Here is a 56,684-nt window from a genome sequence, read left to right as displayed (position 1 = left end):
GTCAGGCTCAGACGAACCGCGATGACAAGGCCCTTCATGAGTAAGGCTGTTGCGGCAGTGTCAGCCTTCGGCGTCGGTCTGGCATTCGCCATTGCCTCCGCGACCGGTGCGCAGGCATATCAGCCGAGCCCGGCGAATTTGTATGTCGCGGACAATCCCGCCGCCTGCAACAAGAATCCCTGTGTTCTCTATCCGAAGTCGGCCCAACTCCCGGGCGGCCGGCTCGTGGCGGCGTTCGAGAACAGCCAGACCGCTCCGGTGGGGCAGACGATGCCCATCCACAAGAGCGACGACGCCGGTACGACGTGGCAGAAGCTGGCCGATGTCAAAGCCCCCGCCTACCTGTCCAGTGACGCCAAGTACGCGAAGTACACGAGCAACTGGACCAACCCGTATCTCTACGTGCTCCCGCAGAACGTCGGAAACCTGAGCGCCGGCACGCTGCTGCTCGCGAGCATCGTCTCGGGGGACGACTACTACTACCAGGAGCAGAAGGCCGCGAACTCCAGCTGGACGCCGTCGGGTGACGGCGACCGCAAGGACGTGGCGCTGGCGCTGTACTCCAGCACCGACCAGGGCGCGACCTGGAGCATCCAGAACATCATCGCCACCGGCGGCTGGCAGGGCGGAAGCGCGGGCGCCATCGGCCGCGTCTCGAACGCCAACACCTCCGCCCAGGTCGACCCGCTCTGGGAGCCGCACCTGGTCGCCCGAGGCGGCCAGCTCGTCGCCTACTACTCCGACGAGAACGACTACCTCGGTTACAACGCCACCACCGGAGTCCCCACCCTCGACCCGGCCAACGACACGGCGGCGGACTCGGGCGGCCAGATCCTCGTGCACAAGACCTGGGACGGCGGCAGCGGCACATCCTGGAGCCAGCCGGTCGTCGACATCCCGGGCAGCACCGTGAACAACGGTGGCAAGTCGGAGATCGGTGGCGGCCGCCCGGGCATGACGACGATCGCCCCGACCACCGACGGCAAGTGGCTTCTCACGTACGAGTATTGGGGCGGCGGTACGAACGTCCGCTACCGGATCGCCGACGACCCGCTGAAGTTCTACGCCGCCGGTGACGCCGCGATCACCGCACTGCCCGTGCCTTCGGGCGGCCGCACGCTGTCCACGGGCGGCAGCCCGGTGCTCCTCCCGATGCCGGACGGGCGGATCGTCTACAACGCGTCCGGCAGCGGCAACGTCTGGGTGAACGAGTCCGGTCTGAGCACCGGCACTTGGAAGGAGTACCAGACGACGATGCCCAGCGGTTACAGCCGCAATCTCCAGTACGTCGAAGGCACGGGACGCGTCCTCATCCTCCAGGCCGCGTGGAGCGGCGGGAGTGTCGGGCCGGTGAAGTACGGCGAGGTCGACCTCGGCCGGTCCGACGGCGCCTACACCACCCTCGTCAACCGCCTGACCGGCCAGGTCCTCAGCCCCGACACCGGGAAGACGCAGGACGCGAACCTCACCGGCAACGTCCCCGACCTGGTCCTCAAGTCCCGGGCCGCCACGGACGATTCGCAGCGCTGGCATCTGACGGCCAAGGGCTCCGACGTCACCCTGCTCAACAAGACCGGCGGCCGCTCGGCCGCCATCTGGACCGGCACCGCGACGGCCGGGCAGAAGCTCGCCCAGTGGGTCGACGACGGAGCCACCGACAAGCAGTGGACCCTCGTCGCCTCGACCGACGGCTACTACAAGCTCCGCTCAGTCCTTAACACGAGCCTGTTCATGACGGGCTCGACGGCGGGCGGCTCCGTCACCGTGGCCGCGTCGACCACCGACGGTTCACAGGACTGGCAGCTTGTCCAGGACCCGCTGCCGACCGCCGCGTCCTTCACGCTGAAGGGCGCCAACTCCGGTCGCTGCCTTGACGTTCCGAACGCCGCGACGGGTGTGCAGGTGCAGATCTGGGACTGCTCCGGAAACACGAACCAGCTGATCACGCAGACCGCCGCGGGTGAACTCCGCATCGCGGGCAACTGCCTTGCCGCCAACGGCGACGGCACCACCGCGGGCACCAAGCTGATCCTCTGGGCCTGCAACGGCAAGTCAAGCCAGAAGTGGTGGTTCCGTCTGGACGGATCCGTCGTCAACCGCTCCAACGGTCTCGCCCTCGACGTCAACAACTGGGCCACGGCCAACGGATCGCCGGTCCAACTGTGGACGGCTCTCGGCAACGCCACCCAGAGGTGGAGCCGCGCGTAACGGACCAAAAGAGGGCGGCGCCACCAACCGACCGGTGGCGCCGCCCGCCCATGTGAGTCACTCCCGCTCGACCGTCACAGCCACCGCGTGATGCCGTACGACCGTCGCGTCCCGCTCCTGACCGAAGGGAGTTCCTCGGTCAGCGCGGTACGCAGGGATGCCGCCTCGACGCCGTTGCCGAGGTCGTCGCGGTCGGCGAGGACGTGGTTGGGGAAGCTGTAGCAGCCGAACATGGTCCGTGCGCCTTTGTCAGCGGCGGTGCAGGGTCTCCAAGGCCTCGACGAGGATCTTCGGGTCGTACTGGCCCTTGTAGACGGGCGGGGGCTGCCTGTCGAGCTTGAGGAGTTGGGCGACCGCGGTCCAGGCGGTGCGTACGGAGTACTCGACGGTGAAGACCACGTCGTCGGGGACCTCGGCGTACTGGCCGATGAACGCCAGGTTGGTGGAGCCCTCGGGGACGACCTGGGGGCGGTCGCCGGCCTTGCGGACCAGGAACTGGCTGGTGATGTACGGCATTTTCGCAGGGATCACGATGGAGCCGTCCAGGATCCGCTCGCGCTCGGCGAAGGGCAGGTGCTGAAGCACCTCGTCGAGGATCTCGCGGCCGGTGCACTCGGACATCGGTTTGTCGACGAAGTCGCCCTGCCTGTCGGGGAACAGGGCGTAGCCCCACCACACGAACGTGTCCTCGGGCTGCTCACGGAAGTGCGGCTGGTGGTTCAGCACGATGGTCAGCAGCCAGCTGGACTCCTTGAAGGTGATCAGGCCGCCCTTGCCCGCCTCGCTGCCGCTGAACTCCTCCATCAGCTTGAAGAAGAGCGGGTCCTTGGTGGTGACGGTGAACGACTCCCAGGTGGAGTCCTTCGTCGAGGAGTCGAACACCTTCGGGTCGCCCAGTCCGGCGCCGGGGCGTTTGGCGGCCAGGGTCTCCCACAGCTGCCAGGCGCCGCTGGAGGAGGTGGTGTCCAGGGCGGGGACCGTGTCGGTCGAGCCGAGGGTGGAGTTCGCGGTCATCGAGCCGTTGGTGACCAGGACCAGGTCGTCCGGGCCGACCGCCGTCTCGCCGGACTTCCCGCCACGGTCCCAGGTGAGGGCCTTCACCGTCAGCGCGTCGCCGTCGGCCAGGCGCAGGTCCGTGATGCGGGTGCCGAGCTGGATGGTCACGCCCTGGGCCGTCAGCCAGGCAAGGAGCGGGCGCACGATCGAGTCGAACTGGTTGAACCGGGTGCGGTAGATCCCCGACATGGTGTCGAAGGTCTTGAACAGGTGGACGAAGCGGTTGAGGTAGCGGCGGAACTCGATCGCGCTGTGCCAGGGCTCGAACGCGAAGGTCGTGCACCACATCGCCCAGAAGTTGGTGGTGAAGAAATCCTCGTGGAACAGGTCCGCGATGCGCTTGCCGTCCAGCAGCTTCTCCGGAGTGGCCACGCACTTCACGAGCTCGAGACGGTCGCGCTCGGAGAACGTCATCGAGTGCGCGTCGATGATGTTCCCGTGTCCGTCGACCAGGCGGGCGTGGTCGTCCCAGGCGAAGTCCTCGTGGAACGCGAACGTGTCCTCGGTGACCGACTTCGCCGGGTCGTCCAGCGAGGGGATCGACGACAGCAGGTCGTAGGTGCAGTCGAAGTGGACCTCGAACATCCGCCCGCCGCGCATGGTGTACCCGGTCTCGGGCGAACCCGCCGCGTCCAGGCTCCCGCCCTCGCGGTCCTGCTCCTCCAGGATCACGATGTCGTCCCCCGCGAACCCTCCCTCGCGGATCAGGAACGCCGCCGCCGACAGCGACGCGATCCCACTGCCGACCAGATAAGCCTTTGCCACAGTCGTCCCTCGTTCCGTGTCCCTCGAAGACAGCCACGGTCGGATACCGACACCGGCACACGGTTTCTCCGAGGCTGAATGAGCCCTCCATGGATCCCCTGCCGAGCCGGGCCCGACACAGGGAGGAGCCTCGGGTCCCCGGTTCGGCCCAGCCGCGTGGTCGGTCGCGTGCCGACCCGCGCGCTGTCACCTGGGGCGCGGCATTTAGGGTGCGGACATGACCTCGCAGACCTACCTTTCTGAACTGTTTTCGCTGGACGGCCGGGTTGCCGTGGTGACGGGGGGTAGTTCCGGCATCGGGCGGGCTATTGCCGGGGCGCTCGGGCGGGCGGGTGCGAGTGTTGTGGTTGTGGCTCGTAAGGAGTCGGAACTGGTTGCCACCGTTGAGGAGTTGGTGGCGGACGGTTGCCGGGCGGCCTGGGTGAGTGGCGATCTGAGTACCCGCGACGGGGTGCGTGCGGCGGCGGAGCAGGCGGCCGGGGTGTTCGGGGAGCCCGACATTCTCGTCAACTGTGCCGGGGTCAATCTGCGCCCGCCGATGGGCGAGCTGGACGAGGATGTGTGGGACACCACGATGGCGGTGAACCTGGAGGCGCCCTACTTGCTGGGCCGCAGGTTCGGGCCCGGTATGGCCGAGCGGGGCTTCGGGCGGATCATCCACATCACCTCCCAGCAGGCGCACCGGGCGTTCGTCCAGAGTGGTGCGTACGGGGTCTCCAAGGGTGCGTTGGAGTCGCTGGCCCGCTCCCAGGCCGAGGCGTGGTCGCCGCACGGCGTCACCTGCAACACGCTGGTGCCGGGCTTTGTGATGACTCCGCTCAACGCACGGTTGTCGTCCGACCCGGAGAAGGTGGCGGCGCTGGCCGCGCGCACGATGGTCGGGCGCAACGGTCTGGCCGAGGACTTCGCGGGTGCGGTGGTGTTCCTCGCGAGCCGCGCCTCCGCGTACGTCACCGGGCAGTCGGTCTTCGTCGACGGCGGGTTCTCCGTTCACTGAACCGGGAACCGAGAACCGAGAGTCGAGCACCGTTGTCACATGTCCGCCGGCTTGTACTCGGGCTGACACGACAGACGGAGGCCCCGGTCGCTCACCTCGACGACTGGGGCCTCTCGCGTCCCCGGATCCGGCCACGGCGGTGACACTCCCCCGAGTTACGCGTTGAACGCGCGCGCCGTCGGGCCAGATCCGATGTAGTGATCACATCAGGCCACGCCAACGGATCGCTAACATAATGGCCAACGGTTCCACGGGGAACTGAGCGCCGGGCGGCCGGAAGTCGCCGTTGGCGCGGTCGGGTTGGTGTGCGGGAAGGCAGTGGGGCGGCGTTATGCGGGACGGGCTGCGGCGTGGACTGCGGTTCGGGCTGCTGGGGCCACCGGTTCTGTACGACGCAGACGGCGAGGTTCGGTCGGTCGGTGGCGGGAAGATGCGTGCCCTGCTGGTCGCGCTGCTGCTGGAGCCGGGCCGGGTCGTCTCGGTCGATGTGCTCAAGGACGCGTTGTGGGGCGGGGCGCCACCGGCCTCCGCGCAGGCCTCGCTGCAGAACCATGTGACGCGGCTACGGCGCCTCCTCGACGATCCGGAACGGCTGCGGGCCGTGCCGCCGGGGTACGTCCTGCGCGTCGGCGAGGGCGAGTTGGACGTCCGTGTCTTCGAGAACCACGTCACGGCCGCGCGTGCAGCGCATGCCGGGCGCGATTGGGAGCGTGCGTTGCGGGAGTCCGCGACCGCGCTGGCGCTGTGGCGCGGCACGCCCCTGAGCGGGCTCCCGCCCGAGGGCGGCGGGTACGCGCTCGTCCAGCGGCTCACGGAGGCGCGGCTGCTTGTTCTGGAGTGGGGGTACGAGGCTGAGTTGTGCCTTGCGGGGGCGGGTGCGGGGGGTGCCGGGGGCCTTGGGGCGGATGGGGGTTTCGGGGAGCAGCTTGGGGCGGGCGGGGGTTCCGGGGGGTTTGGGGCGGGCGGCTGTTCCGGGGTGGCTCGACTGGACCGTCTTGCACCGGAGTTGGCCGCCCTTGTCGCCGAGCATCCTCTCCGTGAGGCCTTCCACCGGCTGCTGATGCTCGTGCTGCATCGCACCGGACGCCGGGCCGAAGCCCTCGCCGTCCACCGCGACCTGCGGGCCCGCCTGGTCGAGGAACTCGGCGTCGAACCGGGAGCCGCGGTGCGGGAGGCGCACCTGGAGATCCTTCGGGAGGGGGACGGGGGGAACGGGGCGGAGGTTCTTGGGAACTTCGGCTGGGGGGAGCGGGATGCGGGCGAGGGCGAAGGGGTGGGGGGCTCGGGGGCGCGGTCTTTGGTGTCTGGCTCTGCGGGTTCTCGTTCTGAGGGGTCCGGTTCCGAGGGGTCCCGTTCCGCAGGGTCCGGTTCCGTGGGTTCTCGTGCCGCAGGGTCCGGCTCCGCGGGATCCCGTTCCGCAGGGTCCGCTTCCGTGGGTTCTCGTTCCGCAAGGTCCGGCTCCGCAGGCTCCCGCTCCGCCGAGTCCGTCTCCTCAGAGCCGCGCGACTCAGAGTCAGGCCGTCCGGAGTCCCGCCTCCCGGAGCCAAGCCCCCCGGAGTCCGGTGCTGCGGAGTCCGGTCCTGCCGGTTCCCTACCTGCCGGTTCCGCACCCGCGGGTTCCGCCCCGTCAGCCCGCACCCCCTCTCACCCCACCCCGCCCCGCCCCGCCCAACTCCCGCCTCCCCCCGCGCACTTCACCGGCCGGAGCGACGTACAAGAGGCGTTGCGCCCGGTCCTCGACGCGGATCACGGTCACCACACCACCGGCCCCCGCGTCGCCGTCATCAGCGGTATGGCGGGCGTCGGTAAGAGCGCGCTCGCGCTGCACGTGGCGCATGGGCTGAGGGAGCGTTTCCCTGACGGGCAGCTGTACTTCAACCTGCACGGGGCCACGCCCGGAATGACCCCGCTCACGCCCGGTCAGGCGCTCGCCGCTCTGCTGCGCGACCTCGGTACGGAGCCGCGCCGCATCCCCGAACACCCGGACGCGGCAGCCGCGTTGCTCCGGTCGCTGCTCGCGCCGACCCGCACACTGATGGTGCTCGACGACGCCGCGCACGCCGGGCAGGTACGGCCGTTGCTGCCCGCCGGCGCGGGGTGTGCGGTGATCGTGACGAGCCGTTCGCCGCTCACGGCACTGGACGGCGCGCATCGTTTCCCACTTGCGCCGCTGTCGGACGAGGACAGCGCGGTGCTGCTCCGCGCGGTCTCCGGACGGGTGGAGGGGCTCGACGGCGGACACCCCCTCGTCGAACTCACCGGCCGGCTGCCGCTCGCCCTCCGTATCGTCGCGGCCCGCCTCGCCGCGCGCCGCGCGCTCACGCCGGACGCGCTGGCCGGCCAACTGGCCGCCACGGAGGGACGGTTGCACCATCTCGAGTACGACGACCTGAGCGTACGAAGGTCGCTGGCCGTCGCCCATGACGCGCTGCACGCCTCGGAGCGGCAGGCCGACCGGGACGCGGCGCTCGCCCTGCGCCGTATCGGCGCGCTCGACCTCCCCGCGTACGGGGCACCCCTCCTCGCCCGGCTCACCGGCACGGACGAACGCCGCGCCGAGGCCGCCCTCGACCGCCTCGTCGACGTCGCCCTCCTGGAGGAGACGGCCTACGGCCGCTACGCACCCCACGACCTGGTTCGCGACTTCGCCCGCGAGATCGCGGCGACACCGGCCCCCGCGCCACCCGGCGATGCACTCACTCCGACAGACACCCCCATCCCGGCCGAACGCGCCCTCCGTTGGTACGCCGCCGTAGCCGCACGCACCCTCGCCGCGATCGTCGAGCCGGGCCTCGACCGCGACGACCGCAGCAGGCCGACCACCTCGCAGCCGCCCTCGCACGCGGCGGACGTCGCGGCCACGCAGCCGTTCGGTTCCGCGAAGGAGGCCTTCGCCTGGGGTGATCTGGAGCTGGAGAACGTGGTCGCGCTGGTGGAGCGGTATGCGCAGGTGTGCTCGTACGTTCCCGTTCTGGTGCGCCTGCTCCACCCGTACGCCCAACGCAGTGGCCGCGTCGCCGAGTCGGAGGTGCTCCAGCGGTCGGCGCTCCGTGCCGCGCGACGGCTCGGGGACGAGGCCGCCGAGGCGTACGCGCTCGGAGATCTCGCGGGGCTGCACTTCATGACCGGGCGCGCGGGCGAGGCGCTCGCGCTGAACGACGAGGCGCTGGCGATCTGGCGTCGGCTCGGGGTCCTGTCGTGGGTACGGCGGGGCCTGAACAACCGCGGCATGCTCCTCGAAGGGCTCGGCCGGCACGACGAGTCCAGCGAAGCGCTGCTGCAAAGCCTCGAACTCTCACGGCGGTTGGGGGACCAGCACACCGAGGCCATCACCTACAGCAACCTCGGCAACCTGTACGAGCACACGGACCCCCGGGCCGCCATCGACCACCACAAGCGGAGCCTCGGGCTCGGCGACGCGCTGGACGACGTGATCATCCGGCACTCCGCGCACTGCAACATCGGCTACGCCCATCTCACCCTCGGTGAACCGGCCGCCGCGCTACCGCACTTCGAGGAGAGCCTGCGCATTCTCGGCAGCCACGGCGACTGGCACGGCGAGGCCCAGACCCGCCTCGGGCTGGTGCGCGCCCTGCGCGGAGTGGGACTCGGCGAGCGGGCCGCCCGCGAGTGCGACCTGCTCCTCGGCCGTGCCGACAGCCGCGCCGACGGGTACAGCGGAGGGCTCGCCCGTCACCAGCGCGGGCTGCTGCTGAGCATGGAGGGTGACACCGAGGGGGCGTACGGGCAGTGGCGGTCGGCCCTCGAAGCGCTGGACGGGACGGACACCCCGGTGGTGGGGGAGCTGCGGGAACTCCTCAAGTCCCGGCCGTAGCAAGAAGTCCCGGCCGTAGCAGGAAGTCCCGGCCCGAGGTGAGCTGTCCCAGCCGTAGCGAGCTCGAGCTCACTTCGCGTCCGCATAGCACTCCACCACCGCCGTCGTGAACGGAAAACGCACCGGTGTCTCGCCGAACGTGAGGCGGCCCGCGAGATCGGACGCCTCACGGATCGCGGTCACCACGGTGTCCGCCTCCTCGGCGGGGCAGTGCACGATCACCTCGTCGTGCTGGAAGAAGACCAGCTCGGCCGCCATGTCCGTGCAGGTGCGCCGGAGGGCGGCGAGCACCAGCAGGGTCCACTCGGCGGCGCTGCCCTGGACGACGAAGTTACGGGCGAAGCGGCCGCGTGCGCGGGAGTTGGAGGAGGCATAGCCGGGAACCCAGGCGGACGTCTGGTCGCCGGTGGTCTCGGCGGGGTCGTCCTGCGGCAGCCCCGCCTCCTCGGACGCGGATGCGGCGGCGTCGGACGCGCCGACCGCCGGAGGGCACGTACGCCCCAGCCAGGTCCGGACGAGCCGCCCCTCTTCGCCCGCCCGCGCCGCGTCGTCCACATAGGCGACGGCCTTGGGGAAGCGGCGGCGCAGCAGGGCTAGGTTCTTCAGCCCGTCTCCGGACGTCTGCCCGTACACGGCCCCCAGCACGGCGAGCTTCGCCTGGGCCCGGTCGCCGGAGAACGCCCGGTCCGACACCGACTGGTACAGGTCGCTCTCGCGGCCCGCGACCTCCATCAGCCCCGGATCGCGGGAGATCGCCGCGAGCACCCGGGGCTCCATCTGGTCGGCGTCGGCCACGACGAGCCGCCAGCCGGGGTCGGCGACCACCGCGCGGCGGATCACCTTGGGGATCTGCAGCGCCCCGCCGCCGTTGGTCACCCACCGCCCGGTGACCGTCCCGCCCGGCAGGTACTCGGGCCTGAACCGTCCGTCCCGCACCCAGTCCTGGAGCCAGGACCAGCCGTGCGCCACCCAGATCCGGTACAGCTTCTTGTACTCGATCAGCGGCTTCACCGCCGGATGGTCGATGGACTCGATCTCCCAGCGCCGGGTGGACTTGACCTTGATACCGGCCCCCGCGAAGGCCTTTATGACGTCCGCTGGCAGGTCGGGCCTGACCCGCCTCCCGAAGGCCGCCGAGACCTCTTCGGCGAGCTCGGCCAGCCGCCGGGGTTCGCCCCCGCCCGCATACCGCTCGCCGAGCAGTTCGTGCAGCACCTCCCGGTGGACGTCCGCGCTCCAGGGCAGCCCCGACTCGTTCATCTCGGCGGCCACCAGCATCCCCGCCGACTCGGCCGTCGTCAGCAGGTGCATCCGCTCGGGGAACGCGGTCGCTTCATGGCGGCGGCGCTGGTCCGCGTACACCTCCAGGAGGTCTTTCAGGGGTACGTGGACCGGGCGCGGTTCGAAGAGGGACGACTGCGAGCCGGGCTCGGCGGCGCGCTGGGGAGGGTCCGGCGGTACGGGGCCGCCGCGCAGTCTCGCGAGCGCGGCGGCCGCCGACCTGGGTTCGCCGAGCCGTCCCTCGTGGCCGAGGAGCAGCGTCTCGGCGGCCTCGATGTCGTAACACCGCTCCACTCGCACCCCCGTGGCGAGCAGTCGCGGATATACGTCGGCCGTGGACCGCCAGACCCACCGGGTCACGTCCGGCCGTGTCCGCACGGCGTCGACGAGATCCGGTTCCCTGCGCACCGGGCCTGCGGGCAGCCCGTCCGGGCCGAGGGGGGCGACCTCCGCGCCGCCGTCCTCGGCCGGTGCGAGTGCCCACCGGTCGGTCATGATTGCGAGTCTCGCAGGAGGGTCTGACAACAGCCCCGAAGCAGGCCTGCCGTTCTGTCCCGGGGGCGGTCGGTCGGCCTGCCCGATGCCTGTTCAGCCGGTCTGCTGGTTCGCCTTCACGATCTCCTCGATGACGTGGGCGATGTGGGCCTCGGCCGCCGTCTTCTCGAGGCCGAGGCCGCTGAGAAGGCCCTCGCCGTTCTCGTGCTCGAGGAGGGCCAGGAGGATGTGCTCGGTGCCGACGTAGTTGTGGCCGAGGCGGAGGGCCTCGCGGAAGGTGAGTTCCAGGACCTTCTTGGCGGCGGGGCCGTACGGGACGAGTTCGGGGACGTCCTCGACGGCCGGCGGGAGCGCCGCGGTCGCCGCCTCGCGGACGGCGTCCAGGGTTACGCCCTGCGCGGTGATCGCCTTGGCGCCGAGCCCCTCGGGTTCGGCGAGGAGGCCCAGCACGAGGTGCTCGGGGACGGTCTCGGCGTTGCCCGCGGTCTTCGCCGCGTTGTGGGCGGCCATGACCGTGTTCCGGGCGCGGGGTGTGTAGCGGCCGAAGCCCTGGCTGGGGTCGAGATCCGACTCCGCCTTCGGGACGAAGCGCTTCTGGGCGGCCTGGCGGGTGACTCCCATGCTCTTGCCGATGTCCGTCCAGGACGCGCCCGAACGCCGGGCCTGGTCCACGAAGTGGCCGATCAGGTGGTCGGCGACGTCGCCCAGGTGGTCCGCGGCGATCACCGCGTCCTGGAGCTGGTCGAGTGCGTTGGTGTGGACCTTCTTGATGGCGTCGATGAGGTCGTCGAGACGTACGGATGCGGTGCCGGGTGGGTTCGTGGTCATGTGTCAACCGTAGGTTGGCAGTAGGGGAGTGTCAACCCGAAGTTGACACCGCTGTGGGGGGTGAGGGGATGGGTTTTTCGCCCCCTCCGCCCCTACCCGTCCCGTACCTGGGGGCTGCGCCCCCAGACCCCCGCTGTCGGCCTGGACGGCCTCGTCCTCAAACGCCGGACGGGCTGGAACCGCGGCCCCCATGGGCGGGTGGGGGATCCGGACGGCACCGCCCGTCCTCAAACGCCGCACAGGCAGGACGGCGATCACCCCCGCCCCCAAGCCCCCACCCCCGAAACCCCCACCCCGATCACCAGGCACACTCCCACGCACCCGGCCACCACCCCCCACGGCACCCCCACCCCCACCGGCGCCGACAACCTCCCCAACGCCGCCGCCAACCCCGCGAGGTTCACCGCGGCGACGGTGCCCCCGAGCAGCGCCCCCACGCCGACCCCCACCACCGTCTCGCCCGCGACCACGCGCAGCACCTGCCCGTGAGTGGCCCCGGTGAGCCGCAGTGACCGCAGTTCCGCGCCCCGCGCGGAGGTGGCCATCAGGAGTGTCCCGGCGAGTGAGATCCCGGTGTAGACAAGGGCGATGCCGAGGACGACCAGCAGCCCCAGCCGGGTCTGTGGGCCGGTGCGCGGATGGGTGGCGGCCAGCCATGCCGAGGTGGTTCGGACCGTCCCGCCGGTCGACCGCAGCGCCGCGGCGACCGCCGCCCGGTCCGCAGCGCGCGCCACCCGCACATCGAGCCGGTCGACCGTGGCGCCCGGCGCGTTCGCCGAGGTCACGTACGCCCCGTTGTCCCCCGTCCCCTGCGCAAGGACCGCGACGATACGCAGCCGGGCGGGCCGTCCGTCCCCGAGCCGGACCCCGACCCACGAGCCCACCTCGTGCCGCTCCCACTCCTCGTTCACGACGATCGAGCGGTCGTCGAGATCGCGCACGTCGCCCGCCACCACCGGAAGCCGGGCCACCGACGCGAACGCCGCCACGTCGCTCACCGCCCGCGCGTCGGACCGTATGAGAGCCGTCCCTTCCTCCAGTACGAAGACCGCGGTGGAGGCGGTGGCCGAGACCGTGGCCCCCGCCACCCGCACCACCCCTGAGCCATCTCTCAATCCCGCTCCCTCTCCTGATCTATCTCCCAACCTCTCCCCAGTGACCACGAAATCCCCCCGAGTCTGCTCCCGCGCCTCCGTCGCCCGCGCCCCCGTCACCGTCGCGGCCGACCCCAGCAGCGAACCCGCCAGCGCCACCGTCACCAGAACGGGAGCCGCCACGGCGGCGGTTCGCCGCACGGACGTGGACGCGTTCTCGCGGATGAGGAGCCCGCCGGCTCCGGGCAGCAGGTCCAGCCGGAGCAGCCGTACGACCGGACGCACCAGGATCGGCGCCAGCGCAGCCACCCCCGTGATCAGCACCATCGGCTGCGTCACGTACGTCTTCCGCTTGAGCAGTGCGGCCGGATCCGTCCCCAACGTCCAGGCCAGCAGCCCGAGTCCGGCCGCGAGCAGTGTGAAACCGACCGCCCGCCGCGACCACGGCATCAGGCCCGTGTCCACCGACGCCTCGCGCAACGCCTCGACGGGACCGATACGGGCCGCCCGCCGCGAGGCCGCCCACGCACCGACGACGGCCACCAACAACCCGGCACAGTAGGCGACTTGGTAGGGCCGGCTGACCGACCCGCGCAGCGCGAACCACGGAGGTGCCACGCCGCCGTCCACCAGCGCCCGCACCAGCCATGGCGCTGCCCAGGATCCCCACACACATCCAACCGCCGAGGCCACGAGCCCCACCGCGACCGCCTCCCCGAGCACCATGCGCCGCACCTGACCGGGCGTCGCCCCGGCCATCCGGAGCAGCCCGAACTCCCGCCGCCGCAGCGCGACTACGAACGCGAACGTCGACGCCGTCACGAAGACCGACACGAAGGCCGTGACCCCGGCGGCGGTGCCCAGCAGGGAGTTGACCCCGACCAGCGCCTCGGCGTCGCGAGCGACGGAGGGGTCGGCCTGGTGGCGGTCGTCGCCGGTCAGGACACGGCCGCGGTCGCCGACAAGCTCTCGTACGGCCGCGACGGGGGCATCGACACCAACCGCGTCCCGTACATCCCCGTCCACCCGTACTTGTCCCAATTCCCGCAGCTCGGCGATCAGTTCACTGTCCACAGGGTGTGGATGCGCCAGCTTCTTCGACACCTGGGCGGTACCCGGCCCCCGCCGGACCTCCACCGTGAGCGTGTCCCGGCCCATCACCACGACCGGCGACGAGGCGAACCTCTCCGGCGCCCGTGGGGGTGCGTCGAGGGAGGCGGTGAGGCCGAGCCCCATCGCCGTCATCACGGCGACTCCGAGCGCGACGGCGACGAAGGAGCCGAGGAGGGACGCCCAGCGCGCACGCAAGGACGACAAGGTCAAGGCTGCCAAGGTCAGCACGCCACACGCCCCAGACCGGTCGGCCCGGTCGGCCTGGTGGGTCCGGTCGGTCCGGTCAGTCCGGCCATGTGCCCGGCGATCTCCTCCGCCGAAGGGGCCGCCAGCTCCCCGCTCACTCGCCCGTCGACCAGGAACACCACCCGGTCTGCGTACGAGGCGGCCACCGGGTCGTGCGTGACCATGACCGTCGTCTGGCCTTCGCGGTCCACCAACTCCCGTAGCAGGGACAGCACTTCGCGGCTCGTCCCGGTGTCGAGGGCGCCCGTCGGCTCGTCGCCGAAGAGCACGGACGGGCGGGTGATCAGCGCCCGGGCGAGCGCCACCCGTTGCTGCTGCCCGCCGGACAGCTGCGACGGCCGGTGTCCGGCGCGGTCAGCGAGGCCCACCCGGGCCAGCGCCTCCCGCACAGCCCCGCGCGCGGGCCGCCGCCCGGCCAGCCGCAACGGCAGTGCCACGTTCTGCGCGGCCGTCAGTGACGGCAGCAGGTTGAACGACTGGAACACGAACCCGATCCGCTCCCGCCGCAGCAGCGTCCGCCGCCGCTCGCTCAGCCCGGCCAGCTCGACCCCGTCGACGGCCACGGTCCCGGAACTCGGCCGCTCCAGCCCGGCCGCGCACTGCAGCAAGGTCGACTTCCCCGACCCCGACGGACCCATCACGGCGCTGAAGGTCCCGGCGCCGAAGTCCAGGTCGACCCCGTCCAGGGCGGCCACGGCGCCATAGTCACGGCGCAGGGATCGGATACGTACGGCTGTGGTGTCCATGCCCTCCAGCGAACCGTCCGGAGACCGCCAGGACACGACCACCAGGGGGTCTCCTGCGGGTAGGGCCAGCCGTACCCGCAGGCCGGGCCGTACCCGCACGCCGGGCCATACCCGCAGGCCGGGCCGTACCACCAGTGGGCCCGTGACACGATCGAGGGATGAGCAGCAGTACGCCCAGCACCGTGGAGCGCGCCTTCGAGGCCGCCCTCTACGCCGACTCCGACGCGGCCCTCGACACCGGCGCCTCGATGCTCGCGGCCGACCCCGCTTCGGACTCCGAACTAGCCCACCGCGGCGAGGAGTTCGTCGCCGGGGCGTGGCGGCGCGGCTGGCAGCCCGCCGATCTCGTACGGTTCGTGCGGCGCGAGCTGGAGGACGTACACGTACACCTGGTGTCGGCGCTGATCGTGAGCGAGAGCCGGGAGCCCCGGGGCCCGCGCTGGGCGGCACAGCTCGAAGAACTGGACGCACAGCCACCCCGCACCGACCGCTTCTCCTACGCCACGGCCGCCCTGGAGCTGTACCGGCTGCTCCTCCGTCTCCCCTCCATCGAGCCACTGGACGTACCCGCGGGGACAACGGCCGCCGCCCCGCAGGACTCCCGCATGCTCACCCGCATCCGTGCCCTGCTGGCGAAGGCCGAGGCGACCGGGTTCCCGGAGGAGGCGGAGGCGTTGAGCGCCAAGGCGCAGGAGCTGATGGCGCGGCACAGCATCGACGAGGCGCTGCTTGCGGCCCGTACGCATGCCAAGGACGCGCCCGGAGCCTGCCGGATCGGGGTCGAGGCGCCGTACGAGACGGCCAAGGCGGTGCTCCTGGACGCGGTGGCCGGGGCGAACCGCTGCCGCGCCGTGTGGAACGACGCCCTCGGCTTCTCGACCGTCGTCGGCTTCGAACCCGATCTGGAGGCGGTCGAACTCCTCTACACCTCACTGCTGGTGCAGGCCACCGCCGCGATGACGAAGGCGGAGGCGGCGCAGCGGGCGGGCGGACGGAAACGTACGAAGACCTTCCGGCAGTCGTTCCTGGCCGCGTACGCGCACCGGATCGGCGACCGGCTCGCGTCCGCCGCGGAGAGCCAGGAGAGCCAAGTGACGGCTGCCGAGGGGGAGTTGCTGCCGGTCCTGGTGGCCCGCGACGTGGCGGTCGCGGACCACATGGAGCGCATGTTCCCTCAGACGGTGACCACCAGGCTGCGCGGGGTGACCGACGCGGCCGGCTGGGAGGAGGGGGCCGCGGCGGCGGACCGGGCGCAGGTCAGGGGGCGACGCCCGATCCCGTGACCGTTGCGTACTAGGGGGCTCAGTCGCCCGCGTGCTGGAACGGGCTCACGGAGGCGTCCGGGTCGCTCGCCTCGGTCTTCCCCGCGACGGGGCCGTACGACCACGGGAAGTCCTTGGTGGCGGTGGCGCCCGGCAGGCTGATCTTCACCGTCTTCGCGTCGAGGCTCTTGGCGTCGGCCGCGTCGCCCCGTACGTAGGTGATGGTGAAGGTCGCGGTGTCGTCCTTCGCCAGGGTCAGCTTCTCCGGCTGTGCGGCCTCGTCCCCGGCCACGGTCGCGGAGGACTCGCCGGCGTTGAGGTCGATGACGGGAAAGCCCTCCAGCGTGCACTGGTCGCCGCTGTTGGTGATCGTGAAGGGCACGATGCCGGTGTCGCCGGCGGCCGGGGCCTCGCTGGCGGGGCCGACCTCCAGGCCGACCTGGCCGATCTCGCAGGCAGTGGCGGCGGCAGCGGCATCCGTGGCGGAGGCCGTGGCCTTCGTGTCGCTGCCACCGCCATCGCTGCAGGCGGTCAGGGTGAGGGCCGCCACGAGGGCGGTGACGGCGATCGGTATGGCGCGCATGTTCTGGTTCCCCTGAGATCGTGACGGTGCTCCCAGGATCATCACGCATATCGCTGTGCTCCCGTTCCACCACCCCCGGCCGTCTCATCTCCCGGCCCCGTCCCCCGGCTCCCTCCGGACCGCAAACCCCCCGAAACCTCCGTACGCTGGCAAAATGAGCTGGCTCCGGGCGCTGAGGGAGACCACACGCTCGGGTCTGCGGGTCGAGCGGAAGCGTCTCGAACCGCTGATCGCCCTGCGCGGCGCGGTGGGGCTCGCGCTGGTGATCGCGGTGAGCCTGTGGGCGTTCGGGCCCGGGGCGGCGGCGAGCTCGGCGTTCGGGGCGTTCCAGGCGGCGATCGCCACGTTCCAGCGCAGCTGGCGCCCGCGCCCCGAACTCGCCCTGGCCTCCGGCACGAGCCTCGCCGTCTCCACGTTCCTCGGCTACCTCACCATCTCCCACCTGGTGCTGTTCCTGGCACTGCTGGTGGTGTGGACGTTCCTGGCGGGGATGAGCTGGGCGGCGGGCCCGACCATCGGCCTGATCGCCTCCTCGAACGTCGCGATCATGCTGGTCACGGTCACGCTGCCGACATCGGTCGCGCAGGCGGCGGGCCACGCGGCGATGATGATCGTGGGCGGCCTTGTGCAGGCGGTGCTCATCGTGCTTTTTCCGGTACGGCGATGGGGCGCCCACCGTGACGCGCTGGCCGACGCCCTGGCCTCCGAGGCGGACTACGCGCGCCGCCTCCGCCAGGACCCGCTGGCTGCCTTCGACCCGCTCCCGCTCATGGAGGCCCGCAACGCGGCGGCCGTCACTCCGCGCCAGGCCCGCACCCGCCCCGCCGAACTCCACGGCACCCGCGGCCTCGCCGAACGCATCCGCCCCGTCCTCGCCTCCCTCGCCGACCCGGCGATGGGCGTCCCACCCGCTGGCCGCGCCCGCGACCGGGTCCACGAACTCCTCGACTCCGCGGCCGCCATCCTCGACGCCACCGCCCAAGCCATCCGCCACGGAACCCCGGTCTCCCTCCCCCCGAACGCAGTCGCCACCTTCAAAACCCCCGACACGGGCTCCATCCTGACGGGCCCCCCGTACCGCGCGGCGAGACGCCTGAAAACCCTCTTGGAGGACGTGGCGGAAACGGCAGCGGGCACAGAGGAGGACCCACCGAGCCGCCTCCGATCCGCCCTCGCTGCGGGCACGCGTGCCGCTACAACCGTCCTAGCTGCGGTCGCGCGTGCCGCTACAACCATCCTCGCTGTGGGCATGCGTGCCGCTAGGGGCGGCGCCCGTCCCAAATTGAGCGGCACCCCGCAAGCGCCGGGCTCCGCGACCCACCCGACCCCAGCCCCCACCCCGGGCACCCGGAAAGGCAAAGGCCCCCACCCGAAGGGCCCCAAGACCCCCACCCCCACTCCTCCCAAGCTCCGCCCCACCCTCCCCCAACTGATCCCCGCAGCCCTCCACGCCATGCGAAGAGAACTCCACCGAGGCTCCCCCATCACCCGCCACGCGACCCGCGTGACCGCGGTGGCCGCCACCGGCTACCTCCTCGGCACCTGGCTCCCCCTGGGCCACGGCTACTGGGCCCCGCTGACCTCGGTCATGGTCATGCGCCCCGACTTCTCACAGACGTACAGCCGCGCAGTCGCCCGCTTCGCCGGCACCCTCGTAGGCGTAGCCCTGGCCACAGGAGTCGTACAGGCGGCGCACCCGGACACGAACCTCTCGGCCACCCTCGCCGTGATCAGCGCCGCGTCCATGTACCTGCTGATGCGCACCGGCCAGATCGCCGCCCAGGCCTGCACCGCCGCGTACGTCGTCTTCCTGCTAGGCATGGGCGGCGAGGAGTGGACGCAGACGGTCCCCGAACGCGTACTGCTCACCCTGCTGGGCGGGCTCCTCGCGGTGATCGCGTACGCGGTCTACCCGGCCTGGGAGACCCCGAGGCTGCGCACGCGCCTCGCCGACTGGCTGGCCGCGCTGGGCAGTTACGCGGCAGCGGTGGTCAGCAGGTACGCCGACCCCACCGCCGACCCCGACGTCCGCGAGGCACTCCTCGCCTCCCGCGCCGCCCGCGCGTCCTGGCACGCGGCCGTGGCCCGCGCCCAGGACGAGCCGGTACGCCACCGGGGCCTGTCCAGGACCGCGGCCGAGGACGCCGAGGACGCTGTCGCCCAGCTGGGCCGCGTCGCCATGCTGATGGAGGCCCACCTCCCGGACCGGGAAGCGCCCCCCGTCCCGGCCGCCGCCCGCTTCGCCGAGGCCCTGCGCACGGCCACCGAACAGGGCGCGAAGGCGATACGAGAGCGTCGCGTCCCGCGCTGGGACGCCGTACGCGAGGCCCTGGAGGCCTGGGACAGCGAGGGCATCCCCGAGGACGGACCCGAAGCGGTGGTCCGCCAGGGCGCGGGCCTGCTCCTGAACTCCCTCACCGAACTCTCCGAGGCCCTCGACACCGCCGTACCCCCGATGACGGCTGGCGGGTCCACGAAGCCGAACGGGTCCACAAAGCCGAACGGGCCGCGGAACCCGAAGGATTCCGCGGCCCGGCAGTGAGAGAACGTCAGCCCAGACTCGCCGTAGGCAACCCACTGGGCAGCTGCCCGCCCTCGGACCTCGTGTACGACTCCGCGCCGAGATCGCCCTCCCACGTGACCTTCATGGCCGTACCGCTCACGGAGTCGACCATCCCGACCGCGCGGTCCTTGTTGCCGTTCGTGCAGGTCAGGCGGATCATCCGCATGCCCGACTCCTCGCCCGCCGTACCGCTGCACACCGTGCCGCCGGTCTCGAAGAGCCCCGCCTGCGTGCCGGTGATCACCAGCGCCACGGCCTTGCCGTCGGTGGTGGCCAGCCAACTGCCCTCCAGCTGGCCGCCGGAGGAGGCGGAAGGGGATCCCGAACCGCCGCCCGTGTCGGCCGATCCGCTCGCGGACGCGCTGGGGCTCGCGGACTCGTCCGCGGAGCCGTCGTCGCCGCTGCAACCGGTCAGCACGAGCGCGGCGGCCAGGGCCGCGACCGCGGACGCTGCCGTGATACGTGCCTGACGCAGCGGGAAGGTCGCCGAAGCCACTGAAGCCCCCAAGTGTGGTGAAGATGCCGGGTCACCGGAATGACCGCAGCAAGTTACCAGGAGGACTTGCGAACCCCCGGAAGGAATCCGGCGTGCGCTTGCTCACGCAGATTCACCCGGGAGAGGCCGAAGGTACGGAGATAGCCGCGGGGGCGGCCGTCCACGCTGTCCCGGTTGCGTACGCGGGTGGCGCTGGCGTCACGCGGCTGCCTGCGCAACTCCTCCTGGGCGGCGAGCCGTTCGGCCCCGCTCGACGAGGGCCGGCGGATGATCTCCTTCAGCTCGGCCCGCCGGGCGGCGTACCGCGCGACGATCTCCTGGCGCCTGTCGTTCTTCGCGATCTTGCTCTTCTTCGCCATCAGACCTTCCCTCCTCGGGCGCGAATCCTCGCCACGGCCGCCTCGACGCCGATCGTGTCGACCGTCTTGATCCCCCGCGCGCTCAGCCGCAGCCGTACGTGCCGGCCCTCGCTCGGCAGCCAGTAGCGCTTGCGCTGGATGTTGGGGTCGAAGCGGCGTGAGGTGCGCCGGTGGGAGTGGGAGATCCGATTGCCGAAACCCGGCTGGGCGCCGGTCAGCATGCAGTGGGCGGACAAGGGTGACGCACCTCTCCAGTTCGCTGGTTGGTAATGGGAGTCGTTTTCAGTAAGGTACCAGCATGGCACGCAACGAACTCCGTCCGGTCGTCAAACTCCGGTCGACGGCCGGGACCGGCTACACGTACGTCACCCGCAAGAACCGCCGGAACGACCCGGACCGGATGGTCCTGCGCAAGTTCGACCCGGTCGTCCGCAGGCACGTCGACTTCCGAGAGGAGCGCTGACCGTCATGCGCGAAGGAATCCACCCGTCGTACGGCCCGGTCGTCTTCCGGGACCGCGCCGCGAACCACGCCTTCCTCACCCGCTCGACGCTCTCCGCCACGGCGGGCGAGAAGACGATCGAGTGGGAGGACGGCAACACCTACCCCGTCTTCGACGTCGAGATCTCGAACGTGAGCCACCCCTTCTACACGGGCAACGCGCGCGTGCTGGACACCGCGGGCCGCGTGGAGCGCTTCGAGCGACGGTTCGGCAAGCGCGGGGGCCGCTGATGGACGGCGGGGGGCTGTCCGTCGCGATCGTCGGCGGACTGCACGCCGATGCCCGCAGGGCGGCCGTCGAGCGTCTCCTTGTGGACGTCCCGAACAGCGTCGCGCTCCACCACGACCTTTCAACGGCCGCTGCGGGGACGGTCCTCCGTACGGTCCGGGACGCCGTTGGCGTGCTGTCCGCCGGCGAGGCTCCCCTCGTCAACGACTGCGCGTGCTGCGCCCTGCGCGAGGACCTGGTGCCGGAGCTGGAGCGGCTGGCGGACGAGGGGCGTACGAGGCTCGCGGTCGTGGAGCTGTGGGACTCGGTCGAGCCGAAGGCCATGGCCGAGGTCGTGGCGTCCAGTGGTCTCACGCTGACCGGCGTGATCACCGCAGTCGACCCCGCCCTGCTGCTGCCCTACCTCGGCAACGGCGACGACCTCGCCGACGGCGGCCTGGCCGCTGCCACCACCGACCAGCGCACGGTCGCCGACACCTTTGCCCGCCAGCTGGAGTACGCGCCCGTCCTCGCCATCGTTCCCTCCGAGGAGGCGGACGACGAGGACCGCGCACTGCTGGCCCAGTTGCATCCGACGGCCCGGCAAGTGCCGATCGGGGAGGGCGACTTCGGCTGGCCGCTGCCGACTCCCCGCTCTCTGCTCGCCGAAGCCGCCCTCGCCGGGTTCGACGTCGAAGCGGCCGCCGCCGCCCAGCACCCAGCCTGTGCGCTGCTGCCGGCCGATGCCGACGAGTGCGGGGTCGCCACCCTCGTATGGCACCGGTGTCGTCCGTTCCACCCGGAGCGGCTGTACGAGGCGCTGGAGGATCTGACCTGCGCGGCCGCGCGCAGCCGGGGGCGGTTCTGGCTCGCCGACCGGCCCGACACGCTGCTGCACTGGGACGCGGCCGGGGGTGCGCTGTGCGTGGAGAGCGCGGGCCCGTGGCTGGCCTCGCTACCGGACGCGGCGTGGGACATGGTTCCGCCGGTGCGCCGGGCCGCCGCCGCCCTCGACTGGCACCCGGAGCACGGCGACTGCTGCCAGCACCTGGTCTTCACCTCTCCGGGTCTGGACCGCGACGGACTTGAACTGCTCCTGGAGTCCTGCCTGTTGACCGACGCCGAGTACGCCGCCGGACGCACCGCCTGGAAGCGGCTGCCGCCCGCCTTCGACAACCTCCTGGAGGTCTGACCCCATGGCTCGCAAGCCCGAGCGCAAGCCCGCGAAGTCCCGCCCCAATCCGCTGGACCGCGAGAAGATCACGTACATCGACTACAAGGACACGGACCTGCTGCGCCGCTTCATCTCCGACCGCGGCAAGATCCGCAGTCGCCGCGTCACCCGGGTGACGGCGCAGCAGCAGCGGATGCTGGCCCGCGCGATCAAGAACGCACGGGAGATGGCGCTGCTGCCGTACGCCGGCCGCTGAGCGATCCGCCTGTTTTCGCCCCCAATTTGTCGAGATTTCACGGACGTTGGAACACCCGGGCCACCGCGCGCGTCTCCTCTTATGAGCACGGGGGGCTGGAGGTCGTGTGTAACGCGATCTTCTGGGAATGCGCTGGACCGGCTGTAGTCGTCTGTACAACCGCCTGTAGTCGAAGTGGCGGCAAAAGCTGTAACCACAGGACCACCCCGCGTGCACGTGCATCTGCCCATGCATCTGCACATGAACAGAGCTATGATCCGGGTCAGTTGACCACTGCATCAATGGCCACATCAGCCACTGCACGACCGGGGAGCGACCTGTGGACCACGACGTGTACGACGTGGATTTCGTGGATGACGTGTACAACGGCATGGCTGCGACAGAGCTGAACGGAGTGGCCTGGCAGAAGAGCCGGCACAGCAACTCGCAGGGTTCCTGCGTGGAGTTCGCGCGGCTGCCGGGCGGCGACGTCGCCGTGCGGAACTCGCGGTTCCCCACGGGGCCCGCGCTCGTCTACACGCGCGCCGAGATCGAAGCCATGCTCCTGGGCATCAAGGACGGCGAGTTCGACCACCTGGTAGCAGGCGCCTGAGTACCGAACCGAGTGTGACCGCCGCCTGGCGGTGAGTAACGCGCGTAGAACCGCGGCGCCAGAAGGCGCCGCGGTTCTCTATTCGCCCGGAACGGTGGCCGGTGTCGCGCCCGGACCCGGCGGCAGCCGGAACAGCGCCCACACGACCTTGCCGCTGAGGGTGCCCGCGAGCGGGTGCCAGCCCCAGCTGTCGGCGAACGAGTCGACCAGGAAGAGGCCGCGGCCCGACTCCGCCGAGAAGTCCTCGGAGTCTCCCGCGACCGGGCTGTCGTGACTGGGGTCGCGCACCGCGCACACCAGACGCTCGGTCCACCGCATCAAGTGCAGCCGCACGGGCGGGCCTTGGTCGTCCACGCGGGGCTTGTCCGAGGGCAGCGCGTGCCGCAGCGCGTTGGTGACGAGCTCGGAGACCACCAGGCAGACATCGTCGAAACGGTCGCCGACGTCCCACTGGTCGAGCGTTCTGCGGGTGAACTGCCGCGCCTCACGCACCGCTTCGTAGCGGGCGGGCAGGGCGCAGGAAGCGGCGTTGGACACGGCCGCGGGATCGAGCGGCGGAAGTCCCTGCCGTAAGGGCTCGAGCATGGTCGATCCATTCGTCCCCATGCGAGGCACTCCCGGGTGTTCGCGGTCGTTGCGATGCAGCGGTGGCGCGAGGACCATGGTTCCGAATGCGTAGAGCAGATGCAAGGGCAGATGCACGTGCACGCGCCCGAATTGGACCTTCCTCTACCAGTTCTTGCTCATTTCTTCTGTCACCTTCTTCACTCTTGTTGTCTCTCCAGTGGTCTCTTCCTGTGGCAGTCCTTTGGATCCTTTCCATTTCTGTAACCGAACGAGTACAGCTCGAAGTGTTTTAGTGGCAGACTGCGGGCCCTGAAGACGGTTGGGGAGGCGGACGAACGTGAGCGCTGGTGAGTCGAGCGGCTCGGTGGTGCGGCGCATGCTGCTCGGATCGCATCTCAGGCGCCTGCGAGAGGCGCGTGGAATCACCCGTGAAGCGGCCGGTTACTCGATCCGCGCCTCCGAATCGAAGATCAGCCGCATGGAGTTGGGACGGGTGAGCTTCAAGACGCGCGACGTCGAGGACCTGCTGACGCTCTACGGCATCATGGACGAGGTCGAGCGCACCTCCCTGGTGTCCCTCGCGAAGGAAGCCAACGTCGCGGGCTGGTGGCACAGTTACTCGGATGTCCTGCCCAGCTGGTTCCCGACCTATGTCGGCCTGGAGGGCGCCGCCCATCTGATCCGGGCGTACGAAGTGCAGTTCGTACACGGTCTGTTGCAGACCGAGGCGTATGCGCACGCGGTCGTCACGCGCGGCATGAAGGGCGCGAGCGTCGCCGACATCGACCGGCGCGTGGCGCTGCGTCTGGAGCGCCAGAAGTACCTGGTCGCCGAGAGCTCCCCCGAGTTCCACTTCGTTCTCGACGAGGCCGCCCTGCGCCGGCCGTACGGCGACCGCGAGGTGATGCGCGGACAACTCCAGCATCTGATCGAGGTGTCGGAGCGTCCCAACGTACGACTTCAGGTCATGCCGTTCAGCTTCGGCGGCCACTCGGGAGAGAGCGGCTCCTTCACGATCCTCAGCTTCCCCGAGTCCGACCTCTCCGACGTCGTCTACCTGGAGCAGCTCACCAGCGCGCTCTACCTGGACAAACGCGAGGATGTCACGCAGTACGAGAGCGCGCTGAAGCAGTTGCAGCAGGACAGCCCGGGCCCCTCGGAGAGCCGTGACCTGCTGAGGGGGCTGCTCCAGCTCTCCTGAACCCTGGCACCCTGCCGAGCCCTCCTGTGGATCCGCTTCGAGTCTTCACAGACTCTCCAGAGTTGTTCTCCAACTCCCTTTAAACACAAGTACGATGACGTCTGATCAGACGTTGATCGTTGTTGATGTCTGCTGACTCAGACCTGAGTGTCTGTGCCTCGGCAGCACAGGGATTTGAGGGAGCACATGTCGTCCTACTTCACCGACCTGGCCCAGCAGTACATCGACGGTGAGTGGCGCCCAGGGACCGGGTCCTGGGACATCATCGACTTCAACCCGTACAACGGCGAGAAGCTGGCGTCGATCACGATAGCCACGGTCGACGAGGTCGACGAGGCCTACCGCGCGGCCGAGCGCGCCCAGAAGGAATGGGCCGCGACCAACCCGTACGCGCGCCGTGCCGTCTTCGAGCGCGCTCTGAAGATCATCGACGAGCGCGAGGCGGAGATCACCGAGGTGATCATCGCCGAGCTCGGCGGCACGTACCTCAAGGCCGGCTTCGAACTGCACCTCGTCCGCGAGTTCCTGCGCGAGTCGGTCAATCTGGCGCTGCGCCCCGAGGGCAAGATCCTCCCCTCGCCGGTGGACGGCAAGGAGAACCGCGTCTACCGCGTCCCCGTCGGTGTCGTCGGCGTGATCAGCCCCTTCAACTTCCCCTTCCTGCTGTCCCTGAAGTCCGTCGCCCCGGCGCTGGCGCTCGGCAACGGCGTGGTGCTGAAGCCGCACCAGAACACCCCGATCGTCGGCGGTTCCCTGGTCGCCAAGATCTTCGAGGACGCGGGCCTGCCCGGCGGCCTGCTGAACGTCGTCATCACCGACATCGCCGAGATCGGCGACGCCTTCATCGAGCACCCGGTCCCGAAGGTCATCTCCTTCACCGGCTCCGACAAGGTCGGCCGCCATGTGGCCACCGTCTGCGCCTCGCACTTCAAGAGCGCGATCCTCGAACTGGGCGGCAACAGCGCGCTGGTGGTCCTGGAGGACGCGGACATCGACTACGCGGTCGACGCGGCGGTCTTCAGCCGGTACGTCCACCAGGGCCAGGTCTGCATGGCCGCCAACCGCGTCCTCGTGGACCGCTCGATCGAGGCCGAGTTCACCGAGAAGTTCGTCGCCAAGGTCAAGACCCTGAAGGTCGGCGACCCGACCGACCCGACGACGGTCATCGGCCCGGTCATCAACTCCTCCCAGGCGGACGCGCTCACCGGCGTGGTCGACCAGGCGATCGCCGAGGGCGCCACCGCCCTCGTGCACGGCACCACCACCGACAACCTCGTCGAGCCGAGTGTCCTGACCGGTCTGCCGGCCGACTCGGCCATCCTCCAGCAGGAGATCTTCGGTCCCGTCGCCCTCCTCATCCCCTTCGACGGCGAGGAGGAGGCCGTACGCCTGGTCAACAACACCCCGTACGGGCTCAGCGGCGCCGTCCACACCGCCGACGTCGAGCGCGGAGTCGGCTTCGCCAAGCAGATCGACACCGGCATGTTCCACGTCAACGACGGCACCGTCCACGACGAGCCCCTCGTCGCCTTCGGCGGCGAGAAGCACTCGGGCATCGGCCGCCTGAACGGCGAGGCGACCGTCGAGGCGTTCACCACGCAGAAGTGGATCTCGGTGCAGCACGGGCGGAGCTTCTTCCCGTTCTAGCCTCTTTGCAGTGACCGGGCCCTTGCGGACAGAAGCTGACCGCAAGGGCCCGTAGCTTCATCGGTGTCAGGCAAGAGGACCCGATGAAAGGCGGCCGACATGGTCACTCACGTTCCCGCAGAGGCGTACGGCGACGAGCGCGGTGCACTCCTGGCCTTCGCGGAGGCACAGCGTGGCGGCCTCCGGCGCGCAGTGCTGGGGCTGGACGACGAGCAGGCGGCGCTGCGGCCCAGCGCCAGCGAGCTCTCGCTGTCCGGACTCGTCAAGCATGTCGCCGAGTGCGAGCTGAACTGGCTGCGGCTGGCCCAGCAGAAGCCCAACGAGCGGGCGCGCACCGAGGAGACCTGGGGAGACGGCTTCCACCTCGCCGAGGGCGAGACGGTGGCCGGGACCCTCGCCTTCTGGGACGGGGTGGCGCACGAGACCGAGGAGTTCATCCGGTCCGTCGGATCCCTGGACGACACCTTCCCGCTGCCCGAGGCGCCCTGGTTCCCCAAGGGCGAGGTCTCGATGCGCTGGCTCATGCTCCATCTCGTAGAGGAGTTCGCCCGGCACGCTGGCCACGCCGACATCATCCGCGAGTCCCTGGACGGCAAGACGGCCTTCGAGCTGGTCGCCCAGGAGCAGGGCACCTCCTGGGGGTGAGACGGGACGCCAGGGGCACACCGCGTCCTGGAGGTCAAGCGGCGGGTCCTAATGTGGACCACATGTCAGCGATCCGTCTCCTCGTGCTCGGCGCCGTCCGCCAGCACGGGCGGGCCCACGGCTACCAGGTCCGCAACGACCTGGAGTACTGGGGCGCGCACGAGTGGTCCAACGCCAAGCCCGGCTCGATCTACCACGCGCTCAAGCAGATGGCGAAGCAGGGCCTGCTGCACGCGCACGAGATCGCGCCGTCCACGGTCGGCGGCCCGCCGCGCACCGAGTACGAGATCACGGACAAGGGCACCGAGGAGTTCCTGGCGCTCCTGCGCGAGTCCCTGACCTCGTACGACCAGAAGATGGACGTCCAGTCGGCGGGCATCGGCTTCATCGTCGACCTGCCGAGGGACGAAGCGGTGGCCCTCCTGAAGGAGCGGATCCGGAAGATCGAGGAGTGGCGTGGTGCCGTCACCGAGCACTACGTGCCCGAGGACGGCCCCGAACAGCTCGGCCACATCGGCGAGATCATGAACCTCTGGGTGCACACCGCCGACTCCGACGCCGAGTGGACGCGCGGCCTGATCGCGCGGATCGAGCGCGGGGCGTACACCTTCGCGGGCGAGGGCGAGCCGTTCGTCGCCGTCCTGGCCGAGGGCGAGGAGAACCCGTACGCGACGGGGATGCCGCATCCCGGGGATCGCGGCTAATCAAGTTTGACGAATGGCTTCGGTCGAGTTACTTTCGATGAGTAGTCAAGTTTGATTACTGGGTTTGGCCACTGGCCGGATCGCTTGGCTTGATCACTGGGCAAAGGGGGATCGGATGACCGACGCGATCGTCGCTGAGGGCGTACGGAAGCGGTACGGCGACAAGGCGGCACTGGACGGACTGGACCTGGCGGTGCGCCGCGGCACCGTCCACGGCCTGCTCGGTCCGAACGGCGCGGGCAAGACGACCATGGTGCGCGTGCTGACCACCCTGCTGCGTCCCGACGAGGGCCGGGTCGAGGTCGCCGGGTACGACGTGGCGCGCGAGGCCGGCCGGGTACGGCACCGCATCGGCCTGCTCGGCCAGCACGCCGCGCTCGACGAGGAGCTCGGCGGACACCAGAACCTGGAGATGTTCGGCCGGCTCCACCACCTGGGCGCCCGCCACGCGCGCGTGCGGGCCGACGAGCTCCTGGAGCGCTTCGACCTCGCCGACACCGGGCGCAAGGCGGTCAAGCAGTACAGCGGAGGCATGCGGCGCCGCCTGGACCTCGCCGCGTCCCTCATCACCGAGCCGGAGGTGCTCTTCCTGGACGAACCGACGACCGGGCTCGACCCACGAGGCCGGGCGGAGGTGTGGGCCGCCGTCCGCTCCCTGGTCGGCGGCGGCACCACGGTCCTGCTCACCACGCAGTACCTGGAGGAGGCCGACCAGCTCGCCCACCGCATCTCCGTCGTCGACCACGGCCGGGTCATCGCGGACGGCACGGCGGACGAACTGAAGGCCCGCACCGGCGGCGACCGGATCGACGTGGTGCTGCGGGACGGCGGCCAACTGGGCGCCGCCGTCGCCCTGTTGCCGTTCCCCGGGGACGGAGTCTCGGTGGACACCGACCGCCGTCTCATCAGCGCCCAGGTCACCGACCGCATGGCGGCGCTGGCGGGGGCCGTACGCGCCCTGGAGGAGGCCGGCATAGAGGCTGAGGACATCGCGCTGCGGCGGCCGACGCTGGACGAGGTGTTCCTGGATCTGACGGGGGACGGGCGCCGTACTGACGAGCCCCGCGTGGACGAGCACCGCATGGAGGAGACCGTATGAGTACGTACGAGGCGACCCGTCCCGGGGATTCACGGGCTCCACGGGCTTCGCGTGCTCCAGGGGCCGACATCCTGACCGACTGCTGGACCATGACCCGCCGCGAACTCGCCCACTGGGCACGGCAACCCGTCCAGGTGCTGGTCGGCCTGGTCTTCCCCGTGATGCTGCTGCTGATGTTCGGCTATCTCATCGGCGGCGGCCGGGGCGTCCAGGGCGACTACGTCGACTTCCTGGTGCCCGGCATGCTCGCGCTGACCATGGCCTTCGGCCTGGAGGGCACGATGCTGGCCGTCACCCAGGACCTCAACAAGGGGGTGATCGACCGCTTCCGGTCGATGCCGATGACCAACGGCGCGGTCCTGGTGGGCCGTTCGGTCGCCGACATGCTCCAGTCGGCGCTGGGCCTGGCCGTGCTGATCGGCGTCGGGTACGCGATCGGCTGGCGCGCGCACGGCACGTTCGGGGCGTTCCTGGGAGCCGTCGGGCTGCTCCTGCTCTTCCGGTTCGCCATGCTGTGGATCGGCATCCACCTCGCGATGGTCGCCGGAAAGCCGGAGATGGTGCAGGCCGTGCAGATCCTGGTCTGGCCGGTCGGCTTCCTGTCCAACGCGTTCGCAACCCCGGACTCCATGCCGGGCTGGCTGGGCACGGTGGTCGAGTGGAACCCGATGTCCCAGACGGCGACGGCGGTACGGGACCTGTTCGGCGGGCCGGGCGGGGAGCCGGGCCACGTCTGGGCGGCCGTGGTCTGGCCGCTGGCACTGCTGGCGGTGTTCTTGCCGCTGGCGGTGCGGAGGTTCGGGGGGCTCAGTAAGTAGTTCGGGGGCTGAGTAGATAGTTCGGGGGGCTGAGTAAGCAGACGTACGGCGCCCTCAGCTCTGCGCCTGAAAAGTCGTCGCGAGGAAGTGGGAACCCGAGCGCGGCGAGCGGTGTACCAGAAATGACGGTGCGGCGCGGGATCGGGGGAATCTCATGAGGTGGGGCAGGGGCAGGGGCGCGGGCTCAGGCACGGGCACAGGCACGGGCAAGGCGGTCGTGGCCGCCGTACTGGGCGTACTGGTGCTGTTGGCCGGATGCTCAGGCTCCGGCGCGGATACAGCTGCGGGTGCGGATCCGGGTGTGAGCAGCAGCGCCCCCGCCCCGACGGGGGTCTCGCCTCCCCGGATCCCCTCGTCACGGGACCTGCCGGGGGGTCCGCACGCCGTGGGCTTCGCGTCGGACGCCAGCGGGTTCGCGCTGCTCGCGCGGTGCGGGAAGACGCGCTGCCGGCAGTACGTCGCGGTGCTCGACAAGGCCGCCGACTCCTGGCGCCTCGCGCGCAACCCGCTGCCGGACGTGAGGGGCGACCTCGGCATCACGGCGGGGCTCGTGGTGCTGGGACCCGGCCGCGCGCTGATCACCGAGGGCAAGTGGCCGCCGCCGGACGGGACCTGGTTCACGGGCGACGGCGGCCGCAGCTGGCGGCGCGGCTCCGTCGCCCCTGCGGGCACGACCGCGGCGGTGCCCGCAGGAGGCGCCCTGGTCCCGGACTGCTCACGGCCGGACAAAGAGGGGAACGGATGCGCGCCGTCCCGCCTCCTCGTGGTCCAACCCGGCACGGGCAGGTTCCAGGTCCTGGCCCACCAGCCTCCGCTGGCGGGTGAGCTGATCCCGGCTGGGGAGACCGCGGGCGGACTCCTCTTCGTCTCCGGCGCCGACCCGGGCTCCGGCGCCCCCGCTCTCGCCGTCAGCGAGGACCGCGGGCGCACCTGGCGTACGGCCCTGATCGCCCCGTTCGAGGAGCACGGCTGGGGCATGCGCGTGGTCGCGTCCGGAGACGTGCTGTACGCGCTTCATCCGGGCCAGCTGCCCGAGGAGGAGGGCGTGAAGAACGGGCTGCTCGCCCTGCACCGCAGCACCGACGGTGGCCACACCTGGGAGCAGGTCTGGAAATACCGCAAGGGCGTGGACCCGCGCTCCTCGATCGGCGATCCGGTCGCCGCCGTCGACGGCAGCCTCACCATCCACGGCGAGGACGCCGTCTGGCGCAGCACCGACGGCGGCCGTTCCTTCAAGGAGGCCAGGGGCTCGCAGGGCCTGGGGGGTTCGGCGACCGTGACGCCGCTCGGCTACGTGATGGGCGGCAGCTTCGGCACCGGGAGCTATCGCATATCCGCCGACGGCGTGCACTGGCACAGCTTCGACCTGGGCGACGGCACCTGACAACGGCGGCTGCCCGGACGGCCGGCTCAGTGGTGGAAGCCGGTGGCCGCACCCTTGTCGCGCGTCAACGGATGCGACTGTCGGCGCAGTTCAGGCAGCAGTCGTCCGAGGTCGTCCACGAACAACTCGGCGAGGTCCGTCGAGAAGCCGTTGCGGCACACCACCCGCAGTACCGACAGGTCCTCGCGGTTGGCAGGGAAGGTGTACGCGGGCACCAGCCAGCCCCGCTCGCGCATCCGCCGGGACACGTCGAAGACGTCGTAGGCGGTCACGTCGGGTCCCGTCGTGAAGGCGAAGACCGGCAACTCATCACCTCGGGTGAGGAGTTGGAAGTCGCCCAGTGCCTCGACACGCCCGGAGAGTGCGAGCGCCACGTCACGGGTCGTCTGCTGCACGGCCCGGTAGCCCTCCCGGCCCAGCCGCAGGAACGTGTAGTACTGCGCCACCACCTGGGCGCCGGGCCGGGAGAAGTTGAGCGCGAAGGTCGGCATGTCGCCGCCCAGGTAGTTGACCCGGAAGACGAGTTCCTCCGGCAGCTCGTCAGCCGACTTCCACAGCGCCCAGCCGACGCCCGGGTAGACGAGGCCGTACTTGTGGCCCGAGGTGTTGATGGACGACACCCTCGGCAGCCGGAAGTCCCAGACCAGGTCCTCGTCGAGGAAGGGGGCGACCATCGCGCCGGACGCGCCGTCGACATGCACCGGGATGTCGAGCCCGGTCCGCTCCTGAAGGGCGTCGAGGGCCGCGCACAGGTCGGCGATCGGCTCGTAGGACCCGTCGAAGGTGGACCCGAGGATGCCCACGACCCCGATGGTGTTCTCGTCGCACAGCTCGGCGGCGGCCTGGGGGTCGAGGTGGAACCGGTCGCCCTCCATGGGGACTTGGCGCGCCTCGACCTCCCAGAAGTTGCAGAACTTGTCCCAGCAGACCTGGACGTTGACGCCCATGACGAGGTTCGGGCGGGCCGCGGGATAGCGGTCGGCGTTGCGCTGGGCCCAGCGCCGCTTCAGCGCCATCCCCGCGAGCATGCACGCCTCACTGGACCCGGTCGTCGAACAGCCCACGGCGGCCGACGGATCGGGGGCGTTCCACAGGTCGGCGAGCATGGCCACACAGCGTCGTTCCAGCTCCGCGGTGCGCGGGTACTCGTCCTTGTCGATCATGTTCTTGTCGCGGCACTCGGCCATCAGCACCCCGGCCTGCGGCTCCATCCAGGTGGTGACGAAGGTGGCGAGGTTCAGCCGCGAGTTGCCGTCCAGCATCAGCTCGTCATGGACGAGTTGATAGGCAGTGGTGGGCGGCAGCGGCCCGTCCGGGAGCCGGTGCTTGGGCGGGGCCTCGGTCATGCCGCCGACCGGATTGGTCTCCCCGAAGAAGGGGTTCACGGACATCGGGCGCTCGTCGCGCTTCTCGGGGCCTTTGTGGAGCGGCATGACATCTCCTAGCGGATCGGGGTTCCATCGTCGTGAAGCTGCATCTGGGGGCGCCCGGTGACCAGCAGCCAGGCCGGCACCGACGCCAGTACGAGCAGCGGCAGCACGGCAGGGTCCGACACCAGGACCGCCGCCGTGAACAGGCTGATCCAGCCCTGCCGGGTGACAGCGAGCAGTACGCCCAGGACGCCGCAGACCACGCCGATCGTGGGATGCACCTGGGGCACCAGCGCGTGCGCACACAGTCCCAGGGCTACCCCCGCGAAGACGGCGGGAAAGATCCGGCCGCCCCGGAAGCCGCACGCCGCGGCGACCTGGAGGGCGGCCAGTTTCACTACGGCCATCAGAGCGAACCGCCCCGCCGACCAGCCCTCCGGGTCCGCGGCCAGCACCTTCACCTCGTCCAGCCCCTTGAAGAGCGTCAGATGTCCGCCCAGGGCGCCAAGGAGCCCGAGGACGAGCCCGCCCGCCGGAATCGTCAGCATGGGGTGCCTGAGCCGGGAGAAGGCGCCGTGGACGTAGGGAAAGGCGTACACCGCGGCCATCCCGGCCACCGCCGCGACCGAGGCGACCACCAGGGCGGACAGGAGGTCGCCCCAGTGGGGTCCGGTGTAGTCGGGCAGGGACAGGTTGAAGCTCGGGTGGGCGAGCAGGTCCATGGTCAGCGCGCCGGTGCCGCCCGCGACGAGTGGCGGCAGCAGCCGGTCCCAGAGGGCGCCGGGGCCCGGCCGCCCGGCCAGCACCTCGGAGAAGACCAGCGCGGCCGCCACCGGCGTCCCGAACAGCGCGCCGATCGTGCCCGCGGCCGCCAGCATCATCCACACGGCGGCGGGGGAGCGGGGGGCGACCTTCCTGCCCAGCCAGTACGCGAGGGCGATGTTGGCGGCCGTGATCGGGTTCTCGGGGCCCAGGCTCACCCCGCCCGCCAGCGCCAGGACCGTGGCGAGGAGCAGCCCGGGCAGCACGCGGAGCGGCAGGGGCGGATCGACCAGGCCGGTGGTGGCCGGGTCCGGTCCCGCGTGCCCCGGCACCTTCCACACCACCAGGCCCACCGCGACACCGGTCGCCGTAAGCATCACCATCATCCAGAGCACGGAGTAGCGGCCCACGTCCAGCGCGTCCGGAAGGGTCTCCCACAGGACGTCCTGGAGCTGCTCGGCCAGCAGACTGACGCCCAGCAGGACGAGCGCCGCGACCACACCGACCACCACGGAGGGCACGATCAACGGCAGCAGACGCCGTGCGGGGGTCTGTGCCGGCTCCGCCGGGGCTTCGGTGCTCACGCGCACACCCTAAGTGGGCGAAACCGACATAACACCTCGGGGAATCCACCTCGGAATCCCCGGGATTTCCGACTTGCACCTCACGTCACGTGAGGCCTCAGCCTGAGAGGCGTACGGAGAAGGGAGCGGAAGTGGGTTATCCAGTGGGCCAGGTCGCCGGTTTCGCCGGGGTCACGGTGCGCACGCTGCACCACTACGACGAGATCGGTCTGCTCGCGCCGAGCGGGCGCAGCCACGCGGGCCACCGGCGCTACAGCGACGCCGACCTCGACCGGCTGCAGCAGATCCTGTTCTACCGGGAGCTCGGCTTCCCCCTCGACGAGGTCGCCGCCCTGCTCGACGACCCGGAAGCGGACCCGCGTGCGCATCTGCGCCGCCAGCACGAGCTGCTGACCGCCCGGATCGAGAGGCTGCAGAAGATGGCGGCGGCCGTGGAGCACGCCATGGAGGCACGCAAGATGGGCATCAATCTCACGCCCGAGGAGAAGTTCGAGGTCTTCGGGGACAAGGATCCGGAAGCACACGCCGAAGAGGCCGAACGGCGCTGGGGCGGTACGGAGGCGTACGCCGAGTCGCAGCGCCGCGCCGCCCGCTACACCAAGGACGACTGGAAGCGCATGCAGGCCGAGGTGGCCTCCTGGGGCGAGCGCTACGACGCCCTCATGGAGGCCGGTGAGCCGCCGACCGGTGAGCGCGCCATGGACATGGCCGAGGAGCACCGGCAGCACATCACCAAGTGGTTCTACGAGTGCTCGTACGAGACCCACCAGGGGCTCGCCGGGATGTACGTCTCCGACGAGCGCTTCAAGGAGTTCTACGACTCCATGCGGCCGGGGCTCGCCGAGCACCTGAGGGACGCGATCGGGGCGAACGCGGCCAGGCACTCCCAAGGAGCGTGACGGTAAGGGGCGCCCGCCATTGCGGACGCCCCTTACCGCATGCACTGATCCTCGGCGTCGGCATGCGCTGATCCCTCGGCGTAGGCGTGCGCTACCGCCTACCGCCTACCGCCTGCTCCTCATTCCTTGACCAGGACCACCGCCGTCCCGTATGCGCACACCTCCGTGCCCACGTCCGCCGCCTCCGTGACATCGAAGCGGAACATCAGCACGCCATTGGCGCCACGCGCGCGTGCCTGCTCGACGAGCCGTTCCATGGCCTGGTTGCGGGTCTCCACGAGGGTCTTGGTGAGCCCCTTGAGCTCACCGCCGATCATCGACTTCAGACCCGCGCCGATCTGGCTGCCCAGATGCCGGGAGCGCACGGTGAGGCCGAAGACCTCACCGATGACTTCCTGGACGCGGTAACCGGGTGCGTCGTTCGTCGTCACGACCAGCACGTCCGACTGGGGGACCTGACCGCCGCCGTACTCTTCGATGCCCATGGCGCACAGCTTTGTACGGCTCACAGCTTTGTACCAGTTGGCACACAGTGCACCCTCTGGACACCGGTGGAACCTGGGGGAGCCCCATTGCGTTGATAGTTTTGGTCGGCCGTATGTGGACCGCCGTCCCTTCCTTCACCCCTCAGGAGCCCGGAACCGTGACGACGCTTGCTCTCGGACCAAGCTGGCTGGATCCGAACACGCTCCTGGACAACTTCGGTATCTGGGGCCTGCTCCTCATCGTCTTCGCCGAGTCCGGCCTGCTCATCGGCTTCTTCCTGCCGGGCGACTCGCTGCTGTTCACCGCCGGACTGCTGATCACCGCGGGCACGCTGGACTTCCCGCTGTGGGCGGCGATCGCGCTGATCTGTGTCGCCGCGATCCTCGGTGACCAGGCGGGCTATCTGTTCGGCAAGAAGGTCGGACCCTCGCTCTTCACCCGCCCGGACTCCCGTCTCTTCAAGCAGGAGAACGTGGTCAAGGCCCACGAGTTCTTCGAGAAGCACGGGCCCAAGTCCCTGGTCCTGGCCCGCTTCGTGCCCATCGTGCGCACGTTCACGCCGATCATCGCCGGCGTCAGCGGCATGAAGTACCGCTCGTTCATCACGTACAACATCATCGGTGGTGTCCTCTGGGGCGCCGGCGTCACGGCGCTCGGCGCCTGGCTCGGCAACATCGAGTTCGTGCACAAGAACATCGAGGCGATCCTGATCCTGATCGTCCTCATCTCGGTCGTCCCGATCGTCATTGAGTACCTCCGGGCGCGAGGTAAGTCCAAGAAGGAAGCCGCCCAGGCTCCCGAGGCACCCGCCCTCGACGAGACGGCCCAGCTGCGGGTACCCCCGCTCCAGCAGCACCAGAACCAGCACCAGCCCCAGAACCAGCACCAGCCCCAGCACCTGGACCAGCCCCAGCACCCGAATCAGCACCAGGACCCGCAGCAGCCCCCGCGCGGCGGCCGCCACGCCAAGCGGTAGGCAGGCACTCCTCGTACGACTAGAAGCCGCGCGTCCGCTTGGCCGCGCGGCGGCCGCCCGCCGTACTCGCGCCCGGGATCCGCAGGAACAGCCGGGAGATCTCGGACCCCAGGTTCACGCCGATCGCGATGGCCATCGCGAGGGCGGCGGCCTTGGTCAGGGACACGAGCCCCTTGTCGAGCTCGTTCTGCGCGATGGACAGCAGGCCGAAGTAGGTGGCCGAACCCGGCAGCAGCGGTCCGATCGCGGCCGTCGTGTACGGGAGCGCGGACGCGAACCGGTAGCGGGACAGCAACTGCCCGAACAGGCCCACCAGGCCCGCCGCCACGGCCGTGGAAGCGACCGGTGAGATACCGCCCGCGTAGTGCATCGCCCCGTACACCGACCAGGCCACGCCCCCGTTGAGGGTCACCGGGAGCACGGTGGACCGCTCCTGCTGGAGCAGCACCGCGAAGGTGAGCGACAGCAGCATGGACGCGGCGATCTGCAGCAGCGGCCGCTCGGAGATGCTCAGCGCCTGGTCCGGATTGAGCTCGGCGCCCAGCTTCACGCCGAAATAGAGCACAAGAAGGACCCCGACAACGATGCCGACAAAGAAGTACATGACTTCCAGCAGGCGCGCGGACGCGGTGATGTAGAAGCCGGTCAGACCGTCCTGCACGCCCGCCACGAGCGCCCGCCCGGGCAGCAGCGCGAACAGCCCACCGGTGATCACCGCGGACGCCTTCACGTCCATGTGCGCGAGCTGGATCGCGACACCGATCGCGGCGGGGGGCGTCGCGGCCACCGTGAACTGGTAGAACTCCGGCAGCCCGCGCCCCGCGCACAGCCATGCGAGCCGGTCGCCCAGCATCGCGCCGAGCGCGGCGGCCACGAACACGAGGGCGTCACCGCCGACGAGCACCGAGGCCGCGCCTGCGAGCAGCCCGGTCGCCGAGGTCAGCACCCAGCCGGGGTACGGGTGCCGGTTGCGCCGCATCTCGGCGAGCCGCCCGTACGCCTCCTCCAGCGAGATCGCGGCCTCCGGGTCGCTCAGATCGTCCACGAGCCGGAAGACGGCCGCGAGCCGCGTGTAGTCGGTGCCCCGGCGGCGTACGGTCCTGGACGCCGTCACGGGGTCCTCGACCAGGGACGGCTGGTGCGAGATGGACAGCAGCGTGAAGGTGACGTTCGGCTCGCAGCGGTCCAGGCCGTAGCTGCGGCACACGGCGAACATCGCCGCCTCCACGTCCTCCGCGCCCTCACCGCCCGCGAGCAGCAACTCGCCGATACGCAGGGTCAGGTCGAGCACGCGCGGGATGGCGGGCCCCGACTCGTCCTCCTTGCGGACCAGTTCGGGCGCGGGCCGCTCGGTCACCGGCATGCGCAGCATCTCGCGCATCCGGTCCTGCCACGGCACGTCCTTGGTCAGCTTGACCATGGGGATGCCGGTCGGCGGCGTGAACGCGGGATGGGCGTGCTGCGCGCTGTACGAGGCCGGGGTGCTGAACGCCGAACCCTCGGAGTCGGCCCCGGCCGGCTGCGGTGCGCCGAACCCCTTCGGGAGCGCGAACTCGGACGTGGTCGACGACTCGTCATCGACCACCGGGATCTGCGGCGGCGCCACCCCGGCCGGCTGAGCGAAGGCACTCCTCGCCTCGTCCGACTGCGGCTTGCGGTCTTCCGCCTCCGGGTCCGCCACCAGCTCCTGCCTCACCTCTCGTACGCGTGCGTCTCCTGCGTACCTTCCGTATGCCCTCAGTATGCGTACGGATACACGAACGGGCCGCGCGACCCCATCAGGATCACGCGGCCCGAACGGAAGCGCGGGTACTCAGTGAGCGCCCTGGTCCTTCAGGCGCTTGTAGGAACGCTCGATCTCAGCCTCGGCCTCCGTGCGGCCCACCCAGTTGGCGCCCTCGACGGACTTGCCGGGCTCCAGGTCCTTGTAGACCTCGAAGAAGTGCTGGATCTCCAGGCGGTCGAACTCCGACACGTGGTGGATGTCGCGCAGGTGCTCCACCCGCGGGTCGTGCGCCGGGACGCACAGCAGCTTGTCGTCGCCGCCGGCCTCGTCCGTCATACGGAACATGCCGATCGTGCGGCACTGGATGAGGCAACCGGGGAAGGTCGGCTCGTCCAGGATGACCAGCGCGTCCAGCGGGTCGCCGTCCTCGCCGAGAGTGTTCTCGACGAAGCCGTAGTCGGCCGGGTAACTGGTCGAGGTGAAGAGTCGACGGTCCAAGCGGATCCGACCGGTCTCGTGGTCCACCTCGTACTTGTTCCGCGAACCCTTCGGAATCTCGATCGTGACGTCGAACTCCACCGGTGGCTCCTCCATGATCAGCACATAGTTCTGGTGGTTAAGTGTCCCTCACGCAGGTGTGTGATCGCGAAAGGGGCTGGTGGTCGTGCCAGAGCTGAGGGCTTGGCGGGCCGCGAGACCGCATGTGGTGCGGGTCGCGGGCTCGGTGAAACCGCATGTGGCGCGGATCACCCAAGCCGTGCGGCCGCGTCCCGTCAAGTTCACGACTCCGCAGCTCACAGCCGTCGCAGCCACCGTGGGCCTGGCGCTCGCGGCCGGGCTGGTGACCGCGGCCGGTCCCTGGGACTCCACAGGTCAGCGTACGGCGGAGCGCGACTGGGCCGCATCGCGGGAGGGCGAGGGTGGCACAGATCACGGCCTTACGTCCGGTACGTCCGTGAAGGCGCCCCGCCCCGCGCCGAGCGCCGCCACCGTACTGGCCGGACTCGGTGGCTCCACCGGCTCCACCTCAGGGGGGGCGGTGCCCGCCCCCGCCGAGAAGGCCCTCGCGGACGTCCTGGACCCGCTCCTGAACGACCCCGCCCTCGGCGCTCAGCGCACCGCCGTGGTGGTCGACGTCGCGACCGGCAAGCGGCTGTACGGCAAGGGGGCGGACAAGGCCCAGACCCCGGCCTCCACCACGAAGATCGCCACCGCCGTCGCCGTCCTCTCTGCGGCCGGCACCGACCACCGGATTACCACGCGCGCGGTCCTGGAGCCCGACACCAAGGAGGTTGTCCTCGTCGGCGCGGGCGACCCGACCCTGACCGCCCGCGAGGACACGAAGGGCTACGCGAGCCTGCGCACCCTCGCCGACGAGACAGCGACCGCCCTGAAGGCCCGTCATCTGGACCAGGTGACGGTCTCGTACGACACCTCGCTGTACGCGGGCGCCACCGTGCACCCCATCGGCGCCAACCCCAACCTCGCCCCGGTCAGCGCCCTGATGGTCGACGAGGGCCGCATCGACGACTCGGACAGCGGCACGGCCAAGCGCAGTACGGACCCGGCGGGGGACGCGGCCAGGAAGTTCGCGGAACTGCTCCAGGCCAAGGGCATCAAGACGACATCCCCGGGCCTCTCGAAGGCGACGAGCCGTTCGCAGGACCTCGCCGCGGTCTCCTCGCCGCCCCTGTCCACCCTCGTCGAGCGGATGCTGACGAACAGCGACAACGACATCGCGGAGGCCCTGGCCCGGCAGGCCGCCCTCGTGACGGGCGGGCAGGCAAGTTTCAGCGGAGGCGCGGCGGCGATCGGCGCGCAGCTGAAGAAGCTCGGACTCCCCCTCGCCGGCGTTCATTTCGCCGACGGAAGCGGCCTGAACCGCGCCGACAAGCTCACCGCCGACCTGCTCACCGCCCTGCTGGCGAAGGCCGGCGACCCCGCCCACCCCGAACTCCGCCCCGCCCTGACCGGCCTCCCCATCGCCGGCTTCACCGGCACCCTCAGCGACCGCTACACCACCGACGCCTCAGCCACCGGCGTCGTACGCGCCAAAACCGGCACCCTGACAGGCGTCAACACCCTGGCAGGCACAGTCGTCGACACCGACGGCCGCCTACTGGCCTTCGCCTTCCTCACCTCTGACGAGGCCCACCCCCCAGCGCCGGCACCGGCCCAGTCGGCCTTGGACCGCGCGGCGACGGCACTGGCGGCGTGCGGTTGCCGGTAGTTGTCGTCCCCTGCGGGGCGGCACCCCGCAGGGACTACCGCTGCCGGGCGGCGTGCCCGCAGCCGCTACCGCTGCCGGGCGGCAGGCCTGCAGTCGCTACCGCTGTGGGCAATCGTCCCGCAGGGCGGGACGGGTGGGCACAGCCGACAGCGCCGGGCTCCGAGAAAACAGACCCCGGCCCCTGCCGACCCGAGGGCACCAAGGGCACCGCCAAGTTCCGCCCAGGCGGCGCCCAGCCCCTCGTACCCCTAACCGCAGCCGGACACGCTCACGTACGGTTGACGCATGACGAGCATCGGTGGTGCCGAGATGGTCGACTGGAATCTCGCGGTGGCAACCGCGACACGGCTCGTGCGGCCGGGCCCAGAGGTGAGCCGCGACGAGGCCAGGGACGTCGTCGCGGAGCTGCGCCGGCACGCCAAGGCCTCGGAGGGACACGTCCGGGGCTTCACTCGTATGGGCACGGAGGACACCCACGACACCCCCGTACTCGTGGTGGACCGCCCCGGCTGGGTGCGGGCGAACGTCGCCGGGTTCAGGGAGATCCTCAAGCCCCTGCTGGACAAGATGCAGGAGCGCAGGGGGAGTACCCCGGGCGGAGCCGTCCTCGGCGCGGTCGGCGGCAAGGTCACCGGCGTCGAGCTGGGCATGCTGCTGTCGTTCCTGTCGTCGAGGGTCCTCGGCCAGTACGAGACCTTCGCCCCGGCGACACGTGAGCTCCCGGCGGGGGAGAACGGCGGCGGCAGGCTCCTCCTGGTCGCGCCGAACATCGTCCACGTGGAGCGCGAACTCGACGTACAGCCCCACGACTTCCGCCTCTGGGTGTGCCTGCACGAAGAGACGCACCGCACCCAGTTCACGGCCGTGCCCTGGCTGCGGGCCCACCTCGAGGGCGAAATCCAGTCGTTCTTGGGAGAGACCGAGGTCGACCCCATGACAGTCCTCGAACGCATCCGCGAAGCCGCCCAGTCCTTGGCGGGCGGACGGCCCGAGGGCGAGGAGGACGACGGCGGCCGCTCGCTCGTCGAAATCGTGCAGACGCCCGCCCAGCGGGAGATCCTCGGCCGGCTGACCGCCGTCATGTCGCTCCTGGAGGGCCACGCGGACTTCGTGATGGACGGTGTGGGCCCCGACGTCGTCCCGTCCGTCGCCGAGATCCGCGAGAAGTTCCAGCAGCGTCGCGCCAAGGGGGCCTCCCGCCTGGACCTGGCCCTGCGCAAGCTGCTCGGTTTGGACGCCAAACTGAGGCAGTACAAGGACGGTGAGCGGTTCGTGCGGTCGGTCGTCGGAGAGGTCGGCATGGACGGCTTCAACCGGGTGTGGACCTCCCCGAACACGCTCCCGACCAAGACGGAGATCGCCAAACCGGCGGACTGGGTCGCGCGGGTGCACCGCAAGGCAGAGTCGTGAACGCCGCGGGCGGGTCGTGAAGTGAATCCGGCCGACGGCAGGTAAACGCCCCTCCAATCACCCGTCCGAGGGACCGTGGGGCATGGGTAGGCGTGCAATGCTCGGGGAACGGCCCGGTTCTGTCACCATCTACACACTCTGAGTGACCGGAACCGGGTTCACCCCCGAAAACTTCATGAAGGGAACCGGACATGGGTCCCCATCCTGCGGTCGCGGCGATACGCCTGGCGGTTCGCCGCGTACTCCACGACATCCTCACCGAGCACACGCCCGCCCCCGACACCAGGCGCACGCCCGCGGCCGACGTCGCGCGCCCGCCCGCCTCCGAGCGCGTACCCGCCCCGGGTACGAGGCGCTCGCCCGCCCCCGACCTCCCCACGCCAACCCCGCACGAGCAGCCGTCGACGCCGCTCGTGCTCGTCGCGTGCTCCGGTGGCGCCGACTCGATGGCGCTCGCCTCCGCCCTCGCCTTCGAAGCCCCCAAACTCGGCATCCGTGCCGGCGGCATCACCGTCGACCACGGTCTGCAGCCCGGCTCCGACCTGCGCGCCGACGAGGTCGTGCTGCGCCTCACCGAACTGGGGCTCTCCCCGGCCGAGTCCATCGCCGTCACCGTGGGCCGCGACGGCGGGCCCGAGGCCGCCGCCCGCGACGCCCGCTACGCCGCCCTGGACTCCGCCGTCGAACGCCACGGCGCCACCGCGATCCTGCTCGGCCACACCCGCGACGACCAAGCCGAAACCGTCCTGCTCGGCCTCGCCCGCGGCTCCGGCATCCGCTCGCTGTCCGGAATGGCCGCGGTCTCGGGGGCCGACGGCCGTTACCGCCGCCCGTTCTTGTACCTGGACCGGCAGACCGCCCGCAAGGCCTGCATGGTCCAGTCGCTGCCAGTCTGGGACGACCCGCACAACGCCGACCCGGCCTACACCCGCTCCCGGCTGCGCCACGAGGGCCTGCCGGCCCTGGAGAAGGCGCTCGGCAAGGGAGTCGTCGAGGCGCTCGCCCGTACGGCCCAGCTCTCCCGCGACGACGCCGACGCCCTCGACGCCTGGGCCAGCCAGGCCGAGGCCTCCGTACGGGACGCTGCGGGCCTCCTGGAGTGCGCCAAGCTCTACGCCCTGCCGCCCGCCGTACGCCGCCGCATCCTGCGCCGCGCCGCCATCGAGGCGGGCGCCCCGGCCGGTTCGCTGTTCGCCCGTCACATCGAGGAAGTCGACCGGCTGATCACCGGCTGGCGCGGCCAGGGAGCCATCAATCTCCCGGGCAAAGTCGTCGCCCAGCGGCAGGGTGGCAGACTGGTGATTCGGCAAGGCTGAAACCGGACCCCCACCGGGACCGCTCGCGCGGCTCCCCAGGGCCCTCTCACGCGGGTCGCGGGCGGTTCGAGCGGCCGCCGAAAAGGTTCGGACGGACGACCGAAAGTGATGCGGGTGGACGCGAAAGACATGGGCACCGACCTCAAGTCGGTGCTCATCACCAAGGAAGAGATCGACGCCAAGCTGGTTGAGCTGGCCGCGAAGATCGACGCGGAGTACGCGGGCAAGGATCTGCTGATCGTCGGCGTCCTCAAGGGTGCCGTGATGGTCATGGCGGACCTGGCGCGTGCGCTGTCCACCCCCGTCACCATGGACTGGATGGCGGTGTCCTCGTACGGCGCGGGCACCCAGTCGTCCGGTGTGGTGCGGATCCTCAAGGACCTCGACACCGACATCAAGGGAAAGCACGTCCTCATCGTCGAGGACATCATCGACTCCGGGCTGACCCTGTCCTGGCTGATCTCCAACCTCGGCTCACGCGAGCCCGCCTCCCTCAAGGTGTGCACGCTGCTGCGCAAGCCGGACGCGGCCAAGGTCGCGATCGACGTGGAGTGGGTCGGCTTCGACATCCCGAACGAGTTCGTCATCGGCTACGGCCTCGACTACGCGGAGAAGTACCGCAACCTCCCGTTCGTCGGTACGCTCGCGCCGCATGTCTACGGCGGTTAGCACAGCCGGGTAGGACGACCGGGAACCCCAGCGGGGTTCGCGCCGTTGGAGCATGCGTAGGCGGGATTGCCAGCCGTCCCCTGCGGCTTCGGGTGACAATGCTGGGGTACCGTCCGAAGAACAGTCTTTAAAAGTCTTTATCAAACTCACTATGGCAGGAGGGACGGGGCGTCACCGCTCCGTATGGATGGACGTGAAGCGATACTTCCGTGGGCCGGTCATGTGGATCGTGCTGGCCGTCCTTGCCGTGGTCGTGTTGATGCAGGTCGTCGGCTCGTCCGGCGGCTACAAGACAGTGGACACCGGCCAGGTCGTCCAGGCGATCAATGACAACAAGGTCGAGTCGGCCAAGATCACCACCGGCGACGAGCAGATCATCAAGGTCTCTCTCAAGGATGGCGAGAAGGTCGACGGCAGCTCCAAGATCCAGGCGAGCTACATCGGCAACCAGGGCGTGACCCTGGCCGACACACTCCAGAACAAGTTCCAGAACAAGCAGATCCCGGACGGCTACACCGTTTCGCCGTCGAAGCAGAACCCGTTCCTGGGCATCCTGCTGTCTCTGCTTCCCTTCGTCCTCATCGTCGTCGTCTTCTTGTTCCTGATGAACCAGATGCAGGGCGGCGGCTCCCGGGTCATGAACTTCGGGAAGTCCAAGGCGAAGCTCATCACCAAGGACACCCCGAAGACGACGTTCGCCGACGTGGCGGGCTCGGACGAGGCGGTCGAGGAGCTCCACGAGATCAAGGAGTTCCTCCAGGAGCCGGCGAAGTTCCAGGCCGTCGGGGCGAAGATCCCCAAGGGCGTGCTGCTCTACGGGCCTCCTGGAACCGGTAAGACGCTGCTCGCGCGCGCTGTCGCGGGTGAGGCCGGCGTCCCCTTCTACTCGATCTCGGGTTCCGACTTCGTCGAGATGTTCGTCGGTGTCGGTGCCTCCCGAGTCCGTGACCTGTTCGAGCAGGCCAAGGCGAACGCTCCGGCGATCGTCTTCGTCGACGAGATCGACGCGGTCGGCCGTCATCGCGGCGCCGGCCTCGGCGGCGGTCACGACGAGCGCGAGCAGACGCTCAACCAGCTGCTCGTCGAGATGGACGGCTTCGACGTGAAGGGCGGCGTCATCCTGATCGCCGCCACGAACCGGCCCGACATCCTCGACCCGGCCCTCCTGCGCCCCGGCCGCTTCGACCGCCAGATCGCGGTCGACCGCCCGGACATGCAGGGCCGTCTGGAGATCCTCAAGGTTCACCAGAAGGGCAAGCCGGTCGCCCCGGGCGTCGACCTGTCGGCGGTCGCACGTCGCACGCCGGGCTTCACCGGCGCGGACCTGTCGAACGTGCTGAACGAAGCTGCGCTGCTCACCGCGCGCAACAACGGGAAGCTGATCGACAACGACATGCTGGACGAGGCGATCGACCGAGTGGTCGCGGGCCCGCAGAAGCGGACCCGGATCATGTCGGACAAGGAGAAGAAGATCACCGCGTACCACGAGGGCGGCCACGCCCTGGTCGCGGCGGCGTCTCCGAACTCCGACCCGGTCCACAAGATCACGATCCTGTCGCGCGGCCGTGCCCTCGGCTACACGATGGTCCTGCCGGACGAGGACAGGTACTCCACGACCCGCAACGAAATGCTCGACCAGCTCGCGTACATGCTGGGCGGGCGCGCGGCCGAGGAGCTCGTCTTCCACGACCCGACCACGGGTGCTGCGAACGACATCGAGAAGGCCACAGCCACGGCCCGCGCGATGGTCACGCAGTACGGCATGACCGAGCGTCTCGGCGCGATCAAGTTCGGCGGCGACAACACCGAGCCCTTCCTGGGCCGGGAGATGTCGCACCCGCGTGACTACTCGGAAGAGGTCGCCGCGCTCGTCGACGAAGAGGTCAAGAAGCTCATCGAGAACGCGCACAACGAGGCCTGGGAAATCCTGGTCGAGAACCGCGACGTCCTCGACGCGCTGGTGCTCCAGCTGCTGGAGAAGGAGACGCTGAGCAAGGAGCAGATCGCCGAGGTCTTCGCTCCCATCATCAAGCGCCCGGCCCGCCCCGCGTGGACCGGCTCCTCCCGGCGCACCCCGTCCACCCGCCCGCCGGTGCTCTCCCCCAAGGAGCTGTCACTGACGAACGGGGCGAACGGTTCCACGCCGGCGATCGCCGGCGTGACGGAGTCCGTCCCCGCGGCGGAAGCGGTCCCCGAGGAGCGCACCGAGAGCTGAGCTTTCGCAGCTCCCGGTGGCCTCACCAGGCCCGGAATGGATGCCGCGCCCCCCAGGTTCTAGCCTGGGGGGCGCGGCATCTTCTTATGCCGGCTTGTTCGACGCGTCGATCCGCACGCGTGAGAGGCACAGGAACGAGGACCACATGACCGACCCCGTGACGCTGGACGGCGAGGGTGTGATCGGCGAGTTCGACGAGAAGCGCGCCGAGAACGCCGTACGAGAGCTCCTCATCGCCGTCGGCGAGGACCCGGACCGTGAGGGTCTGCGGGAGACTCCGCGGCGGGTCGCCAGGGCGTACCGGGAGATATTCGCGGGCCTGTGGCAGCAGCCGGAGGACGTCCTGACGACGACGTTCGATCTGGGGCACGACGAGATGGTCCTGGTGAAGGACATCGAGGTTTTCAGTACCTGTGAACATCACCTGGTGCCGTTCCGGGGTGTCGCGCACGTCGGCTACATTCCGGCCACCAGCGGCAAGATCACGGGCCTGTCCAAGCTGGCGCGGCTGGTCGACGTCTACGCGCGGCGGCCGCAGGTGCAGGAGCGGCTGACGACCCAGATCGCCGACTCCCTGATGGAGATCCTGGAGCCGCGCGGGGTCATCGTGGTCGTCGAGTGCGAGCACATGTGCATGTCGATGCGCGGCATACGCAAGCCCGGTGCGAAGACGATCACCTCTGCGGTGCGGGGGCAGCTGCGGGATGCAGCTACGCGTAATGAGGCGATGAGCCTCATCATGGCGCGGTAGCGCTCCGCTTAGTTCCGGGTGGGTTCTGCGGGTGCGTTGGCTGCCGGGGCGTTGCCTGCGGGTGCGTTGCCTGGTGGTGCTTCGGCTGCGGGTGCGTTGTGGCTGGTCGCGCAGTTCCCCGCGCCCCTTTGGGGGCGCTTTCGCCGGCCCGCGGTCACAGTGCGGGGGCCGTGCCGCCGTTCTCGTCGTCGTCCTCCGGGAGTTTGCAGACTCGCTCGAGGAAGAAGGCGGCCGCTATGACGCCTAGGCCGGCGAGGACCGAGAAGCCGGCGTAGATGGCCTGGTCGCGGCGGGCGGGGATGTCCAGGGACTCGAGCAGGAAGACGCCCGTGCCGCCGTACATACCGGCCACCAGGGCGGCGACCAGTGCGCTGGCCTGGCCGAAGACGACGGCGCGGGCCGCCATCAGGGGGTCGACGCCCTTGGCGCCGGGGCGGCGCTCGCGCTGGGCCTTGAGGCGGGCGCGCAGCGAGAGCGCCGTGGACAGCAGGACGACCGTGATCAGGGCGAGGACGATGGGGGCGGCCAGGGGGACCGAGGGGAGTGTGCCCACGGAGTTCCACAGGCGGGCACCTGCCCAGGACAGCACTCCGGCGATGAGGAACACCGCAGCCAGCGTCCTGATGCGCAGCTCTTTCACAATGCCCCTTCGGTCAACCGCCTGATGGTCGTCCTGACCTTAACGACTACTCGGGCAGCCGGAGTTCCAGGTCGGCGCGGGGCGCGACACTGTCTCGCGTGACCGTCGCGAGGAGTTGGGCCACGGGGCCGCGGCCGGGGAGCTGCGCCTCGGGTTCCACGTCGTGCCAGGGGGCGAGGACGAAGGCCCGCTCGTGGGCGCGCGGGTGAGGGAGGGTCAGGACCGGGTCGTCGGAGACCACATCGGCGTACGCCACGATGTCCACGTCGATTGTGCGGGGGCCCCAGTGGTCTTCGCGGACCCGGTGGAAGGCCTCCTCGACCGCGTGTGCCCGCTCCAGGAGCGAGGAGGGGGGCAGGGTCGTTCTGAGGACCACCACCGCGTTGAAGTACGAGGGCTGGCTGTCCGGGGCGACGCCCCAGGGCTCCGTCTCATAGACGGGTGAGACCGCTTTGATCCGGACGCCGGGGGTGTCCTCCAGGGCGTCGATGGCGCCCTGGAGGGTCTCCAGGCGGTTGCCCAGGTTCGAACCGAGGGAGATCACCGCTCGCTTCGGGTTCTGCAGGGTGGTGTCGGCGGCGTCCACCTGTTCCACCACGGAGGCGGGCACCGGCTGTACGGTCGGGTCGCTCTGACCCTCGGTGAAGAAGGCGGTCATACTCGGCTCCGGGTGATGGTGACGGTCACGTCGTCGAAGGGCACCGTGATCGGCGCGTCCGGTTTGTGGACGCAGACCTCGACCTCCTTGACCCCGTCGTGCTTCAGGCACGTCTGGGCGATGCGCTCGGCGAGCGTCTCGATGAGATCGACGGGCTCGCCCTCGACGACGGCCACGACCTCCTCGGCCACGACGCCGTAGTGCACGGTCTTCGCCAGGTCGTCGTCGGCCGCGGCCGCTCGGGTGTCCAGGCCCAGCGTCAGGTCCACGATGAAGGTCTGGCCCTCTTCGCGCTCCCTGGCAAAGACGCCATGGTGCCCGCGGGCCTTGAGGCCGCGCAGCGCGACACGATCCACGCGAATCACTCCTGCAATCGTTGGTAGCGGCTGGTACATACCGAGTGCGGTCGGTACACCGGCCTCAAACGAATCTACCTGCGGGCACTGACAGTCCCTGCCCGCGGAGGCGCGCGCCCTGGCGATGGGCACGAGGCTTCATCGGACGTTTCCCTTGGGGAACACGGCGGCTCACGGGTTGGTAGCCGCCCCTACCCAGGGGTACGTGATTCCAACCACGCCTTGCTGCTCACGGACCGCTAACCCACTCGATCCGGGTGGACTCGCCACTAACCGGGAGTGTCCTCGTCCTCCTCCTCGCCCGATTCGGCGAGGACGGGGGAGGCATGGTGCGACCAGAGCTTCCAGCCGTAGGCCGTGCGACGGAACACATTCGTGGCGACGACCAGCTGGCCGACCAGCGGACCGAGCTCGTCGCTGTCGTCGGGGGCGGGGCCGCCGCTGAGGATGTTCTCGGTGCAGGTGACCAGCGCGGTGTCGCCGACGACGGAGACGTGTACGTCGGTGAGGAAGAACTGGATGTACTCGGTGTTCGCCATGATCAGCGCGTACGAGCGCAGCACCTCGCCGCGGCCGTTGAGGACGGGCCAGCCGGGGTGGACGCAGGAGATCACCGGGCCTTCGTCCTCGCCCTCGCCACCGCTCTCGACGGCGTCGTCGGCCGTGTCCAGTGGCGCCAGCCAGAGCGACGACAGCTCTTCGAAGTCGCCCCGCTCCAAGGCCTCGTAGAAGGCGGTGTTGGCGAGTTCGACCTGCTCGATGTCGGTGCGGGGGGCGCTCACCGGGCTCCCTCTGCGGTCGGGGCTCCGGCGGCTCCGCCTGCGGTCGGGGCTCCGGAGATTCCGGATTCCTCCGCGGTCCGGGCTTCCGCCGCACGGACTCCGGCCGTACGTGCTCCCGCCGCACGCGCTCCTTCTACGGCCCTGGCGACGCGTACGGCGTCGGCCGTGGCCCGCACCTCGTGGACGCGGACCGCCCACGCGCCCTGGTCGGCGGCCAGGGCGGAGACGGCGGCGGTGGCGGCGTCGCGCTCGCGCGCGGGCGGCGGGGCGCCTTCCGCGCCCGCCAGTACGCGGCCCAGGAAGCGCTTGCGGGACGCGGCGACCAGCAGGGGGTGGCCGAGTTCGCGCAGGCGGTCGAGGTGCGCCAGGAGCATCAGGTCGTGCTCGGGGTCCTTGGAGAAGCCGAGGCCCGGGTCGACGACGATCCGGTCGGGGGCGATGCCGCCGGCCAGAACGGCCTCCACGCGTGCGTGCAGCTCGTCGACGACTTCGGAGACGACGTTCTCGTACGTCCCCTTCACGTTGCCGCCCTCCAGGAAGCCGCGCCAGTGCATGACCACGAAGGGGGCGCCCGTCGCCGCGACGGCCGGGATCATCGCGGGGTCGGCGAGGCCGCCGCTGACGTCGTTGACCAGGACGGCGCCCGCGGCGAGCGACTGCTCGGCGACGCTGGCACGCATGGTGTCCACGGAGACGGTGACGCCCTCGGAGGCGAGGCCGCGGACGACGGGGATGACGCGCTTGAGCTCTTCCGCCTCGTCGACGCGGGTGGCGCCGGGGCGGGTGGACTCGCCGCCGACGTCCACCAGGTCGGCGCCCTCGGTGACCAGGCCGAGGCCGTGTTTGACGGCGGCCGTCGTGTCGAACCAGCGGCCTCCGTCGGAGAAGGAATCGGGGGTTACGTTGACGACTCCCATGACCGCGCAGCGGTCCCACGTCGGCAGTCCCGCGACTTGGCCGCGCCCGCGCTCAATGCTCATACGTCCAGCCTAGGCCTCTGGCGGGGAGCCGATTCGCCCCCGCCCACCCGACTCGGTCGGTTCACCAGCCCTACGCCGCCCGCACGCCCCGCTCCGCCACCGCGTGCGCGCAAGGCCGTGGAGCCGTCCTGCGGCGGCGCAGCAGGCGTGGCAGGGCGAGACTCACGAAGCCCTCCGCCTGCATGGCGGCGAGGCCGATGCGGGGGAGGTCGCGGGAGGAGCCGTAGACGACGAAGCGGGGCTCCCAGCGGGGGCGGAACTTGGCGTTGAACTTGTACAAAGACTCGATCTGGAACCAGCGCGAGAGGAAGACCAGCAGGCCCCGCCAGACGCGCAGCACGGGGCCCGCGCCGATCTTCTCGCCGCGCGCGAGCGCCGCGCGGAACATCGCGAAGTTCAAGGAGACCCGCTCGATCCCGAGGCGGGGGGCGGCCTGGAGGGCGGCCACGATGAGAAGTTCGTTCATGCCGGGGTCCGCGGAGCGATCGCGGCGCATGAGGTCCAGTGACACGCCGTCGGTGCCCCACGGGACGAAGTGGAGTACGGCCTTCAGGTCGCCGTAGGGGCCGGGTTCGGCGTAGTGGCCGGGCTCCGCGCCGATGCCGGGCACGTCGGCCTTGTGGGCGGTCGCGATCAGGCAGTCACCGTCGGCCGGGTCGCCGATGCGGCCGAGCGCCATGGAGAAGCCGCGCTCGGTGTCCGTGCCGCGCCAGTCCTCCGTGGCGCGCCGGATCCGGTCCAGCTCACCCTCGCTCAGATCGCGGACGCGCCGTACCCGGGTCTCGTAACCGGCCCTTTCGATGCGCTTCACCATCTGGCGCACATTCCGCATCGCGCGCCCGGCCAGGGAGAAATCCGCGACGTCCACCACCGCCTCGTCGCCCAGTTCGAGGGCGTCGAGACCGGTCTCGCGGGTCCACACCTCGCCGCCCGTCTCGGAGCAGCCCATGACGGCCGGCGTCCAGGAGTGTGCCTTCGCCTCGTCCATGAAGCGCTCGATGGCGCCGGGCCAGGCCTCCACGTCGCCGACGGGGTCGCCGCTCGCCAGCATCACTCCCGACACGACGCGGTACGTCACCGCCGCCTTGCCGCTGGGCGAGAAGACGACCCCCTTGTCGCGGCGGAGCGCGAAGTGGCCGAGCGAGTCGCGGCCGCCGTGCTTGTCCAGGAGGGCGCGCAGGCGGGCCTCGTCGTCCTCGGTAAGGCGTGCGGCCGGGTGTTCGGGGCGGAAGGCGAGGTAGATCGTGGTGATCGCGGTCAGCAGGCCGAGCGCGCCGAGCGAGACGGCGACCGTCCAGGAGGTGGGTCCCGTGTAGTCGAGAGGCCCTTCGAAGCCGAACAGGCCGTACAGGACGTGGGTGATGCGGTCGGCCAGGCTCGGACTGCCGATCATCCGGTTCGCGTGGACGCTGACGATGACCAGTCCGAGGACGAGGGAACCGGCGCCCATGAGCACGAAGTTGGCGAGCGCGCGCCAGCGGCTGCGCGGATCGGGCAGGGCCTCGAATTCGCTGCGGTGGCGCAGCAGCGGCGCGAGCAGCGCCAGCGAGATGGCGACCCCGATGAGCGAGTGACGGTACGCGAACTGCGCGACGGCGCCCGCCGGGAGCAGGACGACGGCGGCCCGCCACGCCCGGCGCTTGCGGCGCCGCAGCCCGTGCGCGAGCAGCAGCAGGAGTACGCCGGTGCTGAGCGAGAGCGCGGCGGCGAACGGGCCGAGCGCGCCCGGGAGTACCTCGGCGACGGTGTGCATCCGGCTGTGCCGGAAGCGCGGGAAGACTCCTGCGGCGATGTCCAGGAGCCCTACGAGCGTGCAGGCACTGGCGATCAGGGCGGGAACGGCGTCGGGGCGCGGACCACGGACTGCACGCGGACCGCGGACCAAGCGCGGTGCACCGACCAAGCGCGGCGCACGGACGGGGTGCGCACCACGGACTGCGCGCCGTGCACGCCCTGTTCGGTCCGGAACCCCGGCCGACATTTCACCCTCTACCCTGACAGACATCGCATCCCGTGGTTCGGTGAGAGACCTTGAATTCCGGTGCCATTCCGGCATCCGGCGACATTGCGCCCTCTAGGACGGTGTCTTCGGGAGACAGGTTCACTCCCCGCGGGAAAGCCGGTTCAAAAGGCAAGGAAAGTGCCGGGCAAGTGCTCGCGAAGGAGCGGGGCGGTCACGGCACGGAAAGCGCAGGCAGAACAGCCCATGGGTCTCACGAGTAACGAGTTGCTGGTGTCGGCGGTCCTGCTCGCCGTGCTGCTGTTCGTCGGCACGGTGTGGCTGTGGCCGAGGCTGGCACGGCGCGGTTGGCGGGTCGTCAGCGGACGGGTCGGCCTGCTGCTGGCCACCCAGGTCGCGGTCTTCGTCTCGGTCGGCCTCTGCGCCAACCAGACGTTCGGCTTCTACGCGAGCTGGGCCGACCTCTTCGGAAAGGAGCGCGGCGAGGGCGTGGTCGTCGACCACGACTTCGCCGGCGGCGGCCCCCTCCAAGTCGTCGACACCCAGCAGGTGAAGGTGGCGGGCGGTTCACGGCCGAGGGTCGGCGGCCAGATCCAGAAGATCGACATCGTGGGCCGTACGACGCACATCGCCACTCCGGCGTACGTCTATCTGCCCCCGGAGTACTTCCAGTCGCGGTACCGCACCCGTACCTTCCCGGCCGCCGCCGTCCTCACCGGGTATCCGGGCACCGCCGAAGCGCTGATCAAAGGCCTGCATTACCCGCAGACGGCCCATGAGTTGGCCAGGGACGGCAGGATGCAGCCGATGATCCTGGTCATGCTGCGGCCGACCGTCGCGCCCCCGCGGGACACCGAGTGCGTGGACATCCCGGGCGGTCCGCAGACCGAGTCGTTCTTCGCCAAGGACCTCCCCGACGCCGTATCGGCCCACTACAGGGTGGGCGAAAAACCCGGCAGCTGGGGCATCATCGGCGACTCCACAGGCGGTTACTGCGCACTGAAACTCGCTGTCCACCACCCCGAGGTGTACGCCGCGGGGGCGGGCCTGTCGGCGTACTACAAGGCACCGATCGACCCCACGACAGGCGATCTCTTCCACGGGGACGAGGAACTGCGGAACAGCGCCGACCTGAGGTGGTACCTGAAGCACAGGCCCGCGCCCGACACCTCACTGCTCGTCAGCAGCAGCAAGGTGGGCGAGGCCGACTACCAGGACACGTTGAAGTTCATAGAGCTGGTGAAGTCGAGGCGGCACACCAGGATCTCGTCGATCATCCTCGACAGCGGCGGCCACAACTTCAACACCTGGCGGCGTGAGATCCCGGGGACGCTGGAGTGGATGAGCGGGCGGCTGAGCGACTGCTGAGGCTGCGAGGTGGCTGTGTTTTTACCGTGCGGGGCTCCAAGATTCGCCTACGCGCGGTAAGTTTCTGGCCATGCCACGTGGACGTCACCGCCATTCACCGCCTCTGCACAGGCTGCTGCCTCCTTCGGCGATCGCAGGCGTCTCGCTCGTCTGCGCCGTGGGGCCCTGGCTGTTCACCGAGCCGACGGTGCTCCGCGGGCTGGCCGCGGGTGCCGCGCTGACGGCGGTCCTCGGTGCTGTCGTCATGCGCCGCTGGGACTCGTCCGCGGGCAAACAGGTGGCGGACCTTTCGCGCGCGCGTGCGAGCGACGAGTGGCGTTATGAGGAGCGCGTCGCCGAGCTGGAGACCGACCTCGACGAGTCCCGCGAGCTGCGCGTCAAGCTGGAGCACAAGCTGCGCGCGAAGCGGACCGAGCTGGCGGGCCTGCGCAACGAACATGCGGCGCTGCTGAGGCGGTACGCCACGGCGGAGACGGAGCGGGCGAGCGCCCTGGAGGGGCGCCGACTGCTCGCGATAGAGACGACGCCGGCTCGCGCGCTGCCCGCGGCACTGACCGCCGGTTCGGAGGAACCGGAGGTTCCTGAGGAGCCCGAGGCGGTTTCCGCCGGTCCTGACGCGGACGCGGATGCGGACGCCGTCGATGCCGGTGAGGCAGCAGAGACGACCGAGGCGATCGAGGGCCACACGGTTGTGCAGAAGTCTCCCGAGGTCTTCTCCCCGGCCGGGTCGTCGCTCTTCCTGCGGGCCTATGCGGCGCTGAACCGGATCTCGAACGTTGCTCCGGAGCCGCACGAATCCGAACCGAGCGAGCCGGTGAAGACCGAGTCGGTGCAGGCCGGTTCCACGGAGGCCGAGGCGAGTGCGTCCGACGGCGCCGCCGCGGAGGAGGGCGAGGCCGAGGGGAAGCCCGAGGCGGTCGGCGGTCATGAGCGCGCGGCCGCCGAGGCGAAGCCCTCCAAGTCCTCGTCCTCGCAGGAGCCGACGCAGGACCCGGCGCGGGACCCGTCCTCGAAGTCGCTCCAGAGCCCGGACCCCGCGGATCCTGAAGACCCTGAGGACCCGTCGCACCCCTCGCATCCCGCGGATCACTCGCACCCGGCGAAGCCTTCGGCCCACTCGGCCCCGGCGAAGCCCTCGAACCTCCCGGCTCCCGCGAAGCCGCCGAAGCCCGTCAAGCCCGTGAAGCCCTCCCCGTCTTCGGGGCACTTCACCGTGCCGACCGCGGTGGCCGTCGTACCGGCGGCGCCCGTGCGGCGTCCGTCGGTCGAGGGCGGCTTCGACTTCTTCGGTACGCAGCAGGAGTCGTCCGCGACCGCGCTGGAGGCCGTACAGAACGAGGACCTCGCCGATGTGGTCGGTCAGGAGGCGCTCGCCCTCCACAAGGCCGAGGCCGAGGCCGGCTTCAAGCCCGCGGACGAGGAATCCCGCGGCGTCGGCCAGGTCATCGACCTGACGGTCCACGACGAGACCGAGCGGATCGACGTGGCCGAGCTGCGGAGCGCGGTTTCCTGACCCGGCGGTCCCGGAACGCAGAAACGTGAGGGCGGGCGGTGGCGCAAGCCACCGCCCGCCCTCACGTCCTACGCTCCAGGACCACTCACGCCATCCACCGATCCGGCCGGGCCTCCCGCCGCCCCGTGCGCGACCGGTCCGCCTGGGACTCCAGAAGCTCCGCCGCCTCGTCGGCGTCCCGCAGCCGCGCCGTCACCGTCTTGTTGGCCCCCGTGTCCACATGGACGTCGGCGAGCCGCTTGAAGCGGGCCCAGGGCCCCTGCTCCAGACGTACGCTCTGGACCTTCGCGTGCGGGACGAGCGAGAGGCTGCGGCGGAGCAGCCCGTGGCGGGCCACGAAGACGGTGTCGGTTACGGCGAGGCCGTAACCCCGCCACCAGAACGGCACGCACCATCCGGCCCGGCGCGGCGGCCGCGACAGCGGGGTCGGCACCGTCACCCCCGGCAGCACCCGCGCGATCATCGACTCGGCGACCTCGCGCGGAGCGACCGGCACGAGCACGGAGTTGGCGGACCCGGCCACGTCCAGCTCCACCCGTACCCAGCCGCGCCGCCGCCACAGCAGCGGTTCCACGATCCGTACGGTCTGCACGCGCCCGGGCGGCACCGTCTCGTGCGTACGGTCCAGAAGCCCGTGGTCGATCCGGAGACCGTCCGGCGACTCGCCCACCGTCCAGTCGTACTCGCTGACGAACCGCCCCAGGCTGCTCGCACCCGCCGCGCCGAGCAGCGGCAGAGCGGTCGCGAGGACCGTCCACACGCTGTGGGTCGCCCACCACAGCAGCGACGGTACGACGAGCGCGGCGGCCAGCGTCCCCCAGGTGGCGCCGGTGAGCACCAGGGAGACGGCGAGCTTGCCCGCGGGGACGTGCAGCAGCTGCCGTACCGGCGCCTCGCCGACCTCGTGTGCCGTCTCGGGGGCGAAACCGGCCGCGCGGGCGAGGAGTTCGGCGCGCAGGACGCGGGCCTCGTCCTCACCCAGATATGCCAGTTCGTCCTTCTTGTCCGTCCCGATGACATCGAGTTTGAGCTTGGTGACGCCGGCGACGCGCGCCAGCAGCGGCTGGGTGACGTCGACCGCCTGGAGCCGGTCGAGCCGGATGTGCGCGGTGCGCCGGAACAACAGGCCCGTACGGATGCGCAGTTCGGTGTCGGTCACCGCGAAGTGCGTGAACCACCAGGTCAGAAAGCCGTAGAGGGCACCGCCCGTGACGGCCACGGCCAAGGCGAGCAGCAGCGTGGTCGTGGCGAGCTTGGTCAGCTGCTCCTGCGCCTGGTTGGGGTCGTGCACGGCCCATCCGGCGATCACCGCGACCGGCGCCCATGCGCGCCGCAGGGGCGTCACGGGGTGCAGGCGCCGCTCCAGGAGCGGTTTCGGCTCCGGTACGGGGTTGTCGGCGCCCGGAGTCTGTACGGCGTTGTCGGTGCCCGGATCCCGTACGGCGTCGTCGGTGCCCGGGGACGCGTTGTCCGCGCCCGGGGTCGCCGCGGAGGGCGTACTCACAGGCCTGCCGATCGTGCCTCGCCCAGCTCGGTGAGCCGGTCGCGCAGCCGCTCGGCCTCGGCCGGGTCCAGGCCGGGGATGCGTGCGTCGGTCGCCGCCGCCGCCGTGTGCAGCTGCACACTGGCGAGCCCGAAGTGCCGCTCGACGGGCCCGGAGGTCACCTCGACCAGTTGCATCCGCCCGTACGGCACCACGGTCTCCTCACGCCACAGCACACCCTTGCTGATCAGCAGGTCGTCCGCGCGCTCGGCGTACCGCCAGGACTGCCAGTTGCGGCCCAGCATCCGCCAGCCCCACGCCAGCAGGGCCAGCGGCAGCAGGGCGAACGAGGCCCAGGCGAGCCCGGCGAACGTCTCGAGCACCAGCCCCACGACGATCGTCAGCAACCCCAGCCACACCACCAGCAACAGCCGTCGCATCCGCAGCAGCCCACGGGGCAGCCCGTTCCAGACCGGCTCGGTCGCCGAGTTTCCGGTGGTCTCCATGCTCCCCGTCTCCATGTGGCAAGCGTACGTACGAGAGACTGTGCCCATGACTCCCACGACGGAGACCATGGTCGGCATCGGCGGCGCCGCGGAGAGCACCGACATGGTGCTCAACATCGGGCCCCAGCACCCGTCCACGCACGGTGTACTGCGGTTGAAGCTCGTCCTGGACGGCGAGCGGATCCAGCACGCGGAGCCGGTCATCGGCTATATGCACCGCGGGGCGGAAAAGCTCTTCGAGGCGCGCGACTACCGCCAGATCATCATGCTCGCCAACCGCCACGACTGGCTCTCCGCCTTCGCGAACGAGCTGGGCGTCGT

52 protein-coding genes (1 of these 52 only partly in view) are annotated in these 56,684 nt (G+C 70.5%); 28 read left to right on the top strand and 24 right to left on the bottom strand.

Annotation, left to right across the window (positions count from 1 at the left end; translation table 11 throughout):
- Positions 1-36: 36 nt before the first annotated feature.
- The gene (locus OG266_RS19725) at positions 37-2,208 is read left to right on the top strand and encodes an RICIN domain-containing protein (protein ID WP_371547390.1); all 2,172 of its coding nucleotides are present in this window, start codon (positions 37-39) and stop codon (positions 2,206-2,208) included.
- A 74-nt stretch (positions 2,209-2,282) separates the two neighbouring features.
- Here the strand turns inward: OG266_RS19725 and OG266_RS19720 are convergent, their stop codons facing one another.
- Both OG266_RS19720 and OG266_RS19715 read right to left on the bottom strand, forming a co-directional pair.
- Positions 2,283-2,441: a hypothetical protein gene (locus OG266_RS19720; RefSeq protein ID WP_371547388.1), complete on the bottom strand. Its 159-nt coding sequence runs from the start codon at positions 2,439-2,441 to the stop codon at positions 2,283-2,285.
- Positions 2,442-2,457: 16 nt separating this feature from the next.
- Positions 2,458-4,029: an oleate hydratase gene (locus OG266_RS19715; protein ID WP_371547386.1), complete on the bottom strand. Its 1,572-nt coding sequence runs from the start codon at positions 4,027-4,029 to the stop codon at positions 2,458-2,460.
- Positions 4,030-4,246: 217 nt separating this feature from the next.
- Between OG266_RS19715 and OG266_RS19710 the strand changes: the two genes are divergently transcribed.
- Both OG266_RS19710 and OG266_RS19705 read left to right on the top strand, forming a co-directional pair.
- Positions 4,247-5,026, top strand: a complete 780-nt coding sequence (locus tag OG266_RS19710) for an SDR family oxidoreductase (RefSeq protein ID WP_329546300.1) — start codon at positions 4,247-4,249, stop codon at positions 5,024-5,026.
- A 331-nt stretch (positions 5,027-5,357) separates the two neighbouring features.
- Entirely contained in the window at positions 5,358-8,861 is a 3,504-nt protein-coding gene (locus OG266_RS19705; RefSeq protein WP_371547382.1) for a BTAD domain-containing putative transcriptional regulator, read from the top strand.
- A gap of 69 nt (positions 8,862-8,930) precedes the next feature.
- On the opposite strand, the gene OG266_RS19700 is transcribed toward OG266_RS19705, so the two are convergent.
- From OG266_RS19700 to OG266_RS19685, 4 genes are all read right to left on the bottom strand, one after another.
- Positions 8,931-10,637 carry a bifunctional 3'-5' exonuclease/DNA polymerase gene (locus OG266_RS19700; RefSeq protein ID WP_371547380.1) on the bottom strand — a complete coding sequence of 569 codons (1,707 nt, stop codon included), beginning with the start codon at positions 10,635-10,637 and terminating at the stop codon, positions 8,931-8,933.
- Between the two features lie 93 nt (positions 10,638-10,730).
- Positions 10,731-11,465, bottom strand: a complete 735-nt coding sequence (locus OG266_RS19695; RefSeq protein WP_371547377.1) for a Clp protease N-terminal domain-containing protein — start codon at positions 11,463-11,465, stop codon at positions 10,731-10,733.
- Positions 11,466-11,719: 254 nt separating this feature from the next.
- On the bottom strand, positions 11,720-13,891 hold the full coding sequence (locus OG266_RS19690) for an FtsX-like permease family protein (protein ID WP_371547374.1): 2,172 nt from the start codon (positions 13,889-13,891) through the stop codon (positions 11,720-11,722).
- Positions 13,892-13,893: 2 nt separating this feature from the next.
- Complete coding sequence (locus OG266_RS19685) at positions 13,894-14,664, bottom strand: ABC transporter ATP-binding protein (RefSeq protein WP_371547371.1); 771 nt, start codon at positions 14,662-14,664, stop codon at positions 13,894-13,896.
- Between the two features lie 158 nt (positions 14,665-14,822).
- Between OG266_RS19685 and OG266_RS19680 the strand changes: the two genes are divergently transcribed.
- Positions 14,823-15,947: a DUF2786 domain-containing protein gene (locus OG266_RS19680; protein WP_266457147.1), complete on the top strand. Its 1,125-nt coding sequence runs from the start codon at positions 14,823-14,825 to the stop codon at positions 15,945-15,947.
- 19 nt (positions 15,948-15,966) lie between these two features.
- On the opposite strand, the gene OG266_RS19675 is transcribed toward OG266_RS19680, so the two are convergent.
- Positions 15,967-16,509: a DUF4232 domain-containing protein gene (locus tag OG266_RS19675; protein ID WP_266457144.1), complete on the bottom strand. Its 543-nt coding sequence runs from the start codon at positions 16,507-16,509 to the stop codon at positions 15,967-15,969.
- Between the two features lie 154 nt (positions 16,510-16,663).
- Between OG266_RS19675 and OG266_RS19670 the strand changes: the two genes are divergently transcribed.
- Positions 16,664-19,051, top strand: a complete 2,388-nt coding sequence (locus OG266_RS19670; RefSeq protein ID WP_371547367.1) for an FUSC family protein — start codon at positions 16,664-16,666, stop codon at positions 19,049-19,051.
- 7 nt (positions 19,052-19,058) lie between these two features.
- Here the strand turns inward: OG266_RS19670 and OG266_RS19665 are convergent, their stop codons facing one another.
- The 3 genes from OG266_RS19665 to rpmB are packed head-to-tail and all read right to left on the bottom strand — an operon-like array spanning position 19,059 to position 20,163.
- Entirely contained in the window at positions 19,059-19,568 is a 510-nt protein-coding gene (locus OG266_RS19665; RefSeq protein WP_371547366.1) for a hypothetical protein, read from the bottom strand.
- A 53-nt stretch (positions 19,569-19,621) separates the two neighbouring features.
- Entirely contained in the window at positions 19,622-19,927 is a 306-nt protein-coding gene (gene rpsN / locus OG266_RS19660; RefSeq protein WP_266830550.1) for a 30S ribosomal protein S14, read from the bottom strand.
- Entirely contained in the window at positions 19,927-20,163 is a 237-nt protein-coding gene (gene rpmB / locus OG266_RS19655; RefSeq protein ID WP_266457126.1) for a 50S ribosomal protein L28, read from the bottom strand. Before rpmB ends, rpsN begins: the two co-directional genes overlap by 1 nt.
- Before the next feature lie 62 nt (positions 20,164-20,225).
- Here rpmB and rpmG point away from each other — a divergent pair, with 62 nt between their 5' ends.
- The 5 genes from rpmG to OG266_RS19630 all read left to right on the top strand — a co-directional run bounded on the left by rpmG (position 20,226) and on the right by OG266_RS19630 (position 22,658).
- On the top strand, positions 20,226-20,390 hold the full coding sequence (rpmG, locus tag OG266_RS19650) for a 50S ribosomal protein L33 (protein ID WP_266457123.1): 165 nt from the start codon (positions 20,226-20,228) through the stop codon (positions 20,388-20,390).
- A 5-nt stretch (positions 20,391-20,395) separates the two neighbouring features.
- On the top strand, positions 20,396-20,659 hold the full coding sequence (locus tag OG266_RS19645) for a type B 50S ribosomal protein L31 (protein ID WP_266457120.1): 264 nt from the start codon (positions 20,396-20,398) through the stop codon (positions 20,657-20,659).
- Positions 20,659-21,828, top strand: coding sequence for a GTP-binding protein (locus OG266_RS19640; protein ID WP_371547362.1), 1,170 nt, complete (start codon positions 20,659-20,661; stop codon positions 21,826-21,828). The genes OG266_RS19645 and OG266_RS19640 overlap by 1 nt, the downstream gene beginning before the upstream one ends.
- Positions 21,829-21,832: 4 nt before the next feature.
- Positions 21,833-22,066, top strand: coding sequence for a 30S ribosomal protein S18 (gene rpsR / locus OG266_RS19635; protein ID WP_371547360.1), 234 nt, complete (start codon positions 21,833-21,835; stop codon positions 22,064-22,066).
- A gap of 319 nt (positions 22,067-22,385) precedes the next feature.
- A complete protein-coding gene (locus tag OG266_RS19630; RefSeq protein WP_266457112.1) occupies positions 22,386-22,658 on the top strand; it encodes a DUF397 domain-containing protein in 273 nt (90 codons plus the stop codon).
- 78 nt (positions 22,659-22,736) lie between these two features.
- On the opposite strand, the gene OG266_RS19625 is transcribed toward OG266_RS19630, so the two are convergent.
- Positions 22,737-23,264 (bottom strand): ATP-binding protein, encoded by a 528-nt coding sequence (locus OG266_RS19625; RefSeq protein WP_329546291.1) that lies wholly within the window; start codon positions 23,262-23,264, stop codon positions 22,737-22,739.
- A gap of 337 nt (positions 23,265-23,601) precedes the next feature.
- On the opposite strand from OG266_RS19625, the gene OG266_RS19620 reads away from it, so the two are divergent.
- From OG266_RS19620 to OG266_RS19590, 7 genes are all read left to right on the top strand, one after another.
- On the top strand, positions 23,602-24,426 hold the full coding sequence (locus tag OG266_RS19620) for a helix-turn-helix transcriptional regulator (RefSeq protein ID WP_266463927.1): 825 nt from the start codon (positions 23,602-23,604) through the stop codon (positions 24,424-24,426).
- Positions 24,427-24,612: 186 nt separating this feature from the next.
- Positions 24,613-26,073 (top strand): aldehyde dehydrogenase family protein, encoded by a 1,461-nt coding sequence (locus tag OG266_RS19615; protein ID WP_266457106.1) that lies wholly within the window; start codon positions 24,613-24,615, stop codon positions 26,071-26,073.
- A 99-nt stretch (positions 26,074-26,172) separates the two neighbouring features.
- On the top strand, positions 26,173-26,718 hold the full coding sequence (locus tag OG266_RS19610) for a DinB family protein (protein ID WP_371547357.1): 546 nt from the start codon (positions 26,173-26,175) through the stop codon (positions 26,716-26,718).
- A 62-nt stretch (positions 26,719-26,780) separates the two neighbouring features.
- The gene (locus OG266_RS19605) at positions 26,781-27,422 is read left to right on the top strand and encodes a PadR family transcriptional regulator (protein ID WP_266457100.1); all 642 of its coding nucleotides are present in this window, start codon (positions 26,781-26,783) and stop codon (positions 27,420-27,422) included.
- A gap of 115 nt (positions 27,423-27,537) precedes the next feature.
- Positions 27,538-28,521: an ATP-binding cassette domain-containing protein gene (locus tag OG266_RS19600; RefSeq protein WP_371547355.1), complete on the top strand. Its 984-nt coding sequence runs from the start codon at positions 27,538-27,540 to the stop codon at positions 28,519-28,521.
- Positions 28,518-29,339, top strand: coding sequence for an ABC transporter permease (locus OG266_RS19595; RefSeq protein WP_371547353.1), 822 nt, complete (start codon positions 28,518-28,520; stop codon positions 29,337-29,339). Before OG266_RS19600 ends, OG266_RS19595 begins: the two co-directional genes overlap by 4 nt.
- Positions 29,340-29,640: 301 nt before the next feature.
- Positions 29,641-30,723, top strand: coding sequence for an exo-alpha-sialidase (locus OG266_RS19590; RefSeq protein WP_371547351.1), 1,083 nt, complete (start codon positions 29,641-29,643; stop codon positions 30,721-30,723).
- Between the two features lie 26 nt (positions 30,724-30,749).
- Here OG266_RS19590 and OG266_RS19585 read toward each other — a convergent pair whose 3' ends face one another.
- Both OG266_RS19585 and OG266_RS19580 read right to left on the bottom strand, forming a co-directional pair.
- Positions 30,750-32,156: a glutamate decarboxylase gene (locus OG266_RS19585; protein ID WP_266457091.1), complete on the bottom strand. Its 1,407-nt coding sequence runs from the start codon at positions 32,154-32,156 to the stop codon at positions 30,750-30,752.
- An 8-nt stretch (positions 32,157-32,164) separates the two neighbouring features.
- Complete coding sequence (locus OG266_RS19580) at positions 32,165-33,439, bottom strand: ion channel protein (protein WP_371547349.1); 1,275 nt, start codon at positions 33,437-33,439, stop codon at positions 32,165-32,167.
- A gap of 131 nt (positions 33,440-33,570) precedes the next feature.
- On the opposite strand from OG266_RS19580, the gene OG266_RS19575 reads away from it, so the two are divergent.
- Positions 33,571-34,338, top strand: a complete 768-nt coding sequence (locus tag OG266_RS19575; protein WP_371547346.1) for a MerR family transcriptional regulator — start codon at positions 33,571-33,573, stop codon at positions 34,336-34,338.
- A gap of 119 nt (positions 34,339-34,457) precedes the next feature.
- Here OG266_RS19575 and OG266_RS19570 read toward each other — a convergent pair whose 3' ends face one another.
- A complete protein-coding gene (locus OG266_RS19570; RefSeq protein ID WP_266457082.1) occupies positions 34,458-34,823 on the bottom strand; it encodes a YbjQ family protein in 366 nt (121 codons plus the stop codon).
- Positions 34,824-34,981: 158 nt separating this feature from the next.
- Here OG266_RS19570 and OG266_RS19565 point away from each other — a divergent pair, with 158 nt between their 5' ends.
- Entirely contained in the window at positions 34,982-35,800 is an 819-nt protein-coding gene (locus tag OG266_RS19565) for a DedA family protein (protein ID WP_371547343.1), read from the top strand.
- A 19-nt stretch (positions 35,801-35,819) separates the two neighbouring features.
- Here the strand turns inward: OG266_RS19565 and OG266_RS19560 are convergent, their stop codons facing one another.
- Positions 35,820-37,481, bottom strand: coding sequence for a threonine/serine exporter ThrE family protein (locus tag OG266_RS19560; RefSeq protein WP_266457080.1), 1,662 nt, complete (start codon positions 37,479-37,481; stop codon positions 35,820-35,822).
- A gap of 132 nt (positions 37,482-37,613) precedes the next feature.
- Positions 37,614-38,105 carry an inorganic diphosphatase gene (locus OG266_RS19555; protein ID WP_266463919.1) on the bottom strand — a complete coding sequence of 164 codons (492 nt, stop codon included), beginning with the start codon at positions 38,103-38,105 and terminating at the stop codon, positions 37,614-37,616.
- A 79-nt stretch (positions 38,106-38,184) separates the two neighbouring features.
- Here OG266_RS19555 and dacB point away from each other — a divergent pair, with 79 nt between their 5' ends.
- The 6 genes from dacB (at position 38,185) to folE (ending at position 46,117) form a co-directional block, all read left to right on the top strand.
- On the top strand, positions 38,185-39,756 hold the full coding sequence (gene dacB, locus OG266_RS19550) for a D-alanyl-D-alanine carboxypeptidase/D-alanyl-D-alanine-endopeptidase (RefSeq protein ID WP_371547340.1): 1,572 nt from the start codon (positions 38,185-38,187) through the stop codon (positions 39,754-39,756).
- Positions 39,757-40,041: 285 nt separating this feature from the next.
- Entirely contained in the window at positions 40,042-41,166 is a 1,125-nt protein-coding gene (locus OG266_RS19545) for a zinc-dependent metalloprotease (protein WP_266457074.1), read from the top strand.
- 191 nt (positions 41,167-41,357) lie between these two features.
- On the top strand, positions 41,358-42,482 hold the full coding sequence (gene tilS / locus OG266_RS19540) for a tRNA lysidine(34) synthetase TilS (RefSeq protein ID WP_266457071.1): 1,125 nt from the start codon (positions 41,358-41,360) through the stop codon (positions 42,480-42,482).
- Positions 42,483-42,590: 108 nt separating this feature from the next.
- Complete coding sequence (hpt, locus tag OG266_RS19535) at positions 42,591-43,151, top strand: hypoxanthine phosphoribosyltransferase (RefSeq protein ID WP_261704688.1); 561 nt, start codon at positions 42,591-42,593, stop codon at positions 43,149-43,151.
- 187 nt (positions 43,152-43,338) lie between these two features.
- Complete coding sequence (gene ftsH, locus OG266_RS19530; RefSeq protein ID WP_371547337.1) at positions 43,339-45,366, top strand: ATP-dependent zinc metalloprotease FtsH; 2,028 nt, start codon at positions 43,339-43,341, stop codon at positions 45,364-45,366.
- A gap of 145 nt (positions 45,367-45,511) precedes the next feature.
- Positions 45,512-46,117: a GTP cyclohydrolase I FolE gene (gene folE, locus OG266_RS19525; RefSeq protein ID WP_371547334.1), complete on the top strand. Its 606-nt coding sequence runs from the start codon at positions 45,512-45,514 to the stop codon at positions 46,115-46,117.
- A gap of 154 nt (positions 46,118-46,271) precedes the next feature.
- On the opposite strand, the gene OG266_RS19520 is transcribed toward folE, so the two are convergent.
- From OG266_RS19520 to OG266_RS19495, 6 genes are all read right to left on the bottom strand, one after another.
- Positions 46,272-46,757: a DUF3180 domain-containing protein gene (locus OG266_RS19520; protein WP_371547331.1), complete on the bottom strand. Its 486-nt coding sequence runs from the start codon at positions 46,755-46,757 to the stop codon at positions 46,272-46,274.
- Between the two features lie 46 nt (positions 46,758-46,803).
- The gene (gene folK / locus OG266_RS19515) at positions 46,804-47,415 is read right to left on the bottom strand and encodes a 2-amino-4-hydroxy-6-hydroxymethyldihydropteridine diphosphokinase (RefSeq protein ID WP_371547328.1); all 612 of its coding nucleotides are present in this window, start codon (positions 47,413-47,415) and stop codon (positions 46,804-46,806) included.
- On the bottom strand, positions 47,412-47,771 hold the full coding sequence (gene folB / locus OG266_RS19510) for a dihydroneopterin aldolase (protein ID WP_266457058.1): 360 nt from the start codon (positions 47,769-47,771) through the stop codon (positions 47,412-47,414). Before folB ends, folK begins: the two co-directional genes overlap by 4 nt.
- A 269-nt stretch (positions 47,772-48,040) precedes the next feature.
- Positions 48,041-48,553, bottom strand: a complete 513-nt coding sequence (locus tag OG266_RS19505) for a nuclear transport factor 2 family protein (protein ID WP_371547325.1) — start codon at positions 48,551-48,553, stop codon at positions 48,041-48,043.
- Positions 48,550-49,533 carry a dihydropteroate synthase gene (gene folP / locus OG266_RS19500; RefSeq protein WP_371547323.1) on the bottom strand — a complete coding sequence of 328 codons (984 nt, stop codon included), beginning with the start codon at positions 49,531-49,533 and terminating at the stop codon, positions 48,550-48,552. Before folP ends, OG266_RS19505 begins: the two co-directional genes overlap by 4 nt.
- A 70-nt stretch (positions 49,534-49,603) precedes the next feature.
- Positions 49,604-51,514 carry a phosphatidylglycerol lysyltransferase domain-containing protein gene (locus OG266_RS19495; RefSeq protein ID WP_371547321.1) on the bottom strand — a complete coding sequence of 637 codons (1,911 nt, stop codon included), beginning with the start codon at positions 51,512-51,514 and terminating at the stop codon, positions 49,604-49,606.
- A 225-nt stretch (positions 51,515-51,739) separates the two neighbouring features.
- Here OG266_RS19495 and OG266_RS19490 point away from each other — a divergent pair, with 225 nt between their 5' ends.
- On the top strand, positions 51,740-52,861 hold the full coding sequence (locus OG266_RS19490; protein WP_371547318.1) for an alpha/beta hydrolase: 1,122 nt from the start codon (positions 51,740-51,742) through the stop codon (positions 52,859-52,861).
- 70 nt (positions 52,862-52,931) lie between these two features.
- Positions 52,932-54,374, top strand: coding sequence for a hypothetical protein (locus OG266_RS19485; RefSeq protein WP_371547315.1), 1,443 nt, complete (start codon positions 52,932-52,934; stop codon positions 54,372-54,374).
- Positions 54,375-54,459: 85 nt separating this feature from the next.
- Here the strand turns inward: OG266_RS19485 and OG266_RS19480 are convergent, their stop codons facing one another.
- Together OG266_RS19480 and OG266_RS19475 are read right to left on the bottom strand one after the other, a co-directional pair.
- On the bottom strand, positions 54,460-55,740 hold the full coding sequence (locus tag OG266_RS19480) for a PH domain-containing protein (protein WP_329550157.1): 1,281 nt from the start codon (positions 55,738-55,740) through the stop codon (positions 54,460-54,462).
- A 134-nt stretch (positions 55,741-55,874) separates the two neighbouring features.
- On the bottom strand, positions 55,875-56,378 hold the full coding sequence (locus tag OG266_RS19475) for a PH domain-containing protein (RefSeq protein WP_371547312.1): 504 nt from the start codon (positions 56,376-56,378) through the stop codon (positions 55,875-55,877).
- Between the two features lie 31 nt (positions 56,379-56,409).
- On the opposite strand from OG266_RS19475, the gene OG266_RS19470 reads away from it, so the two are divergent.
- Positions 56,410-56,684, top strand: partial view of an NADH-quinone oxidoreductase subunit D gene (locus tag OG266_RS19470; RefSeq protein WP_371547309.1) — the 5' end (the start) only. 877 nt of this gene lie beyond the right edge of the window; 275 of the gene's 1,152 nt are visible here — the first part of the coding sequence; it begins with the start codon at positions 56,410-56,412; its stop codon lies beyond the right edge, outside the window.

The organism is Streptomyces sp. NBC_00554 (assembly GCF_041431135.1).
GTDB lineage: Bacteria > Actinomycetota > Actinomycetes > Streptomycetales > Streptomycetaceae > Streptomyces.
This window is presented reverse-complemented; position numbering and strand designations above follow the sequence as displayed.

Bases quoted from the DNA above. Each gene is read 5' to 3' on its own strand.
- OG266_RS19685 (WP_371547371.1), bottom strand. From the start codon at position 14,664: ATGGACACCACAGCCGTACGTATCCGATCCCTGCGCCGTGACTATGGC.
- rpsR (WP_371547360.1), top strand. From the start codon at position 21,833: ATGGCTCGCAAGCCCGAGCGCAAGCCCGCGAAGTCCCGCCCCAATCCG.
- OG266_RS19495 (WP_371547321.1), bottom strand. From the start codon at position 51,514: ATGTCGGCCGGGGTTCCGGACCGAACAGGGCGTGCACGGCGCGCAGTC.
- OG266_RS19640 (WP_371547362.1), top strand. From the start codon at position 20,659: ATGGACGGCGGGGGGCTGTCCGTCGCGATCGTCGGCGGACTGCACGCC.
- OG266_RS19490 (WP_371547318.1), top strand. From the start codon at position 51,740: ATGGGTCTCACGAGTAACGAGTTGCTGGTGTCGGCGGTCCTGCTCGCC.
- OG266_RS19695 (WP_371547377.1), bottom strand. From the start codon at position 11,465: ATGACCACGAACCCACCCGGCACCGCATCCGTACGTCTCGACGACCTC.
- OG266_RS19725 (WP_371547390.1), top strand. From the start codon at position 37: ATGAGTAAGGCTGTTGCGGCAGTGTCAGCCTTCGGCGTCGGTCTGGCA.
- rpsN (WP_266830550.1), bottom strand. From the start codon at position 19,927: ATGGCGAAGAAGAGCAAGATCGCGAAGAACGACAGGCGCCAGGAGATC.
- OG266_RS19720 (WP_371547388.1), bottom strand. From the start codon at position 2,441: ATGTTCGGCTGCTACAGCTTCCCCAACCACGTCCTCGCCGACCGCGAC.
- hpt (WP_261704688.1), top strand. From the start codon at position 42,591: ATGCGGGTGGACGCGAAAGACATGGGCACCGACCTCAAGTCGGTGCTC.
- OG266_RS19615 (WP_266457106.1), top strand. From the start codon at position 24,613: ATGTCGTCCTACTTCACCGACCTGGCCCAGCAGTACATCGACGGTGAG.
- OG266_RS19625 (WP_329546291.1), bottom strand. From the start codon at position 23,264: ATGGGGACGAATGGATCGACCATGCTCGAGCCCTTACGGCAGGGACTT.
- folP (WP_371547323.1), bottom strand. From the start codon at position 49,533: ATGAGCATTGAGCGCGGGCGCGGCCAAGTCGCGGGACTGCCGACGTGG.
- rpmG (WP_266457123.1), top strand. From the start codon at position 20,226: ATGGCACGCAACGAACTCCGTCCGGTCGTCAAACTCCGGTCGACGGCC.
- OG266_RS19705 (WP_371547382.1), top strand. From the start codon at position 5,358: ATGCGGGACGGGCTGCGGCGTGGACTGCGGTTCGGGCTGCTGGGGCCA.
- OG266_RS19600 (WP_371547355.1), top strand. From the start codon at position 27,538: ATGACCGACGCGATCGTCGCTGAGGGCGTACGGAAGCGGTACGGCGAC.
- ftsH (WP_371547337.1), top strand. From the start codon at position 43,339: ATGGACGTGAAGCGATACTTCCGTGGGCCGGTCATGTGGATCGTGCTG.
- folE (WP_371547334.1), top strand. From the start codon at position 45,512: ATGACCGACCCCGTGACGCTGGACGGCGAGGGTGTGATCGGCGAGTTC.
- OG266_RS19610 (WP_371547357.1), top strand. From the start codon at position 26,173: ATGGTCACTCACGTTCCCGCAGAGGCGTACGGCGACGAGCGCGGTGCA.
- OG266_RS19680 (WP_266457147.1), top strand. From the start codon at position 14,823: ATGAGCAGCAGTACGCCCAGCACCGTGGAGCGCGCCTTCGAGGCCGCC.
- OG266_RS19570 (WP_266457082.1), bottom strand. From the start codon at position 34,823: ATGGGCATCGAAGAGTACGGCGGCGGTCAGGTCCCCCAGTCGGACGTG.
- OG266_RS19475 (WP_371547312.1), bottom strand. From the start codon at position 56,378: ATGGAGACGGGGAGCATGGAGACCACCGGAAACTCGGCGACCGAGCCG.
- OG266_RS19595 (WP_371547353.1), top strand. From the start codon at position 28,518: ATGAGTACGTACGAGGCGACCCGTCCCGGGGATTCACGGGCTCCACGG.
- OG266_RS19670 (WP_371547367.1), top strand. From the start codon at position 16,664: ATGAGCTGGCTCCGGGCGCTGAGGGAGACCACACGCTCGGGTCTGCGG.
- OG266_RS19620 (WP_266463927.1), top strand. From the start codon at position 23,602: ATGCTGCTCGGATCGCATCTCAGGCGCCTGCGAGAGGCGCGTGGAATC.
- OG266_RS19545 (WP_266457074.1), top strand. From the start codon at position 40,042: ATGACGAGCATCGGTGGTGCCGAGATGGTCGACTGGAATCTCGCGGTG.
- OG266_RS19605 (WP_266457100.1), top strand. From the start codon at position 26,781: ATGTCAGCGATCCGTCTCCTCGTGCTCGGCGCCGTCCGCCAGCACGGG.
- OG266_RS19485 (WP_371547315.1), top strand. From the start codon at position 52,932: ATGCCACGTGGACGTCACCGCCATTCACCGCCTCTGCACAGGCTGCTG.
- OG266_RS19700 (WP_371547380.1), bottom strand. From the start codon at position 10,637: ATGACCGACCGGTGGGCACTCGCACCGGCCGAGGACGGCGGCGCGGAG.
- folK (WP_371547328.1), bottom strand. From the start codon at position 47,415: ATGACCGCCTTCTTCACCGAGGGTCAGAGCGACCCGACCGTACAGCCG.
- OG266_RS19645 (WP_266457120.1), top strand. From the start codon at position 20,396: ATGCGCGAAGGAATCCACCCGTCGTACGGCCCGGTCGTCTTCCGGGAC.
- tilS (WP_266457071.1), top strand. From the start codon at position 41,358: ATGGGTCCCCATCCTGCGGTCGCGGCGATACGCCTGGCGGTTCGCCGC.
- OG266_RS19710 (WP_329546300.1), top strand. From the start codon at position 4,247: ATGACCTCGCAGACCTACCTTTCTGAACTGTTTTCGCTGGACGGCCGG.
- OG266_RS19585 (WP_266457091.1), bottom strand. From the start codon at position 32,156: ATGCCGCTCCACAAAGGCCCCGAGAAGCGCGACGAGCGCCCGATGTCC.
- OG266_RS19675 (WP_266457144.1), bottom strand. From the start codon at position 16,509: ATGCGCGCCATACCGATCGCCGTCACCGCCCTCGTGGCGGCCCTCACC.